The sequence below is a fragment of the Sporosarcina sp. ZBG7A genome (genome assembly GCF_000813425.1).
Classification (GTDB): Bacteria; Bacillota; Bacilli; order Bacillales_A; family Planococcaceae; genus Sporosarcina.
Map to the genome: position 1 here is coordinate 1 of NZ_JWIB01000022.1, position 51,609 is coordinate 51,609.

Annotated in this window: 40 protein-coding genes and 3 pseudogenes; 28 read left to right on the forward strand and 15 right to left on the reverse strand. The window is 40.4% G+C overall.

The genetic code is table 11. From position 1 onward, the window contains the following. The 5 genes and pseudogenes from RL70_RS18040 to RL70_RS17320 form a co-directional block, all read left to right on the forward strand. Nucleotides 1-1,212, forward strand: a pseudogene (locus RL70_RS18040) (hypothetical protein); the annotation flags it as partial. A gap of 234 nt (nt 1,213-1,446) precedes the next feature. Further along, the gene (locus tag RL70_RS17305) at nt 1,447-2,526 is read left to right on the forward strand and encodes an S-layer homology domain-containing protein (RefSeq protein WP_052245872.1); all 1,080 of its coding nucleotides are present in this window, start codon (nt 1,447-1,449) and stop codon (nt 2,524-2,526) included. Between the two features lie 40 nt (nt 2,527-2,566). Beyond that, complete coding sequence (locus RL70_RS17310) at nt 2,567-3,643, forward strand: S-layer homology domain-containing protein (protein WP_052245873.1); 1,077 nt, start codon at nt 2,567-2,569, stop codon at nt 3,641-3,643. A 236-nt stretch (nt 3,644-3,879) separates the two neighbouring features. Beyond that, nucleotides 3,880-4,959, forward strand: coding sequence for an S-layer homology domain-containing protein (locus tag RL70_RS17315; protein WP_052245874.1), 1,080 nt, complete (start codon nt 3,880-3,882; stop codon nt 4,957-4,959). A gap of 95 nt (nt 4,960-5,054) precedes the next feature. After that, on the forward strand, nt 5,055-6,122 hold the full coding sequence (locus tag RL70_RS17320; protein ID WP_052245875.1) for an S-layer homology domain-containing protein: 1,068 nt from the start codon (nt 5,055-5,057) through the stop codon (nt 6,120-6,122). Nucleotides 6,123-6,682: 560 nt separating this feature from the next. Here RL70_RS17320 and RL70_RS08975 read toward each other — a convergent pair. The 3 genes from RL70_RS08975 to RL70_RS08985 all read right to left on the reverse strand — a co-directional run bounded on the left by RL70_RS08975 (nt 6,683) and on the right by RL70_RS08985 (nt 12,282). Further along, nucleotides 6,683-8,536, reverse strand: coding sequence for an LTA synthase family protein (locus RL70_RS08975; protein WP_052245876.1), 1,854 nt, complete (start codon nt 8,534-8,536; stop codon nt 6,683-6,685). Nucleotides 8,537-8,852: 316 nt separating this feature from the next. Then, on the reverse strand, nt 8,853-11,366 hold the full coding sequence (locus tag RL70_RS08980) for a phosphodiester glycosidase family protein (RefSeq protein WP_039043083.1): 2,514 nt from the start codon (nt 11,364-11,366) through the stop codon (nt 8,853-8,855). 295 nt (nt 11,367-11,661) lie between these two features. Beyond that, nucleotides 11,662-12,282, reverse strand: a complete 621-nt coding sequence (locus RL70_RS08985) for an S-layer homology domain-containing protein (RefSeq protein WP_052245877.1) — start codon at nt 12,280-12,282, stop codon at nt 11,662-11,664. Between the two features lie 462 nt (nt 12,283-12,744). On the opposite strand from RL70_RS08985, the gene galU reads away from it, so the two are divergent. After that, nucleotides 12,745-13,629, forward strand: a complete 885-nt coding sequence (gene galU / locus RL70_RS08995) for a UTP--glucose-1-phosphate uridylyltransferase GalU (protein WP_039043085.1) — start codon at nt 12,745-12,747, stop codon at nt 13,627-13,629. A gap of 44 nt (nt 13,630-13,673) precedes the next feature. Here the strand turns inward: galU and RL70_RS09000 are convergent, their stop codons facing one another. From RL70_RS09000 to RL70_RS09015, 4 genes are read right to left on the reverse strand one after another with little or no spacing between them, the layout of a single operon-like run. After that, nucleotides 13,674-14,015 (reverse strand): EamA family transporter, encoded by a 342-nt coding sequence (locus RL70_RS09000; RefSeq protein ID WP_052245878.1) that lies wholly within the window; start codon nt 14,013-14,015, stop codon nt 13,674-13,676. Next, nucleotides 14,005-14,349, reverse strand: coding sequence for a hypothetical protein (locus RL70_RS09005; RefSeq protein ID WP_039043086.1), 345 nt, complete (start codon nt 14,347-14,349; stop codon nt 14,005-14,007). The genes RL70_RS09000 and RL70_RS09005 overlap by 11 nt, the downstream gene beginning before the upstream one ends. Further along, complete coding sequence (locus RL70_RS09010) at nt 14,342-16,087, reverse strand: DUF6020 family protein (RefSeq protein WP_052245879.1); 1,746 nt, start codon at nt 16,085-16,087, stop codon at nt 14,342-14,344. Before RL70_RS09010 ends, RL70_RS09005 begins: the two co-directional genes overlap by 8 nt. A gap of 4 nt (nt 16,088-16,091) precedes the next feature. Beyond that, a complete protein-coding gene (locus RL70_RS09015) occupies nt 16,092-17,024 on the reverse strand; it encodes a glycosyltransferase family 2 protein (RefSeq protein WP_039043087.1) in 933 nt (310 codons plus the stop codon). A gap of 366 nt (nt 17,025-17,390) precedes the next feature. Here RL70_RS09015 and RL70_RS09020 point away from each other — a divergent pair, with 366 nt between their 5' ends. Together RL70_RS09020 and RL70_RS09025 are read left to right on the forward strand one after the other, a co-directional pair. Further along, the gene (locus tag RL70_RS09020) at nt 17,391-19,106 is read left to right on the forward strand and encodes a phospho-sugar mutase (RefSeq protein ID WP_039043118.1); all 1,716 of its coding nucleotides are present in this window, start codon (nt 17,391-17,393) and stop codon (nt 19,104-19,106) included. Nucleotides 19,107-19,364: 258 nt separating this feature from the next. Beyond that, on the forward strand, nt 19,365-21,869 hold the full coding sequence (locus RL70_RS09025) for an S-layer homology domain-containing protein (protein WP_052245880.1): 2,505 nt from the start codon (nt 19,365-19,367) through the stop codon (nt 21,867-21,869). A gap of 66 nt (nt 21,870-21,935) precedes the next feature. Here RL70_RS09025 and RL70_RS09030 read toward each other — a convergent pair whose 3' ends face one another. The 3 genes from RL70_RS09030 to RL70_RS09040 all read right to left on the reverse strand — a co-directional run bounded on the left by RL70_RS09030 (nt 21,936) and on the right by RL70_RS09040 (nt 23,362). Further along, on the reverse strand, nt 21,936-22,424 hold the full coding sequence (locus RL70_RS09030; RefSeq protein ID WP_052245881.1) for a general stress protein: 489 nt from the start codon (nt 22,422-22,424) through the stop codon (nt 21,936-21,938). A gap of 153 nt (nt 22,425-22,577) precedes the next feature. Then, nucleotides 22,578-22,802, reverse strand: a complete 225-nt coding sequence (locus RL70_RS09035) for a hypothetical protein (protein WP_039043088.1) — start codon at nt 22,800-22,802, stop codon at nt 22,578-22,580. Nucleotides 22,803-22,870: 68 nt separating this feature from the next. Further along, the gene (locus RL70_RS09040; protein ID WP_039043089.1) at nt 22,871-23,362 is read right to left on the reverse strand and encodes a VanZ family protein; all 492 of its coding nucleotides are present in this window, start codon (nt 23,360-23,362) and stop codon (nt 22,871-22,873) included. Nucleotides 23,363-24,191: 829 nt separating this feature from the next. Between RL70_RS09040 and RL70_RS09045 the strand changes: the two genes are divergently transcribed. Together RL70_RS09045 and RL70_RS17325 are read left to right on the forward strand one after the other, a co-directional pair. Next, the gene (locus tag RL70_RS09045) at nt 24,192-25,217 is read left to right on the forward strand and encodes an acyltransferase (RefSeq protein WP_039043090.1); all 1,026 of its coding nucleotides are present in this window, start codon (nt 24,192-24,194) and stop codon (nt 25,215-25,217) included. A 100-nt stretch (nt 25,218-25,317) separates the two neighbouring features. Then, nucleotides 25,318-26,061: a hypothetical protein gene (locus RL70_RS17325; RefSeq protein ID WP_052245882.1), complete on the forward strand. Its 744-nt coding sequence runs from the start codon at nt 25,318-25,320 to the stop codon at nt 26,059-26,061. Between the two features lie 50 nt (nt 26,062-26,111). On the opposite strand, the gene RL70_RS17330 is transcribed toward RL70_RS17325, so the two are convergent. Beyond that, the gene (locus RL70_RS17330; protein WP_052245883.1) at nt 26,112-27,191 is read right to left on the reverse strand and encodes an S-layer homology domain-containing protein; all 1,080 of its coding nucleotides are present in this window, start codon (nt 27,189-27,191) and stop codon (nt 26,112-26,114) included. Between the two features lie 128 nt (nt 27,192-27,319). Beyond that, entirely contained in the window at nt 27,320-28,123 is an 804-nt protein-coding gene (locus tag RL70_RS09060) for a hypothetical protein (protein WP_039043091.1), read from the reverse strand. 138 nt (nt 28,124-28,261) lie between these two features. Here RL70_RS09060 and RL70_RS09065 point away from each other — a divergent pair, with 138 nt between their 5' ends. The 16 genes from RL70_RS09065 to RL70_RS09140 all read left to right on the forward strand — a co-directional run bounded on the left by RL70_RS09065 (nt 28,262) and on the right by RL70_RS09140 (nt 44,218). After that, nucleotides 28,262-28,984: a YveK family protein gene (locus RL70_RS09065; protein ID WP_039043092.1), complete on the forward strand. Its 723-nt coding sequence runs from the start codon at nt 28,262-28,264 to the stop codon at nt 28,982-28,984. A 5-nt stretch (nt 28,985-28,989) separates the two neighbouring features. Beyond that, the gene (locus RL70_RS09070; protein ID WP_039043093.1) at nt 28,990-29,694 is read left to right on the forward strand and encodes a CpsD/CapB family tyrosine-protein kinase; all 705 of its coding nucleotides are present in this window, start codon (nt 28,990-28,992) and stop codon (nt 29,692-29,694) included. 263 nt (nt 29,695-29,957) lie between these two features. Continuing rightward, nucleotides 29,958-30,722: a tyrosine-protein phosphatase gene (locus tag RL70_RS09075; protein ID WP_039043094.1), complete on the forward strand. Its 765-nt coding sequence runs from the start codon at nt 29,958-29,960 to the stop codon at nt 30,720-30,722. A gap of 235 nt (nt 30,723-30,957) precedes the next feature. Then, nucleotides 30,958-32,790: a nucleoside-diphosphate sugar epimerase/dehydratase gene (locus tag RL70_RS09080; RefSeq protein ID WP_039043095.1), complete on the forward strand. Its 1,833-nt coding sequence runs from the start codon at nt 30,958-30,960 to the stop codon at nt 32,788-32,790. A 183-nt stretch (nt 32,791-32,973) separates the two neighbouring features. Next, nucleotides 32,974-34,089 (forward strand): DegT/DnrJ/EryC1/StrS aminotransferase family protein, encoded by a 1,116-nt coding sequence (locus RL70_RS09085; RefSeq protein ID WP_039043096.1) that lies wholly within the window; start codon nt 32,974-32,976, stop codon nt 34,087-34,089. After that, the gene (locus tag RL70_RS09090) at nt 34,089-34,730 is read left to right on the forward strand and encodes a sugar transferase (RefSeq protein WP_039043123.1); all 642 of its coding nucleotides are present in this window, start codon (nt 34,089-34,091) and stop codon (nt 34,728-34,730) included. Before RL70_RS09085 ends, RL70_RS09090 begins: the two co-directional genes overlap by 1 nt. Then, nucleotides 34,730-35,347, forward strand: a complete 618-nt coding sequence (locus tag RL70_RS09095; RefSeq protein ID WP_039043097.1) for an acetyltransferase — start codon at nt 34,730-34,732, stop codon at nt 35,345-35,347. Before RL70_RS09090 ends, RL70_RS09095 begins: the two co-directional genes overlap by 1 nt. Nucleotides 35,348-35,351: 4 nt before the next feature. Continuing rightward, nucleotides 35,352-36,464 (forward strand): glycosyltransferase family 4 protein, encoded by a 1,113-nt coding sequence (locus RL70_RS09100; RefSeq protein ID WP_231567258.1) that lies wholly within the window; start codon nt 35,352-35,354, stop codon nt 36,462-36,464. Beyond that, nucleotides 36,451-37,833, forward strand: a complete 1,383-nt coding sequence (locus RL70_RS09105) for a nucleotide sugar dehydrogenase (RefSeq protein ID WP_039043099.1) — start codon at nt 36,451-36,453, stop codon at nt 37,831-37,833. The genes RL70_RS09100 and RL70_RS09105 overlap by 14 nt, the downstream gene beginning before the upstream one ends. Nucleotide 37,834: 1 nt before the next feature. Beyond that, nucleotides 37,835-38,809, forward strand: coding sequence for an SDR family oxidoreductase (locus RL70_RS09110; protein ID WP_039043100.1), 975 nt, complete (start codon nt 37,835-37,837; stop codon nt 38,807-38,809). Nucleotides 38,810-38,940: 131 nt separating this feature from the next. Continuing rightward, a complete protein-coding gene (locus RL70_RS09115) occupies nt 38,941-40,371 on the forward strand; it encodes an oligosaccharide flippase family protein (protein WP_039043101.1) in 1,431 nt (476 codons plus the stop codon). A 9-nt stretch (nt 40,372-40,380) separates the two neighbouring features. Next, a complete protein-coding gene (locus tag RL70_RS09120) occupies nt 40,381-40,935 on the forward strand; it encodes a serine O-acetyltransferase (protein ID WP_052245884.1) in 555 nt (184 codons plus the stop codon). After that, nucleotides 40,925-42,178 (forward strand): O-antigen ligase, encoded by a 1,254-nt coding sequence (locus RL70_RS09125; protein ID WP_039043102.1) that lies wholly within the window; start codon nt 40,925-40,927, stop codon nt 42,176-42,178. Before RL70_RS09120 ends, RL70_RS09125 begins: the two co-directional genes overlap by 11 nt. Then, nucleotides 42,141-43,262: a glycosyltransferase gene (locus RL70_RS09130; RefSeq protein WP_039043103.1), complete on the forward strand. Its 1,122-nt coding sequence runs from the start codon at nt 42,141-42,143 to the stop codon at nt 43,260-43,262. Before RL70_RS09125 ends, RL70_RS09130 begins: the two co-directional genes overlap by 38 nt. Nucleotides 43,263-43,777: 515 nt before the next feature. Next, nucleotides 43,778-43,993: a hypothetical protein gene (locus RL70_RS09135; RefSeq protein ID WP_156137957.1), complete on the forward strand. Its 216-nt coding sequence runs from the start codon at nt 43,778-43,780 to the stop codon at nt 43,991-43,993. Nucleotides 43,994-44,002: 9 nt separating this feature from the next. Beyond that, the gene (locus RL70_RS09140) at nt 44,003-44,218 is read left to right on the forward strand and encodes a hypothetical protein (protein ID WP_039043105.1); all 216 of its coding nucleotides are present in this window, start codon (nt 44,003-44,005) and stop codon (nt 44,216-44,218) included. Between the two features lie 496 nt (nt 44,219-44,714). On the opposite strand, the gene RL70_RS09145 is transcribed toward RL70_RS09140, so the two are convergent. Further along, a protein-coding gene (locus tag RL70_RS09145; RefSeq protein ID WP_156137958.1) for an IS3 family transposase occupies nt 44,715-45,826 on the reverse strand; the annotation gives its coding sequence in 2 pieces (ribosomal slippage) (nt 44,715-45,574 and nt 45,574-45,826; 1,113 coding nt in all). 361 nt (nt 45,827-46,187) lie between these two features. On the opposite strand from RL70_RS09145, the gene RL70_RS09155 reads away from it, so the two are divergent. Then, the gene (locus RL70_RS09155; protein WP_052245885.1) at nt 46,188-47,243 is read left to right on the forward strand and encodes an acyltransferase; all 1,056 of its coding nucleotides are present in this window, start codon (nt 46,188-46,190) and stop codon (nt 47,241-47,243) included. 792 nt (nt 47,244-48,035) lie between these two features. Here RL70_RS09155 and RL70_RS17550 read toward each other — a convergent pair. Further along, nucleotides 48,036-49,369: pseudogene (locus tag RL70_RS17550) on the reverse strand (IS3 family transposase). Between the two features lie 180 nt (nt 49,370-49,549). Between RL70_RS17550 and RL70_RS09170 the strand changes: the two are divergent. Further along, a complete protein-coding gene (locus RL70_RS09170) occupies nt 49,550-49,738 on the forward strand; it encodes a hypothetical protein (protein ID WP_039043109.1) in 189 nt (62 codons plus the stop codon). Nucleotides 49,739-50,163: 425 nt separating this feature from the next. Here RL70_RS09170 and RL70_RS09175 read toward each other — a convergent pair. Next, a pseudogene (locus RL70_RS09175) lies at nt 50,164-51,458 on the reverse strand (MFS transporter). Nucleotides 51,459-51,609 lie beyond the last annotated feature (151 nt).

Genomic DNA, 51,609 nt, shown 5'->3' on the forward strand with positions numbered 1-51,609 from the left:
GTGGATGAGCACGTTGCAGTTGGAGAAGAAGGCTCATTCAATAAAGATGGAGGCATAGTGGACGCAATTGTCGGAGAAGCCCTCGGCGGCGTTTTGGAAAATACGCATGTTGGAGTATTGGATGAGCACGTTGCGGTGACTGAAGAGGGTTCATTCAATAAAGACGGAGGCGTAGTAGACGCAACTGTCGGAGAAGCCCTCGGCGGCGTGTTGGAAAATACGCATGTCGGAGTATTGGATGAGCATGTTGCAGCTGGAGAAGACGGTTCATTCAAGAAGGATGGAGGGCTAATCGACGGTGTTGTCAATAATCTATTAGGACTTGGCGGACTTCACCTTGGTGTACTCGATGAGCATATTCGTCACACAGAAGAAGAAACGAGTCATTCAAACGGTCTGCTGCAGTTGACCCTATTAGACAAATTACTTGGAAATACGGCTGTCAATCTGCTTACGAATAAAGAGCAAACGACAGAAGATGGCACTTACCAAAAACAAGGTATCGGAATGATTACAATCGATTTGCCTTTGCTTGGAGCTATCGATCTTGATTTGCTAACACGTGAATCTTTCGTTACTGCTGCGTCCGAATTACCTGGAGAAGGCACGGAAGAACCAACTCCTGATCCGGGTGATGGAGATTCAGGCACTACTCCTGATGAAGATACAATTATTCCAATCATTCCTATAGTTCCCGCTGAACCGAACAATCCCGATGGCGGAAATGGAAACCCTAATGAAGGAACAGATGAAACCGATGACAGCACACCGACTCCTGAAGGTGAAACTACTGAACCTGAAGAAGGAGGCGGAGAAGCTGAAGATGGTACAACAACTCCTGATGGGGAAAGTGAAAACACACCGAATACGCCTGAAGGTACGCAAGATGGAGATGATTCCATGTTGGATTCGGATGACGGGGAAACAAATACGGAAGATGATGGTATGACTTCAATTCCTGGAAACTCATCTGATAATAGCATGAACGATGGGGTGTATAACGGAATGGATTCAAACGATTACGTGGGAATGTCCGAGAATCCTACAATTGCTCAATCCGGGCTCGGATTTAATGGGGTTGGAGACTCTTCTAATTCCATGATGTCGAAACTGCCGCAAACAGGCGGTTTACTCGATGGATTCAGCATGTTGTTAATTGGTGTTCTCACATTGCTGTCTGGAGCGTTTATACGCAAATGGTCCATCCAATAAAATTACTTGCTGGATTCCTGATCAGAATCTAGTAATCATTGCAGAGTTTTGATGCATAGACTGACAAGGCGCCATCCAATCCGGACGCGGAATGGATGGCGCTTTAGTATGCCAAAGGACATATAAAGCTATTAATATAGTAGATAAATATTAACAATTCACTGAAAACAATAGAATGGTTGGGAAAAAACTGGTATACTGAATTTAACAAATAATGTTACGAGGAGAGATTTAATGAAGCGTTTTTTTACATTGATTACTATGCTAGCACTCACATTAGTTCTTGCTGTTCAACCAGCAGCTGCAGCAGTTAAATTCCCGGATGTCCCAAAATCAAATCGCTTCCACGATGAAATTCAATTCTTAGTGGATAAACAGATTATCAGTGGCTACTCAAATGGTAGCTTCCAACCGAAGCGTTACGTAACACGCGGAGAGGCAGCAATTATGATTGGCCGCACGCTCGGATTAGATGGAACGAAGCGTAATACTAAGTTCAAAGACGTACCGAAAACCTATGGAGCAAGTGGATATATTGCTGCTGCAACTGAGAAAGGAATCATCGGTGGATATCCAGATGGTACATTCCAACCAAACAAATCAATCTCTCGTGGAGACATGGCAATCATTTTTTCCCGTGGGTTTGAGTTGCAACTGGGCAGTAAAAGAGAATTCAAAGATGTCGGACATAACATGAAAGCTTCCGAAGCAATTAATCACATGGCGGGTAACTACATTACAACTGGTTATCCGGACGGTACATTCCGTCCGAATGCTCTTGTGAATCGTGAACAATTCGCAGCATTCGTTGCGCGCGGTCTAAGTCCTGAATTTAAACAGCGCACGCAAAATAAAGACGGCTATGCATACGACCTCACGAAAACATATGTATATGGCCAATCTGATGGAGACCTTCAAGTGACTTATAAAAAGGTGAGTACTAATTTTGCCGAAACATCGTTCACAGGCTTCCTTTGGGAGTTTAAACATTTGGGAACTGGTAAAATAACTTATTTGACACAAGATGAATCAGAAGAAGGATTAATGTTGTCCTATCCTTTATCGAGTGGTGTATTGGAACTCGCTTATCCTGTAAAGGTAAACACAAAATGGCAGCCTGAGCTAGATATGAAGGAGAGCAAGACAATTACCGGAGTCAACAAAACGGCTACAACACCTTATAAAACATTTACGAATGCAGTCGAAGTGACGGATAATGATGGTATGAAACATTACTTTGTCAAAGGAATAGGTGAAGTGAAAGTGATTGCGAAGTCAGGAAAAACAGTTACAGAATTAAAATCTATCCAATAAAAATGTCCCATATAACTGTCCAATAAAAGGAGGAATAAGAATGAAAAGATTTGCAACGTTTTTAGCAGCAGGAGCACTCTCACTCGTCGTAGCAGTGCAACCGGCTGCAGCGGCAGCAAGTTTTCCAGACGTCCCGAAATCGAATCGATTCCACAACGAAGTTCAATATTTAGTGGGCAAAGAGATCATTAGTGGGTACTCAAATGGGAATTTCCTGCCGAAAAAGAATGTAACACGTGGTGAAGCGGCTATCATGATCGGACGAATGCTTGGGGTGGATGGAGCTAAACGTGATACGAAGTTCAAAGATGTATTGAAGAATTATGGTGCTAGTGGCTATATTGCTGCCGCAACTGACAAGGGAATCATCGGTGGGTATCCAGATGGAACATTCCGTCCAAACGAGCACATATCGCGAGGGGATATGGCGATTATTCTAGACCGTACATGGAGTTTGGAATTCGGAAGTGTACGAGATTTTAAAGATGTAGGAGAAAATATGAAGGCTAGCGATGCAATTTATAATATTGCACGAGAATATATCACAACTGGATATAACGACGGCACGTTCCGTCCAAAGGGCACCGTCACTCGTGAGCAATTTTCAGCTTTCTTAGCGAGAGGTATGAGCCCCGTCTATAAACAGCGTGTGATAGGAAATAACGGATATTCCCTAAATATGACAAATAAATATACATTTGGCACGTCTGATGGGGATCGCCAGGTGGTTTTCCAGCAAGGGATTCAAAGTAATCTAGCTCCAAATTACAAAGGATTTGCTTGGAAAGAAACCAATCTGAAAACAGGCAAAGTGGATTATTCATTGCAGGAAGAAACATCGGATGAATTGATAACGGGATATCCGTTCTCAGAATACTATACTGACTTGAAGTTTCCACTTAAAGCAGGCGTTCCATGGTATGGCGGTGAGGGCGAGGACACAGTTAAGATTACAAACTTGTCTAAAACTGTGAAAACACCATACAAGACTTTCACGAATGCGGTGGAAACTACTTCTCAGAGCGGTTACAAGTCTTATTATGTAAAAGGTGTGGGTCATGTTAAGACAATCAATCCTGCAGGAAAAGTAGTACGAGAATTGAAGTCTATAAATTGATGAAAAGCGTCAGCCATGAGCTGACGCTTTTTTTCTTGGTGTCAAGTTGAAAACGCTTATTGCTTTTTGCTTATATGAAATAGAAGAAGGGGGAGTCATTCACTTAACCTCTAATATGCAGTTTCATTCAACGGAGCTATTTGACACGTAATCGTCGTATTTTATGGGAAAAATTTCTTGAATTTCACTTGTAGTAGTTTGCTATAATAAAGTTAACCAAAAAGAGGAGAGTGTGTATGAAGAAGTTATTAATGACAGTTGCAATTTTAGTAGGTTCTCTTGTAGTATCATTGCAGCCTGCTGCTGCGGCAGTAAGTTTTCCAGATGTACCGGTTTCAAACCGATTTCATGATGAAATTCAATTTTTAGTGGACCAAGAAATAATCAGTGGTTACCCGGATGGGAGTTTTCAGCCGAAACGGAATGTAACTCGTGGTGAGGCAGCGATTATGATTGGACGCGCGCTTGACTTGGATGGTACGATGCGCGATACGAAGTTCAAAGATGTTTCTAAAAAAAATAGAGCTAGTGGCTATATCGCATCTGCAGCAGCGAAAGGAATTATTGGAGGTTACCCTGACGGCACATTCCGTCCTGATCAGCAGATTATTCGTGGAGATATGGCGATCATTTTGAGCCGTGTATTCGGGCTAGAATTTGGTAGCATCCGTGAATTTAAAGATGTCGGGATGAACATGAAGGCAAGTGAAGCGATTTATAATATTGCAGGTGAGTACATTACAACAGGGTATGACGACAACACATTCCGTCCTAATGGGAAAGTTACTCGTGAGCAATTCTCTGCATTTCTTTCACGAGGAATGAGTCCTGAATTCAAACAACGTGCAGTCGGAAACGATGGATATGCATTGAATATGACGAAGCGCTATGTGTATGCAACACCTAATGGAGATGTTGAAGAAGTATTCCAAAAAGGTATCGAAGGTTTTGACGTCCCGGATTATGCTGGATTCTCATGGAAAAGTACGGACTTGACGACTAAGGAAGTTATTTACTTCTTCCAGGAAGAAACCGCAAATGAACTTGTTACATTATTCCCATTCTCGGACGGTTTCGTAGACTTGCTATATCCGATTGAAGTCGGGTCAGGCTGGTATATCGATGAAGAAGAAACGCTCGTAGATGAGATTACGAGTATTACGAAAACTATAGAAACGCCATTTAAAACATTCACCAATGCTGTTGAAGTAACCTCTGACCTTGGTTACACATCGTACTACGTCAAAGGCGTAGGGCATGTAAAAACACTTGACGAGAATGGCGATGTAGTAAGCGAATTGAAATCGATGGAATAACAGGAAGACGCTAGCATTGAGCTAGCGTTTTTTTCATTTCCGGGTCTTTTTTGTTTGATATACTAGACGTATCTATTAAATGAAGGAGTGAGTACATGAAACGAATAATAACGATGCTTGCTGTTCTAATGTGTTCTCTTGGGATAACCGCACATTCTGTTGCTGCGGCTGTGAGCTTTCCGGATGTTCCAAAATCGAATCGATTTCATGATGAAATCCAATACTTAGTTTCAAAAAATATCATCGCGGGATATCCCGACAAAACGTTTGCGCCTAAAAAAGATGTCACGCGTGGAGAAGCCGCGATTTTCATTGGACGTTTGCTCAAGTTGGATGGGACAAAGCGTTCAACTCAGTTCAAAGACGTCGGCAAGAATTTATCCGCAAGTGGTTACATTGCCTCCGCTGCAAAAGAAGGCATCATCAACGGATATCCGGATGGTACGTTTCGTCCGAATGCATTAATATCTCGTGGTGATATGGCGGCAATCGTGGATCGTACGTTTGACTTGCAGTTTACCTCTCAATTTCTATTCAGTGATGTCGGTCCTAACATGAGAGCTGCGGTGTCCATCCGTAAAATTTCCGCAGCTTCGATCACTGCAGGATATCCCGATGGCACATTTAAGCCAACGGGTAACGTATCACGCGAGCAATTTACTGCGTTCCTAGCACGAGGATTGTCTGCCGACTTTAAACAACGTTCAGCAATTGCAGACACTTTTGCCCATGACAAAACTAAGCAATACACATATGGAGGGTCTGCAGGAAATCGCCTTCTCACTTATGTGAACAGTACAATTGAAATATCCGGCAGTAAACTTGGATTCATATGGCAAGAGAAGGACTTGAAGACAGGGGAGAGTCAATACTTCATAGAGGATGAAACCTATCAAGGGTTTGCGACAGGACTCCTACAATCCAATTATTATACGGAGTTATTATATCCAATCGAAACCGGAAAATCGTGGAACTATTATCAGGAGAAGAGTACCTACACAGCTGTGCATAAAACGGTTGTAACACCATACAAAACTTTTGCCAATGCTGTAGAAGTGACTACTTCGACTGGCTACAAAAACTATTATGTCAAAGGCATTGGAATTGTTAAGGTTTTGGATAAAAACGGAGATACCGTGTCTGTGCTGAAGGGGATTAAGTGAGCTTGAGAAATAAATGAGTGCTCAAAACCGAGGGGAAGTGATCATAACTCAGAGAAAGTGCTCATAAACTTTGAAAAGTGATCATAACCCAGAGAAAGTGCTCATAAACTTAGAAAAGTGATCATAACCCAGTGAAAGTGCTCATAAATTTTGAAAAGTGATCATAACTCAAAGAAAGTGCTCATAAACCTCGAAAAGTGATCATAATTCAGAGAAAGTGCTCATAAACTTTGAAAAGTGATCATAATTCAGAGAAAGTGCTCATAAACTTTGAAAAGTGATCATAACCCAGAGAAAGTGCTCATAAACTTTGAGAAGTGATCATAACTCTCAAAAAGTGATCATAAACCCAAAAAACTAATCATACTTCTTCACAAATAATCAAAGACACTACCCCTTGAAGCCCTAAAAAAGCGAAGCGCTACCAATTAATCCCTTAATCATGTTGAACGTTATCGCGATATTCACTCATGTGTCAGAGCATCAAAATGCCAAACAAATCACAAAAGCCGCCACCCCTTCAACCAAGGAGTGGCGGCTTCTCTATACCATCAAATCAATCACTTCACAGCATCTTTTCCATACTGTTTCCCGAACAACAAATCATATTGCAGCAACTGATACTCTTTACTCAACTTCTTCGCATCAGCAGGTATCTCACGGGACAGTTTTCCATCACCATCGATCTTCACATCGCGTGTAAATCCAGGAACTTTCGCACCGAACTGCTCGAGCAGTTCGTAATACACGGGTTTCCGAATCCCTGCCATACTCAACACCGCAGGGCCAAGCTGATTGGGACTCAAGTGATCAATGTCAGGAATCGGTGCCTCAAAGTTATTCCACAACATTAAAGGCGTGGAACGCGTCTTCTCGAAATCACCTAAATCCCATTGACTTTCGCCTAAGCCACGAGGAACAAAGTCAGCAATTTTGTACAATCGATAGTCTTTTCCAATAGCGGGTAAATGATCCCCGAAAAAGGCAATCACAGTCGGCTCCTCTGAATCTTTAAAGTGGTCTATCAACTGCTCTAATGCTTTATCCGCATCGTAAACGCCCTGTGTATACGAACGTAGCAATACGTTATAAACGTCATCGATATCATCAGGAACTGTTGTCTTGACGTCGAATTTTTCGTATTTATCTTCCGCATAACCAGTATGATTTTGCATCGTGACGGCGTAGATGAACATTGGATCGGCAGACGTCTCTGTCCGTTCGATAATCGTCTTCGTCACTTGTTCGTCGGAAATGAATGGACCTTTATAAATGGGGTCCTTAAACGATTTATTATCAAGGAACTCGTTGAATCCGAAATGCTTGTACACATTCTCACGATTCCAGAACCACTTCGCATATGGGTGGATTGCGAGTGTGTCATAACCAAGGCCTTTCAAATAATTCGGCATTGCAGCTGGTTGTGTGTCACCCACGTATTGCTGATACGGTACGGATCCAACGGGCAAGTAATTATTCGAAAAACCGGTCAGCACCTCGAACTCCACATTACTCGTTCCGCCGCCAAAGGTAGGTGACAGCAACCAACCTGTTTGATTTTCGCGGATGAAAGGCATCGGATCTGGGTCAAATTGGATTTTCTCTAACAACGTCGGATCCCAGAATGATTCATTCATTACAAAAATAATATTCGGCTTTTCACCAGTAGGGGTTTTCTGCTGGTCCGCTTCCTTCTCAAGCTTCTTCACGATATCCTCGATAGCCGACTTGCTGTAGCCATTTGGTGCCAGCACAATCGCACTTTGCATATTGAGCATGAACGCTCCATAAAAACCATTTTGTTCATAATTACGCTCTTGGTTGAACGTGATATTTGTGATTTCTGCTTTCTTGAGCGCTTGCTCCATATTCGGGAACGTCCTGTAGAAGATGAAAGCACTCAAATAAGTAGCTCCGAGCACAACGAAAAGAATACGCACCCACCAAGGCAACCGCATGACCGGCTTCGGGCGTTTCTTCAACATGTAGACGAACAGTCCGTTGAGAATCACAAGAACTACGACAATTCCAACCAGTGCCGATCCGACATTCGCCTCTTTATAAAGATTAGGCAACAAGTTAAAGACATTATTGTATAGCAATAAATCCCAGGGATACAAATTCTCACCGAGAAAGCTGAATTTGAAATAGCTGAACACGGGGAGCAGAATAGCAATGACATTCGTCACAAGGAAACTGATGACAAACCGATTGATGATCCCCATTAAGACTAGAAATAGGGCAAATACAATTAGGACGTTTAACAAATAGGTAGTCGTCCGTTCTTGACTCCATGTGATTGCTAGTTCAAATGAGTCAAGTAAGAAGGATTCCACACCTATGATCAGGAGGAGGAACCAAATCATCGCAAACATCATGGCGATGAAAGACTTTACATCAAATTTAAATTTCACAACGGGCACCTCTTTTTAGGTTGTAGATTTTCATTCCTCTATTGTAACATATTGGTTTGGAACACAGCTTTTTCGGGATATAGGGTAGGTAAACTATACGTGTCGATGATGTTTGTATTAAATAGCCGTTAATGGAAGCAGAAGGGGGCGACTTCGGAGGAAATGCAAGCAAGCGAGGAGGCTGAGATTAAGCCTTTCGAAAAGCGTCCGCATGAAGCTGAACGCAACACTGTTAAATATTCGGTACATTCAATGGATTGAAAAGAGCTATTCAGAAAGCAGTATGCACTGACTTTCTGAATAGCTCTATCTTATTTTACCGAACCTTAAATTCAGTCACACTGTCTTTCACCATCGATACTCCTTGTGCATTTTTCGCAAAATGCGTGACAACAAGACGATAGTTTTTGCCAGTCGCATATCCGGACGCAGGTGCTTTCACACTGACTTTCCGAGGGTCTGCTGTTTTTGAAACAGTGACAGCCTGGCGCTCTCCGAATTCATCTTCAACATATACATAGCCATTTGTAAAGTAGCGCTCATCCATCGGTTGCGTAAATTTTACAGTGAATGTTTTATTCGCATTTTCAGTACGTGCGGATGAAGAAGGCTGGAATGCGCGTTCCTGATAAGTTTTATCAGAATAACGGACTTGTAGTTGGTCAAAGAGTAAGAACCCTTTGTCCTTCTTCGCAGAAGAGCGTTCTGCAACGTAAATTTTATCAAGAATGAATGGAGCTGGGGCGGTAGAAGGGATGCTTGCTGTGACGTACTTCCAGCCTCTCCAGTCTTGTCCGTTTTCCTTCGTGAAATCTACGACAACTTCCTTACCATTTGCATCACGCAGAGATCCGCGTAGCCAATGTGCGTTTCCGTCACCATACACCCAAACACCAAGTTCTTTTGGACTGGATGCTATTGGAAGACCGCCTCCAAAGTTTAGGTAAGCTGCAGATACACCATCCTTGTTTGCTGTGTAATCATAGTTTAGACGGGCAGATGCCTTGCCTTCATGTGCTTGAATTCTCTTTTCCGAAGAGACGGAAGCAGAAGCACGAATACCGGTTGCGCTCATTCCAGCTGTTGACTCGAATGATTCAAGTCGTATAGGTTTGTCGGTAACCGTAACAGGCACTCTTTTTGTTGTCCGTCCATAGGTTGCTGTGAGTGTTCCAGTACCTTCTTTCGCCGCAGCAGTAAATGTCTTGTTACTTACAGTTCCGATACCAGCAGATGCAGTCACATCAATCGCATCTGGGTTGAAGATGACTTTATTGTTTTTGGATGTTCCGGAAACGTTCAATTTAATCGATTCGCCTGTACCTAGAGTAATGACTGAAGGTGTGAAGACGATGTCATCAATCGAGTCTGTAACTGTAACAGGAACGTTCACTTGTGCATTTTCATAACCGACTGTCACCGTACCGGATCCAGCTTTCACACCAATGAATTTATTATTTTCAATTTTACCAATGCCACTAGAAACGCCAAGTAATTCCACATTTGATTGGTTCACGGTGCGCACGTTCAAGTATTGGTCGAGTGCAGAGTTGACTTTGAAACCGACTGAAGCACCAATTCCGACTTGTCCTTCTTGTTCTTGACTTGCGGAAATCGTGGCTGCTTTGTCGTATGGAGCTGTGCTGACCGCTTCAAGAATAGCACTTACAGATCTGTCAATTGCACCTGAAGGTCGGTTGGCAAGTGTGGGATACACGTTTCCAGGTTTGCGGGTCACCATGGTCGTCGAGCCACCGCCGTCTAGGTTGAGGGCATTATAAGCACCAATGGAAACAAGATGCTTGGCAAATTCCGCCATCGTCATTCCTGCGCTTTTTCCTTTCAAACCAGAATCTGCGGTTACAAGGTACACCTGCTGACCGGTTTTATCCGTCGCAACAGCTGTACGCGCGGTGCGCTTTGTAGCCTTATCAGTATTCGGATCAATCGTCATATCGACTTTACCGTTTTGAACGAGCAACGGACCTGATGCAAGCATGAACTTCGAATCACGCCATGCGGGATCAACGTTGTATGAAATGGAAACCGTATCGCCTTTTTTCATGTCCCGGATTTTATCGACTTCTTTGCCATGTGCAGAAAGGACGAAACCTTTACTGTTTTGGGGGACTGTCGCAGGTGTCTGCTGTCCGAATGGGCGAATGCTTGTTACGGTTCCAGTCACTTTTTCACCGAGAGCGAAACCACCTTCCGCAGATTTGGAAGTCTCAACGACCACTTCAAGTCCTGTTGCATTTGTACGAGTGGTTTCGTACGGCCAGCTGGAAGTGTAGAGAATGCTTTCATTATTTTCACGCTCCCGGTTCAACGAATTCATCGTGACAGACTTACCATTATGTTCAACGGTTGGGGAGAGCGTATATGTACCAATCTTACCTCGATTGTCTGCGGTCATGCCGAATGCTGCAGGGGTGTGCATGAAATCGTTATAGTTCGTAGAAACCGCACCGATATGTTGGATTTGACCGTCTTTTGTCAATAAATAACTTGGATATCCATTTTTGAAATGGAAGAGGGATGCATTGATGGCACCGACTACGTGGTGGTTAACTTGTGTATGCGCAGTAGCCAGTGAATTGACAGTAGCCAGTTTGTTAAATGGAGTGTTGATGCCGACATCAACAGTTGTGTAAGGCTTCGTCAGATTAATGTTCAACTGATTGAGCGTTTGTGCATGGCCATTGACTGTAATCGATTGCTTTGTATGATAGACTCCTTGTGAAACAGAAGCAGCTTCTGCTTGTAGCAATGTTGTGCCGAATAGTGCAACAGCTACAACGCTAGAAAGCAGTGTGCGTTTCAATAACATGAAAAAACTCCCTTAACTCTTATGATAAGACAAGTATAAGGAAAAATTTAGAAGAAGGATATAGGACTAACAATCTAATAATTACAAGAATGGAGAAAAATAGGTAAAAAGAAGCCTGGAGACACAGGGGGTCTCCAGGCTTCTTTTTCGGCCTCAACAATTCTTGCTATATTCAATAAAACAGGGTTTACCTACACATATTATCTTACCACACTTTTAAGATAACACAAACACATTCGTTCACTTTTTTTAGATACTTAGCAAGGGTGTCTTCAGCCTTATTTTTTCCAATCCATCAAGAAACTTCTTCGACTTCAGGGGGTTCGATTTTAGATAACCCTTCTGACTTGTAAACGAAAATAGCAAATTCCCCGCGGGTAATAGGATCATCGGCACCAAACTTAGTAGGGGACTTCCCTTGTGTGATTTCGTTTTGAACGAGAGCACCGACGTATGGTGCGAACCGCTGGTTGACATCAGTAAATGGAAGACGATCGAGTGAGCTGTCCATTCCATAGGCAATAGCAATCACTTTCGCCATTTCGTTACGAGTCATCGTATCTGATGCACGGAATTTTGTAGCGGTTTTCCCAGAAATGACACCTCGTGAAGCAAGTGCATTGACGGCCCATGCTCTATTTTTAGGAACATCCGTGAATCCTGTGTCAGGCAAATTGCTCGACTCGGAGAATCCGAGTGCACGTGCAACCATTACGGCAGCGTCGATACGCTTTATTGAATTAGTTGTCCCAAAAGTCGTGCTCGTGAGACCTTGCGCATAATTGTTCGTTATGAGGTAATTGACTTCCTTTTCATAGCGTGGACTGACATCTGAAAATGCAGCGAGTGATGTGGACGCAGACAGGGTGAAGGCTAGTACTCCGGCGGCAAGTGCAGTGGTTAGTTTTTTCTTCAAGTAAATGTCCTCCTTCAGTATAATCTTTGTCTAAGTCTACAATGTTTTCCAGTTTCGTGTAAAGGGGCGAATGGCACAATCGGTAAAATCAGAGGGAAGTGATGAGTTGCAGAAAGTGGAATCGGTATTATGGTGCATGATATCGGAACTTTCACTTGGTTAATCGGAAAAATCGAGGCTGGAATCGGAACTTTCGCACGAACAATCGGCACTATCAGGGAATTAATCGGAATCGAGACACAATTCAACAGCTTTACAAGGATTAATTGGTGCGCTTCGCTTGTTTGGGGAAAGGCTAATACGCTTGTTTTTGATATCTGCAAACTAGGGTTTTGAATCAGTATCAAGACATAATTCATAAAGAAGAGTGAGGTTGAACAAACATCTTGCAAACGCTAGACATACATTTTATCGTTCTGTGCTATACTTCATCTATCAATATGAACAACTCAGGAGGTTTCCATGAAAACAGTTAAAAAAGTAATCATTCCAGCTGCTGGGCTTGGCACACGTTTCTTACCAGCAACGAAAGCTATGCCGAAAGAGATGCTGCCGATTGTCGACATGCCGACAATCCAGTATATCGTGGAAGAAGCGATTGCTTCAGGAATCGAAGATATCATCATTGTGACAGGAAAAGGCAAGCGTGCAATAGAAGATCATTTCGACAATGCGCTAGAATTGGAAGAGAATTTGATACAAAAAGAGAAATACGACTTGCTTGAAAAAGTGAAAGAATCGGCCGCAGTCGATATCCACTACATTCGTCAAAAAGAACCGCTAGGACTTGGGCATGCAATTTGGTGTGCACGTAACTTTATCGGAGATGAGCCTTTTGGTGTCTTGCTAGGCGATGATATTATTCGAAATGATAAACCAGCGCTAAAGCAATTGATTGAACAATATGAAGCAACTGGTTCTAGTGTCATCGGGGTACAGGAAGTTCCCCACGAAGAAATTCATCGATATGGTGTGATTGACCCGATTACAACTGATTCACGGCTGATGAAAGTCAGGAATTTCGTGGAGAAACCGAGTCAGGAAGAAGCACCATCGGATTTTGCAATCGTTGGCAGGTATGTACTAACGCCAGAAATTTTTGAGATTTTGGATCAAAAGGAAGTCGGCAAAGGTGGAGAAATCCAGCTGACGGATGCGATTGAAAAGCTGAATACAACTCAAGACGTATATGGCTATGAGTTTGAAGGACGTCGCTTTGATGTTGGGGAAAAACTAGGGTTCATCGAGACGACGATGACGTTTGCACTTGAGCGAGACGATTTAAAAGACGATGTGCTCGAGATGATGGAACGTCTCCTTTCGACGTATAAAACGAAAGTAAACTAAAAAGCATCGGCAGCAAGAGAAAATTCTCTTCTGCCGATGCTTTTTTATATAACGAGACAAACCGCTCCAATTATGATTAGACCAATCCCGAGTAATTTACGTTTCGTGATCGGCTCTCCTAGAAGAAAGTACGAAAGCGCGAATGTCCAAATGTACGTGATCGATGTTAGTGGAAACACGACAGTATAGGGCAAATAGCGCAGGACGATGATGTTCAGAATCGCACCTGAGCCGTAACTTAACAATCCGACGATGAGCCATTTCACCAACGCAGGAAAATCCTGCTTTAAATCAGTGTCTGACGCAAGCTTCAAAAAGTATCCGCCGAATGCACCACACCACGTCATGACGAGCAACATTAGCATTAGCAGTAGATTAATGCTCATCGCCTCCAATCAGCCAGACTCCAGCAAGAATCAGTACAGTACCGATTGCTAAGGGAACAGTCAAAGGCTCATTCAAAAAGCTGACTCCGTATACAAGGGCGATTACATACCCGACTGTCAGGAGTGGATGAAGTACGGAAAGCCGACCGAAGCGGAATGCAACGGTCATAAGAACCGCGCCCATTCCATAGAACACGAATCCGATCCATAAGTGCCAATCGAATAGCCCTCCGCCCGCTGCAAGTTTCCAAAAAAATTGTCCGGTGGCAGTACTGAATGCCGCTGCGACCATAAGGAAGATCCCTATGGGAGACGTCGAGCGCGTTTCAGTCATCTTTCGCCACCTCCATCCTCCTAGTTTCAAACTTCACGAAACTAATCAGAATCAATGGCAACATGATCATCGAGTTCGCAAGGAGGTATCGGAAATCTTGTGCAGGAATGCCGACGAACACAGCCCCTGTATTGAGGGCAACTGGCAGTAGCAATAACCACGCACGCCAGCCATTACGTAAATACGCAATATACGTAAACAGTAAGGCTAGAGCTGTGTAAAATGCAGGGCGCCATAAGAATGGAATCGATTCATCTGCAACTTTTAAGTAACTGAAGGCACTCCTTTTTAGGTCATCATTTAACACAGTATTGACAAGACCAAACTCATTATTAAGGTAAATGTTCGTGGTGTATTTACTCGTGTAGCCGTCAGCAGGTTCATTGATTTGCCAGATGAGCGATGTTTGTTTGAAAAGCGCTCCTGCAGCAATATCAGGGTTCTGTTTCACGAGATGTAAATAATTCCGAGCATAGCGACCCCAATCGTCATAAATTGTAAATCGATCATAGTCGCCCCAAGAAAACTTAATGGAGTCGACGCTGTATGGATTGTATTTCTCATGCCATTTTTCAATTGGGAAAATCCGGTTCACGTAGTCCCGTTGTTTTTCTGTCATGTCACCATCTTCCGTTACGATCGCTGCAATTTGTTGCGTCGGTATAGAGAGCATTTCTTGCGGATCGGAAGGGTGGACTTGCAGCGCAGTATACACTGGGTTCACAATGATTTGATAAATCAATATCATCGTAGCTGCAACCGGCAATAGCTTCACCCAGTAGGATCGATACATAATCAGGACAAATGCTGTAACGATTAAAAATACAGGAAATCCATTGTGACGGAAAAACATCACCATAAATCCGATTAATGCATACCCGGCAATGAACGGCCATCGTTGAAGGACTCGTCCAGAGGAGCGGACAATCATAAATATGAGTAAAGTGAACAAAAACAGTGCAGCACTATATGCGACGTCTTTCCATAAGGTGATGGAGGAGATGGCATGAACTGGACTGATTGCAAATAGCAAGAGCGCGACCCAGATGAACGGTTTAGGAACCCGAGCGTGCTCGAGAGACCATCCAGCAAGTCCAGTACCCGCGCCAATCAGTACAATCTGGAAAATTGCTATGATTGCGGGTGAGTCCCAAATTTTTACTAGAACACCTAACAGCATCGTATGGATGACAGGATGCCAATCCGTATACTTATGCGTATGCGCTTGATCCCACTGGGCGAGAGAGTCGGGTGTCATCGCTCCGGGATAAAAGGCGAGTAGAAAGAACGATGATACAACCAGTGAAGGAATTGCATATAAGGCGATTTTCCAAGGTGATATTCGCTTTTTGATAGGACTCAAGGTGACGGATAAACACCAATAGATGATTGCTGTCACAATGGCCAAAACCGCAAGTATGACACCAAACCACACAGCCAGAATCACAACAAATTGATTATCTGCTAAATAAGGCTGTTCACCCCGAATACTCACTGCGATGAACAGTGGGAAAAGCGTGCCGAAAATGGCATAACTAATCTGCTTGCCTTTAGGTAATTCACGTAGCATCGGCCGGAATTTAAGTGCGTAATAGACGAATCCTGCCATGATAGCAGTTACCAGTAAAACAATTAGTATTGAAACGTTTCGGATCGGCATAAAAAAGAACAACATCGATCCACTAAGATAAAGACCAAAGGCAGAAATGATCACCCAGCGAAGAATGTTCTTCGACATCGGATCACCCTCTCTCAGTGCGTTCGCTAATACGATTCAAATGTAATTCATAGTTTTTCCGGTGCGTACCTGCGACCGTATCCAAAATGAGTCCGCATGCAAGCGACAGCATAGCAAGTAATACGAAGCCTACAGCAAGGATGGCTGACGGTACTTTACTAATGAAGCTTGTCTGGACGTATTCCATAATGACAGGTGTGCCAACAGCTAGACCGAGCACTAGGAAAAGTGCCGCCCACACTGAGAAGAACAGCATTGGTTTGTAATCCTTGAACAGCGTAAAGATCATCCGTAGCACTTTCATGCCGTCAGTGATCGTGTTCAACTTAGACTCACTGCCTTCGGGACGATCCCGGTAATCGATCGGTACTTCTTTTATCAAAAACCGATTATCGAGTGCATGAATGGACATCTCCGTCTCAATTTCAAAGCCAGGGCTTGTGACCGGCATGGATTTGACGAACAGTCGATCGAATCCACGGTAACCTGTCATGATGTCCGTAATGTTGCTTTTATAAAGCTTATTAATGAGGCCTTTGACGAGATTGTTACCGAATCCGTGGAATTGACGTTTGTTTTCATCAAAATAAGTACCATTTGATAAACGGTCGCCAATAACGAGGTTCGCTTCACCTTTTTGGACAGGTGCTAATATATCATGCACGAATTCGGCAGGATATGTATCGTCTCCGTCTACCATGACGTAATAATCGGCTTCGATGTCGCGGAACATGGAACGAACGACATTTCCTTTTCCTTGTCGTGGTTCAAACCGTACGATGGCACCGTGCGCACGGGCAACTTCGGACGTTTTATCAGACGAGTTGTTGTCATATACATAAATCTTTGCATTTGGCAGTTCTCGCTTAAAGTCATCGATTACATTGCCAATTGTCTGTTCTTCGTTGTAACAGGGAACGAGTATTGCGATTTCCATAGTGTATCTCCTTTTGTAAGTAAGCTTAGAGTGCATTTTACCATGAACAGTATCGATTATACAGCTATGTTTTTATAGTAGTGGTTAGAGGGGGGTGGTTTGTGAGATGAGATGCTATCAATGCGTGGCATTATACGGATTCTTCCCTCGAAGGAGATGTTGTCCTTTGCTTCAATCACCGATTTCTTTTTTAGCCTCTAGGTATGAGGACTGTTATGAGCTATTATCTGCATACCCATCTATAAATAGAGGAAATCATCATCTACCAATGTTTTGCTCTGAGTGGTTGGAACTAGTATACTTTGACTAACGAAACAGACAAATAGATGAACATATTTAAAGGGGGCAATGGGTGTGACTGAAGTGATGGATAGATATCAGCAATGGTTAGGGCAGGAAGAGTTGCCAGTTGTACTTCGCGATGAATTGAATGCGATTGCGGATCATGAAAACGAGATTGCTGATCGGTTTTATCGGTGGCTGGAATTTGGGACAGGTGGTATGCGTGGTTTACTTGGAGCAGGTACAAACCGCATAAATCGATGTACGATTCGAAGAGTAGCCGAAGGGTTGGCCAGAATGATTGAAGAACATGGGCCAAGCGCAAAGCAACGGGGTGTCGCAATCGCTTATGATACGCGCTACCAGTCGAGAGAATTTGCGCTCGAGACAGCGAGTGTCCTTGGGGCGCATAACATCCGCTCATTTGTGTTCAACGAACCGAGGCCGACACCTGAACTGTCCTTTGCTGTCCGCGAATTGGATACATTCAGTGGTGTGGTCATTACCGCTAGTCATAATCCAAAAGAATACAACGGCTTCAAAGTATATGGAGAAGACGGGGGGCAACTGCCTCCTGAGAAAGCAGCTGCAATTGTAGATCATATGGATGCAATTGAAAATGTCTTCTCTATTGAAGCCCTGTCTGAAGCTGGATTAAAGGAAAATGGTTTGCTCACGTTCCTCACTGAAGGAATGGATGAATCGTATCAGGAAAAATTGAAAGCCCTTCATTTAGGGGAGTTCCCTCGTGGTGAAGTGAAAATCGTCTATACGCCCATTCACGGAACCGGTAACGTCCCGGTTCAACAAGCGTTGCGCAACTTTGGCTACGAACAAGTGACGATTGTTCCTGAACAAGAAAAACCAGATCCAGAATTCCCTACAGTGTCCTATCCAAACCCGGAAGAAGAGGAGGCTTTCAAGCTTGCAATTCAACTTGGGGCAAGAGTAGATGCAGATTTATTACTCGCAACCGACCCTGACGCAGACCGTCTTGGTGTAGCAATCGCTTTGCCGACAAGTGGGTACGATCTACTGACAGGAAATCAGCTCGGTGCACTGCTGTTAAACTATTTGTTAGATCAGCGTCAACAAGCAGGAACGCTACCGGATAATGGGCTCCTGTTGAAAACGATTGTCACGTCGGAAATGGGACGTGCAATTGCGGCACAATACGGCGTAACTACAGAGGATACACTCACTGGTTTCAAGTATATTGCTGAGAAAATCGAAGAATATAACACATCAGGAGAATACGAATTTCTATTTGGTTATGAGGAAAGCTACGGATATTTAATAGAAGATTTCGTACGTGATAAAGATGCCGTACAAGCTGCGCTGCTCACAGCAGAAGCGGCTGCGTACTACAAAAGCCAAGGCAGTTCGTTACATGAACAATTGCAAAAGCTTTATGCGAAAGTCGGTTATTACAGAGAATCCCTACAGTCAATCACGATTCCTGGCAAAGAAGGCGTGGCAACGATCGAAAAAGTGCTCACAACATTACGGAATACCCCACCTACAGAACTTGCAGGTATTGAAGTAGTAGCAATTGAAGACTATGAAACAGGCAAAATTCTATCAACAGACGGAACAGAACAGCCAACAGGTCTACCAAAATCCAATGTGTTGAAATTCCGCCTTGCAGATGGGTCTTGGTGTTGCGCTAGACCGTCTGGCACGGAACCTAAATGCAAATTCTATATTGGAGTCCGTGGTAACAGTGGGATGGACGCCGTCAAAAAGTGTGAAGCGATTGAAGAAGCGATCTTGGCACTAGTCGAACCCCTATATAAATAATTGAAAGAAGACTGCGCATTGTGCGCAGTCTTCTTTCAATCTATCAATTAAACTATTCAAACCAGTTTCTATTCAAGAAGAAATATTGTATAGTAATCTACGAAACAATTTTGTGAAAAAAGTAATGTTGTTGGAATATTTATGATGCAAACGTAATGTTTACCACTACTATTCTAGTGGGTATTAACATACAATAGAATTCTATTCTACTTACTATTGAATAGAATCTAATTTTTGGTTTGAGAGGAAGATTTATTAATGAAAAAGTCTAATAATTACTCTAAATTTGTTGCGACAGCAGCTACCGCTACACTCGTTGCAACTGCAGTCGTACCAGCAGCATCCGCAAAGGAAATGAAATTTACAGACGTCGGCGATCGTTACGCAGATGCTGTCAACTATTTAATAGAAAACAATATTACACAAGGGATTTCTGATTCGAAATTCGGTACACAATTAAACATTAAGCGTGTAGACGTTGCAGTCCTCATCGCTAAAGCGACTCTAACTGAAGATGAAATCAATAACGCACCTGCTTCAACATTTGGTGATGTGCCAGCACGCGCGACTAAATACGTAAGCGCATTGAAAGCAAAAGGCATTATCAACGGTAAAACAGATACATCATTCGGGTCTGACCTTTCAATTACACGCGGTGAAGCGGCAATCATGCTTTCTAAAGCTTACGAGATTGAAGGCGACACAGCGAACGTGAAATTCGGCGATGTAGGCACTCGCTACAAAGAAGCAGTTGCAGCTCTTGTTGACAACAAAATTACAACAGGTAAGACAGATACTAGTTTCGGAACTGGGCTATCTATTACTCGCGGTGAGCTAGCAATCTTCTTACACAGACTAGAAACACTTGACGCTACTCCAGCTCCAGAATACAAGGTTGATAGCGTAGAAGGCATCAACGGAACACAGGTTGAAGTGAAATTCACGGATGCCGTCAACCCAACAAGCTTGTTCAAAGACGGCAAAATGGGCGAGTTTAAAGAAGGCGTCTTCAAGATGTCTAAAGTAGGAAGTGCTGCTGAAGCAGCTACTGGTACACTTTCAAAAGACGGTAAAACATTGACGGTCACAACGAAAAATATTGTGGAAGGCGATTACACAGTCGTTATTGATAAAGTGAAATCAGCAGATAACAAAGCAATTGAAAAGTTTTCTAAAGTAGTAACAATCGCTGCAGACAAAACTGCACCAAAAGTTCTTACAACTGAAAAAGTGAACGCTTCCCAATACAAGGTGAAATTCTCTGAGCCAATGCAAACATTAGGTTCAATTTCATACAAAGATGAAGATGGAAAAACAGTCGATGGTGTAGTAACTGAATTTGAAGAAGGCGATTCAGAGGTCCTATTCAAACTTCCAGCAAGCGTTGAAGCTGGCAAATCTGTAAAAGTGCAAATGGTTGCGGCGAAAGATATGTCAGGTAATCTGATTTCACCAAACCCGACTGAATTTACATTGACAAAGGGTCAAAAGGATGGACAAGCACCTACAGTGAATACGGTTGAACAGACAAGTGCAAACCAATTCGCTGTAACGTTCTCTGAAGAATTGTTAGAGAAACCATCTGTAACAGTAGGTGGAGTTGCAGCAACTAAAGTTGAAGTGAATCCGGAAAACCCACTTCAATATGTAGTGACTACAGAAGGTAACCTTACAACTGCACAAACGGTAGTAGTGGACGGCTATACTGATTTGAGCGGAGAAGCGGGTAAAAAGTATTCAAAAGTTGTGACATTCTCTCAAGATATAGAAGCACCCGAAGTGACAGCTACTAACGTTGTAGCAGATGCTGAAAACTTGCAGCAATACGTAGAGTTCACGTTTGATAAGGACGTTAACCTAGATAACGCAACGGTATCTGCTGAAGGTAAATATGTTAAAGACTATATCACTACATCAGGATTGAAATTGGCTGCCAAGTCAGTAGCTTATAAAGAAGAAGGAAACAAAAAGGTAGTGCGTGTTGCATTGAAAGACTTGCTCAACGGCAAAGATATTGAAGGTGCAGCATATGACTTAACGTATACTTTGTCAGGTATTAAATCTGTTGCGAACGTTGACTTGAAAGAAACAACAGGTGCTTTGAAATTCACTCGCGTCGCTGACGGTACACCTGAAAATACTAAAGTAGTTGCTGTTAAAACTGCAGAACAGGATACTGAAGACAATAATAAAGTCATTGTTACATTTGACCAAGCGGTAGAAGGATCAACTGCAGTCGATAAAGCAAATTATTCAATCAACGGGGCTACAATCGATAGCGTTACATTACTTCCGGTTGCTAAAAATAAAACACAGCAAGCTGTATTGAACTTGACTCCGGGATCAAATAACTTTAATGGCGTGCGCGCAATGACAATTCAAAACGTCAAGGCACTGGGCTCAACTAAAACGATGGCAGCTTGGAATGGTACGATTGACTTGAATGAGAATATCGCACCTACAGTCAAGACTGCTGAATTGACGGACACGAAAGAGGTCACATTGACGTTCTCTGAAGCTGTAACAGGTGGAGAAGCTCTCGATTTTGAGGTTCTTGTTGATGGCAAGCCCATGACAACCGCCCTAAAAGTGAATGCTGCAGTGAATAACGATACAAATGAAGCAGTCATTGCACTTAATGAGGCGCTCACAACTGAGCAAATCAATAAAGGCATTACATTGAAGCCAGTTGACACAATGGACATCAAAGACAAAAAAGGCAACATGCTTTCTGTACCAACGAACATTACAGTTACAAAATAAGATGAATTTGAAAAGGCTCTCCGCAAAAGCGGAGAGCCTTTTCAATCTTTAAATTTAATTCTATGATCAGTACTTAGGGTGAATATCCCGCAAATCCACATTTCGTCCCTCAGCACGGACGTCCCGCTCCAGCATTTTATTACTCTCAGGAATATTGAAACCACCCATGTCCTTCTTCTCAGTCACTGCAGAAGTCAGGTCTCCTTTATCATGATCAGATGCATCCCAAAAATCTCCTTTATCTACATACAATAAAAATGCACCGTTCTCGACAGCAGCTAAATAGCGGTCTGCTTCGTCTTCTGTCAAGTCCATCTCAGTCAACGCTTTTCGTGCAGGTTGTTCATCGGACAAGAATGACGTAAATCGGTCCCACCAGGATGCATCCGCTTTTTGAATTTCGGCGTCTGTTCTGCCGCGGACAATCGAAACGTCTTCTTTATCCTTCGTAACTACATACATATTGTCTTCTGCAATTCCGTTTTTGTGCAGTTCATAAATCTTCTCCAACAATTCATTTTCACTATGGAAAACACCAGCAAATTCTCGATTCATCTTGTATCTCCTCCATTCGGATTAGGGTAGTGAGATTAGTTAGCTTTGTTAATAAGATACCCCTTCACCTTAACCCGAAACTAGGAGAGTTACCGAAACTTTGTTAAATCGTCTGGAAAACCAGTTTACTAAAGAAAGTCTGACTTGTATGTTTTACAGCTCATCTGAGAGTTTATCGCGATGATACTCTGAAAATTGAATAACACGGACGTTTGCAGTGTTCAGTTCATGATAAATTTCCCGACTATCCCAAAACGAAATGGTGCGATCCCGTTCGCTTGCGAGTAACGCGATAACTTCGTCTGCATTTTCGAAGTGCACAAATCTTCGAATATAGTGTTCTTCGTCGAAGAAATAAGTGATTTTGAATTCTTTCATGGAATCATCCTTTCAAATTTAAAAATGAAAAACGGGCAGCCTCAATGGATGCAGGCTGCCCGTTTCGTTCAGCCCATAGTCCGCGTTTTGCGTGATTTGGAACGAAAAAGTCTGAAAAGTTGAATGATGAATAAAAATACGAGTGCTCCCGACATATCGAGCAGGACGTCTTGCCAAGTTGCTGTACGTCCGCCTGTGATCGATTGATGGAATTCATCAGCCGAGGCTGCGAGAAATGTAAGGAATGCAGCCAGGAAGAAACGGAGTCTCATTTTCGGTAAGAGCCAATAGAATACTGCGGCGAGTGCACCGAATGTGAAGAAGTGAGCGCTTTTCCGTGCTAGAAATTCGATGAAGTAGTAATAGCCACGTTCGTGGACTGAGATGGTTTTCCCCCAGTATGGGATCTGCAGTTTAGATAACGGTTGTTCGAGCGGCTGGTTAGGCAGCAGTTGTTGCAGTTTCGGAACAATCGTTTGTTGTTCGTATGTTTGACTGGAGGAGATGAAGAGCCCTGCGATAATGCCAATGAGTAGTACAACGACGACTAGTTTTTTCATGGTGCGAGTATAACATATTTTGGGCGGTTGTGCAGGGGGAAACTGGTGTGAGACCGCTTGGCGCTGGAGGATGCCTTTCGCAAAGAGCCAAGGAAGTGCGTCTTGTCTCTTTACTTCGGCGACCTCAGTATACGCCTGCGCTGTGGTTTTCGTTGAATCGGGATAGATAGAGTTTACTGCTGAATAAGGGAGAGTGGAGTGAGACCGCTTGGCGCTGGAGGGTGCCTTTCGTAAAGAGCCAAGGAAGTGCGTCTTGTCTCTTTACTTCGGCGACCTCAGCAGACGCCTGCGCTGTGGTTTTTGTTGAATCGGGATAGATAGAGTTTACTACTGAATAAGGGAGAGTGGAGTGAGACCGCTTGGCGCTGGAGGATGCCTTTCGTAAAGAGCCAAGGAAGGTCGCTTGTCTCTTTGCTTCGGCGACCTCGGCAGTCGCCTGCGCTGTGGTTTTCGTTGAATCAGGAAAAGATAGAGTTTACTGGTGAATAAGGGGAGTGGAGTGAGACTGTTTGCGCTGGATATCCTCCTGAAGAGGGGAATTCGGGTAATTATCGGGTAGACTGAGCGATGTTGCAAACACATAGAGGGGGGAGTGCCTACAAGTTACAATGGACTAGGATATTAAAATGAATATAAGCCATTTCCGTTGTACGAAGTCGAAGGAAGCCTAAGTTTCGATGCGTCCGCTTGCAACGTAGCGTAATACCGTCGCTGATGCGGGTACCTACTATTACAGAGAGCTTACAATTTGCATAACCAAGTTAGCATCGGTAGAAGAAGGGGAATAAGAGAGGGAACATCTACATAACGAGTGAAATGAGGGACTACTATGAAACGGCTTGTCTATATGGATTGGCTCCGCATTATTGCGGCACTTGCGGTTGTGACGATCCACGTTTCGGCGGGGGTTGTGACAGATGACGCGCAAGACTATAAAAGTCCATGGATGGCAGGCAACTTTTATGAATCCATTTCAAGATGGGCGGTACCGATGTTTGTCATGATTAGCGGAGCGCTCATGCTCAGCAGTACACGGGAAATCACAATATTGTCGTTTTTGAAGAAGAAGTTAGCGAAAATCCTGATTCCGCTGTTTGCATGGAGTGTCATTTATTATGCGAACCAAGTACGAAAAGATGAAATAACGTTTTCCGTTGCTGACTTCATCAAACGATTTGCGACTGATGACATCATGTATCACCTATGGTTTCTCTATATGATCGCAGGATTGTATATCATTACACCCCTTCTGAAAATACTGATTCAGCACGCTAAGCGTAAAGACATTGAGTATTTTTTAATACTTTGGCTTTTCACATCGGTCTTTTCTAATTGGCTGGAATACTTCGTAGGCTATAGTTTCGAAATCGAATTATTCTTCGTGACCCATTACATAGGTTATTACGTGCTAGGATACTATTTATTTACGTTTGATTTCCATACTAAGTGGAGAATCCTTATGTATATAGGGGGCATTGCAGGCTTCGTCACTACATTTTTCATGACTTATCACGAGTCGTTGAAAATCGACGAACCACTCGAACAGTTTTGGTACGACGAACACTCACCAAATGTATTGATTATGGTGATTGCGCTGTTTATGCTGTTTAAATCAACGAAAATTGGTACACTCAAGGTGCCTTGGATCGGAACTGTCATCAGCCATGCGAGCTTCGGAATCTACCTGATCCATATACTGGTTATGCAAACACTTTACGAAAAATTCGATTTTGTATGGTTCAATGTACACCCTTTAATCGGAATTCCTTATAAAGTCGTGTTAGTGGTTACAATTAGCACCACTATTGTGTTTGGCATAAAAAAAGTACCGGTGTTGTGCAAGATAATTCCGTGAAAAATGAGTGGCGCAATAAATGGAATTTAAACTAATCTCCCATAATTCGTCAAAATCTGATAAACTAATCACAATAACTACTTAGTTTAAGGGGATGTCTATGAACAAAAAACTGAAAATTTTCTTCATTTTGGCGGCTATTATCATTATTGTAGGTGCTTCGTATATTTTATATGAATTTAAATTCAAAACGTATGATGTCGCAGACGACCAAGTGGATGAAATCATTGAAGAACCTTACCAACTTGACCTGCCAGACGGAACGTCGGTTGAACAGCATAATCAGAATGACAGTAATTCTTCCCAATCTGAATCAGGAGGAAACGCTGTAAATGGCAAAGGTGGTTCAACAGAAACGTCCGGTAAAGTTACAGTTTCTAAAAATCTTGGAGCTACTTCTACGGAGAAGAATCCATCTGCAACTGCAGGAAATAATGGAGTTGGCCAAAGCAATTCATCTGCCGGGAACAGCGGCAAGCCGCAAACGGATGGAAATGTTTCTGTCGCGTCCATCAAAGGAAAATACAAACCTACACTTGAAAGCCTTGAAAATCAGGCTGCAGGTAGGTTGAACTCACTCATAGGACGTGCAAAGGGTGAATACGCAGAGAAAAGTAAAACTGGTGATGTAAGTTATGGATATTTCTATAACAAGTATATGGGCGCTGCGAAGTCGATGGAAGCACAGACGGATGGCGCGTTTAACAGTGTGATGAATGCACTTGAAAACGAACTGAAGGCGAATGGATACGACAAGTCTTATGCGAAAAGTTTCCGTACGGATTACGAAGCACGGAAAAAGAGCCTGCAAACTGAATTGATGAACAAAGCGCTAGGTCGATAATATACAAAAAGCCCGTTGCCAACTAGGCAACGGGCTTTTCTGAATAAGAATTATGGCAATTTAACAGTAAGCGTCAAGTTGAAGTCCACTCCGAATGCTGCATCTCCAGTGTTAGCTAGAAGACGGACTGGAACGTTCTTTGCAGACATTTGACCTTCTGAGACAGTCGATGTGTCCATTAAGTCGGTAAGTTGCTTTTCGATCGCTTTCTTTGCAGCTGCATGATCTTTTATGACGTTTACAGGTGCGTTGTTACCGATTTTAATACCCGTTACACCGATACTTGGAAGTTTGTCAGAGAAGATCCCTGTTCCCTTCAACGCATCCACTGCATCCGGTGAGTTTGCAGTAAGTGTTAACAAGTTTGAAGCTTTATCGAACTTCGATGTTGCTACGATATTTCCGTTTGCATCTTTGAAATCTTCGTTCTTTTCAACGATTGCAAGGATATCTTTACGCATCTGCTCTGTCGCATTATCCGCTTTTGCTACGTACTGCTCTGCGCGAATGATGAACGTAGAGAACTCTCCGCGGCCAACCCCTTTGTCAGGAGCGTATACGGATGAAGATTTACCTGTCGTAATGCCGGTTGCAAAAAGTGGCAATACATACTTCGCATACCATTTGCTTGCTTTAACATCGACAAATGGGTTATCAGTAGCGTGTAAATCATTAAGCCCATAAGCACTCACGAGGAACTTTGAGATTTCAGCACGAGTCAAACCTTGGTCTGGACGGAAAGAGCCATCAGAGAATCCATCGATTACTCCTTCAGCCTTAAGTGCAGCGACTGCACCGTAGTACCACTTGCCAGACTTCACATCCGTGAATCCAGGGTTTTTAACATTTTTCGTATCCAGTTTAAGTGACTTAGCGAGCATTTGTGCTGCTTCTCCACGCTTCAGCTCAGTCAATGGACGGAAAGTACCGTCAGTGAATCCAGTTACAACACCTCGTTCAGCGAGTGCATGAATTGCACTTGCGTGTGGAGTTTTTGAGCTTACATCTTTGAAGCTGACTGTTGCTGCATCTGCTGTTTGAGCAGGTACTGCTGCTACGATTGCACTTGATGCCACTGCAGCTGACAAAACAGCCATGTACGTATTACGTGCGGTTGTACGTTTCTTCATGAAATCCCTCCAAAAGTTAAGTAGTAGTGCCTATCATTGGTAAATCCTTCATTCTTTCAAACTATAACACAATTTAATTACAGTTGTGTAGCTAATTTGCAGAATCTTTCCCGAACATAAAAAACGGGTTACTGCAAGAATGTATGAATGATGGCATCTGACCAGACTTTGACACCACGTGTAGAAAGTTGCCGTTCCTTGTCTACATAATCCAATAACTCCGGTGAAGAGGTGGATGGCCAATCAGACCAATGGTTGATATACAGCAAGTTTTTCGACTTCGTGAATTTCTCAAGCGACTGGATTTGAGTCTGGTAATAATTCGCTTCATAAATCGGCTGCGGTGGTGTGACGATGAATGCAACCTGTTCATTCCCTTGCTTGGCACTCGCTTGCACCGTTAACAAATCACGTTGTTCTTGCTCGATTACGACTTCGCCATTGTTGTTCAATGTGAAAGGTTCATACAAGACGATGTCATATCCTGGTGACCAGTCGATGTTGGGCAACCCTTGTTTTATAAACTCGCTGGAAGTGAGATCAGCTGTCACCGCATCGACAGTCACAAAATTGCCGAATGCTTCCGAAAGAGTGGTTGCGAATCGCTCGGCGACTGGACCGATGGAGTCAGATCCGATTACGAGAACATTTACGTGTTCACCGGCTGAAAATTTCTTTGTGAACTGTTCTTTTACGCGAGCATCCAACGTTGCGCTCAAAGCATCGATTTTCGGAACTTCCTTTTGAACCTCTTGTGAAGGTGTGGAAGGATCTTCAGTAGAATTGTCGTTATCGGTTTCTTTCACGATAGTGGTACTCGACTTGGATTCTGCCGCCTCGTGCACTTTGTTTTTCCAGACGGATGCACTATAGAACAGACCGGTCGCACATAGTATTGATAATAGGAGTAAAACGCCAACGCCTTTTTTCATAAGGGCTCCTTTCAAATGATTAGTAGAATAGACTTACTATAGCATGATTTTCAGGAAACAATGTACCAAATTTTTTCACAATATGCTATACTGTTGCAAGATTTGACATTCAATTCGAAAAGGGGAACCTAGGACTTCATGGAAGAGACTATCAGTTTACAAGAGTTACTGAACGTATTGAAGAAACGGCTGATCATGATTGTTGCAATCGCCATTCTTGCGATTACCGTTGCAGGTGTCGTCAGCTATTTAGTGTTGACGCCTATCTATCAATCTTCTACACAAATCCTTGTCAACCAAGATAAGGTAGAGCAGCAACCCTTCAATTCTCAAGACATACAGACGGACTTGCAGCTCATCAATACATATAACGTCATTATTAAAAGTCCTGCCATTTTGTCCATTGTCATCGAAAAACTCGATATGGACACAACGCCTTCACAGCTTACTGAACAGATTACTGTAGACAGTGCCCAAAACTCGCAAGTGATCAACATCAGCGTCACAGACACCGAGCCGTATAAAGCCGTGGACATTGCGAATACGACAGGAGAAGTGTTCCAAGAGGAAATTCAGAAGCTAATGAAAGTGGACAACGTCAATATCTTATCACCAGCGGAACTGTCGGAGAACCCGAAACCGTTGAAGCCTAATCCGAAACTAAATATGGCGATCGGTGCTGTTGTCGGTCTCATGATCGGTGTAGGAATTGCATTTTTACTGGAGTACTTGGATACGACCATTAAAAATGAAACAGACGCAGAAGAATTGCTCGGACTTCCGATACTCGGGCTCGTCAGTCCGATTTCTGAAAAGGAATTGCCGACACCTGCTTCGAGACAGCGAAGGAAGAAGAGGTGACTTAAATGTTTAAGAAAAAGAAAAAGCCATTGCAATCAGCGGCTCGTAAACTCATTACAGTTGATAATACAAAATCGATTATTTCAGAGCAATATCGAACAATCCGTACGAATATTCACTTCTCCACAGCTGACAGTGAATTGCAAAGTATTTTGCTGACATCTTCTTCACCGAGTGAAGGGAAGTCTACGAGTGCTGCCAATATCGCCGTCGTCTTTGCCCAAGAAGGAAGAAAAGTGTTACTGATTGACGCGGATATGCGGAAACCGACGATGCACCATACGTTCCATTTGAACAATGGGACAGGTCTGTCATCCGTGCTCACGAGGCAGTCGGTGGTGGCGGATGTGATTCATGACAGCGGAATCGTAAACTTACAAGTGATGCCGTGCGGTCCGATTCCACCGAATCCCGCCGAACTGATTGGCTCGAAAGCGATGAAGGCACTCATTGAGCAATTAAAGCAAGACTTCGACTTACTTGTTTTCGACGCACCTCCATTGTTGTCTGTCGCAGATGCACAGATTCTGTCTAATGAATGCGACGGCACGATTTTGGTGGTCAATACTGGATCTACTGAGAAGGATAGTGCTGTGAAAGCGAAAGAGACGTTACTGTCTGCCAACGCACGCATCCTCGGTGTGTTGATGAATAACTACACACTCGCGAAAGATCATTATTACTACCAATACTACGGCACCGCAGAGTAAGAAGGCCAAGTGCCTTCTTGCTCTTTTTTCTTCTTTTCTTCTTTTCAACTATTTCTAAAGTATATTATTGAGTGTCAGTTACCACGTTATACGATATCCGTTGATCGAAGTGGAAGGCGGCGACTCCTGCGGAATAAGCGAAGATCGAAGACCCCGCAGGGAGCGAAGCGAACGAGGAGGCTGAGATCAAGCCCGCGGAAAGCGTCCGCCTGCAACGCAGATCGACACCGTCAACTATTCAATAACGAAGGAGGAATATCCAGATGATTGACATACATATGCACATTTTGTTTGGTGTGGATGATGGGCCGAAAACGATTGAGGAGACGATGCGGATTCTTGAGATTGCGCATGGTGAAGGGGTTACGGATATTATTTCAACTTCTCATGCGTTGCATCCTCAATATCATGTGGCGGTGGATGAGGTGCGAAGCCAAGTTCGTTTATTGAATGACATTATTGAAAGTTCAAGTATTGGAATCACATTGCATAGTGGACATGAAATAAGGCTTGTCGAAGATCTGGTGGGAAAGCTCAAAGAGAAAACTGTGTTGACGATGGCGGATTCTCAATACTTATTGTTAGAGCTTCCGTCTGGGACTGTTCCTGCTTATACAACAACTATAATTAGTCAGCTACTGTCAGAAGGAGTCACACCGGTAATTGCGCATCCTGAACGAAATCGAGGGATTGCAGAAAAACCGGAACGTTTAGAACGGCTTGTACGTGCAGGAGCACTTGCACAAATTACTGCCGGAAGTGTGGCGGGAACATTCGGAAAAAACATTCAAAAACTATCGCTCCAGCTAATTGAAGCGAACCTGATTCATCTATATGGGTCAGACGCTCATAATACGACGGTCCGTCCACCACTATTCGAAAAAGGGCTTGAGGTATTGGAAAAGAAGAGGCTAGGGGAGTACGCGGACTTAGTATTAGAGAACAACGATCGACTGCTGAAAAATGAAAGATTGACTATTCTTGATACGGAAGGCCTAGTAAAACAGAAAAAATGGTGGTTCTTCTGATGGGATGCTACCTAATGCTCTGGAATCTAGAAAATTCACTTTTTGGTTGGAATTAGCTTATGTAGAAAGCTTGTCAAAAGTAGGTGGAACTACATGGATTGTGAAGAAAATATGAGGTAATTGTGTAGGCATTTTGTCGAAAGGTTGGACTTTCCATGGATATCCCTGGAGCTGCGTGCTAAAATTAGGAAGGAATCAAATTTTTTTACCACAACTCGAAGGAGAGTGGCAGCGTGTGACCATGAAGAGAAGAATGACGATGCTGTTCGCGCTAGACACAATTATTGTACTATCATCCATTTTCTTTGGATATTTCATATTAAAACCGGATTTTCACGTGTTCACAAAAGAAGTGGTGATCGCAAGTGCCATATCCATCGCAATTGCACATCACTTTTTTGCATGGCGTTATGGACTGTATCGGAAAGTATGGTCGTATGCGTCAATTGGGGAATTGGAGGCAATCTTTAAAGCTATTACACTATCAATTTTTGTCGTGATGGGTGTGCAACTGGTGATGACCCAGCACATAAACATGAGAGCTTTGTTCCTCACATGGATGCTACACTTGTTGTTAATCGGTGGGTCGAGACTTTCTTGGCGTGTTGTACGGGATAGCATGATTAAGAATAATTCAGAGTCCATGAGACAAACACTCATTATCGGAGCAGGACAAGCCGGTACGATAGTCGTTCGTCAAATGGCGAACAATCCGGACTCGGGTATGAAACCTGTCGCGTTTCTGGATGACGATCGACGGAAGCAAGGTCTTGAAATTCACGGCGTGTCGATTATCGGAGGCACGAAAAACATCGAAGACTATGTCCGCGACAATGAGATTGATAAGATTGTGATCGCGATTCCTTCTATGCCTAAGTCTGAAATGACGAAACTCATTCAGCGATGTGTCAAGACTGGCGTCAAAACACAAACTATTCCAAGGATTGAAGATTTAATGACTGGGAAAGTATCTGTATCGGATATGCAAGATGTGAAAATCGAAGACTTGCTCGGTCGTGATGAAGTGAAACTCGATATGGAAGCGATCGAAAGCAAACTCACTGGCAAAACAATTATGATCACAGGAGCTGGCGGCTCCATCGGATCGGAAATTTGCCGGCAAGTGAGTAAGTTCAATCCAAGTAAACTTGTTCTCGTAGGACACGGTGAGAACTCCATCTACTTGATAGAACGTGAGCTGAAAGAAAAAGTTGCAGGATCGATTGAACTAGTTGCAGTGATTGCCGATGTACAAGACCGTAAACGCATCTTCGATATCGTTGAAGAGCATGCACCCCATGTCATCTACCATGCGGCGGCACACAAACACGTGCCTCTTATGGAAGCGAATCCAAGAGAAGCGGTCAAAAATAACATCTTCGGAACAAAAAATGTAGCAGAAGCAGCAGATACATATGGCGTTCCACATTTCGTCTTAGTATCGACAGACAAAGCCGTTAATCCGCCAAACGTGATGGGGGCAACGAAGCGCTTTGCTGAAATGATCATTCAGAACTTGGCACGCAATAGCCAAACGAAGTTCGCTGCGGTGCGCTTCGGGAATGTGCTTGGCTCTAGAGGAAGCGTTATCCCGTTATTCAAACATCAGATTAAACAAGGTGGTCCCGTGACGGTAACAGATCCTAAAATGACTCGGTACTTCATGACAATTCCTGAGGCATCACGATTAGTGATTCAAGCAGGGACACTGGCGCGTGGAGGGGAAGTATTCGTCCTCGATATGGGAGAACCGGTTAAGATTGTGGATTTAGCGAAGAACTTGATCAGACTATCAGGGTATCAAGATGGTGAAATTGAAATCAAGTATTCTGGTATCCGACCGGGAGAGAAGCTCTATGAAGAGCTTATGAATCCGAATGAACGGCAGAGTGAGTATGTGTTTCCTAAGATTTATATTGGGAAGGCGACTCCGATTACGGCACTGGAGTTGCAGTATGTGTTGGATAAGCTTCCTGAGATGGCTATACAAGAGATGAAAGAGACATTGATTGGATTGGCGAATCGGAAGTTAGTGGAGTTGGATGCTGAGAAGTTGACGATGGCTTAATAGCATACAATATTAATAAACTAAATCTTTGAAAGGAGGTACATCACTCGATTAACCGATAGAAGTGTTCGATCAACTCTATCGACCTATTGCAAAATCTGTTAAAAGCTTTAGGTATTGAGATGTTGCACCTCTTTTTTATAAGGTAAATTAGTTCATAGTTCTGGAAAGGACGTCTTTAGAATGAATGAGAAAATTTTTCTAGCCTCTCCTCATATGAGTGAAGAAGGATATGAAATGAAATACATACAAGAAGCATTTGATAAGAACTGGATTGCCCCATTAGGAGAGAATATTACAGAGTTTGAAAAAGAGCTTGCTGAACGGGTGAACGTGAAAGCAGCTGCAGCTCTATCATCAGGAACTGCTGCCATTCACTTAGCGCTAAAAGGGGCTGGAGTAGGTGAAGGGGATATTGTTTTTTGTCCAACTCTTACGTTCTCGGCTACTGCAAATCCAATCATTTATCAAAATTCGATACCAGTTTTTATAGATAGCGATGTTGAGACATGGAATATGAGTCCGAAAGCTTTAGAAGAAGCTTTTGAAAAGTATCCGGAAGTTAAGGCAGTGCTGGTTGTTCATCTGTATGGTTTATCTGCAGATATGGACAAGATTATGGAAATTTGTAAGAAGCATGATGTGGTGGTTATAGAGGATGCTGCAGAGTCCTTAGGTACTTACTATAAAGGACAGCTTACAGGGACTTTTGGGGATTATGGGATCTTCTCTTTTAATGGGAATAAAATCATTACTACTTCTGGCGGCGGGATGCTTGTTTCTAATAATGAAGAAAGAATTGCTAAGGCGAAGTTTTGGGCTACTCAATCTAGAGATCAAGCGAGGCATTATCAGCATAGTGAATTAGGGTTTAACTATCGGATGAGTAATGTGGTTGCTGGGATTGGTAGAGGGCAGCTTAAAGTATTAGATCAGAGAGTTGAAAAGAAGAGGTATATTTATGAGTTTTATAAGAGAGAGCTTGGTGGGCTTGAGGGTGTTGGGTTTATGCCAAGTAATGAGTGGGATGAACCGAATTGTTGGCTGAGCTGTATAACGTTAAGTGGGAATGTACAACCAATTGATGTGATGGAGGCTCTCGAGAGGGATAATATTGAGTCACGACCTGTTTGGAAGCCTATGCATTTGCAGCCGTTTTTTGAGGAATATGATTTTGTGGGTGATGGTGTTTCGGAGAGGTTGTTTGAGGATGGGGTTTGTTTGCCGTCTGATACGAAAATGACTGATGGAGACCTGAATAGAATAGTTAAAATTATTAAAGGGTTATGGATAAAATAATGCAGAATGCTAAAGGTGGTTTTTATAGAAGATTTGTAAAAAGACCGATGGATTTTGTATTGTCTTTGATAGCTATTATTGTTCTAAGTCCGGTCCTCTTAATTGTAGCTGTACTTGTTAGGATGAAGTTAGGTAGCCCGGTGTTATTTAAACAGCAACGACCTGGTTTGAATGAAGAGATTTTTATGATGTATAAGTTTAGGACGATGACGGATGGTAGAGATGCGCAAGGTGAGTTGCTTCCGGATAGTGTTCGTTTGGCGAAGTTTGGAAAGTTGTTACGGTCTACTTCTTTAGATGAGCTGCCGGAGTTGTTTAATATCCTTCAGGGGAACATGTCGATTGTTGGGCCAAGACCATTATTGGTTCAGTATCTTCCATTATATAGCGAGCATCAGAAACGGCGGCATGAGGTTAGACCTGGGTTATCGGGATTAGCTCAAGTTAGCGGTAGGAATGCGATTAGTTGGGAAGATAAGTTTGATCTGGATGTTGAGTATGTAGATAATGTAGGATTTATGAAAGACTGGCGGATCATCTTTTTAACTCTTAAAAAGGTATTTGTTAAAGAGGGGATTAATTCGGAGACGGCTGCTACTATGGAAGCTTTTAAAGGAACTGCAAAGGATAGAAGACAATAATGAAAAAGAATCTTCTTATAATAGGTGCAAGTGGGCATGGTAAAGTCGTTGCAGATATTGCATTGAGGATGAATAAATGGGAGAGTATTGCTTTTTTAGATGATGATGAAGCAATTGAATTATCTATGGGGATAGAGGTTATTGGAACTTCGGCTGATATTAATAAATATATACATGAGTATGAGATATTTGTTGGTATTGGTGATAATGCTATAAGAGAAAAGGTTTATGAAGCGCTGGAAACTGTAGGTGCCAGCATACCTGTTTTAATTCATCCTAGTGTAGTGATTGGGGAACAAGTCTTAATGGGTTCTGGTACTGTTGTCATGGCTGGAGCAGTTATTAATTGTTGTACTACGATAGGCAAAGGGTGCATTGTGAATACAGGATCTACGATTGATCATGATAATTCAATAAAAGATTTTGTTCATATATCACCAGGAGCTCATTTGGCGGGTACAGTAAGTGTTGGAAAAGGATCGTGGTTAGGAATAGGAAGTGTCGTTAGTAATAATGTGATTATTCCTAGTGGATGTACAATAGGTGCCGGTTCGGTTGTGATTCGAAATATCACTGAACCTGGAGTTTATGTAGGGGTTCCAGTTAGGAGTGTATGAAGACGTGAAAATACTTGTCTTAGCAAATTTCGGGATGGGATTGTACAACTTTAGAAAAGAGTTATTAGAGCAACTAATTCAGCAGGGGAATGAAGTATACCTCTCCTTGCCGAACGATGAATATATTCCAAAGTTAGAGAAACTAGGTTGTCACTTTATAGATACCCATTTAGAAAGAAGAGGAACAAATCCACTAAAGGATTTAAAGTTATTAGTTCAGTACATAAAAATAGTAAAACAAATTAAGCCAGACGTGGTTTTAACTTACACCATAAAGCCTAATATTTATGGAGGCTTAGCATGCTCATTAAAAAATACTCCTTATCTGACTACTATAACAGGTCTAGGTACCTCTGTTGAAAACAAAGGACTTATACAGAAAATCACACTAAAACTATATAAACTCGCATTAAAGAAAGCAACACGCGTGTTTTTTCAAAATCAAACCAACCAGAAATTCTTTAAAGAACATAGAATCAGTAATGGCGAAACAAAGTTAGTACCAGGATCAGGCGTAAATTTAGAAAAACACAAATATGAAGTCTATCCGAATAGTGACGAAGACATTCGATTTCTCTTTATTGGTCGAATTATGAAAGCTAAAGGTATAGAAGAGTTAATGAAAGCTGCAGAGATTGTAAAATGCAAATATTCCAATGTTGAATTCGATATTATTGGAGGAATTGAAGAAGATTACAATGAAAAGATAAGTGAACTAGAAAAACAAGGTATTTTAAAATATTACGGTCAACAAGATAATGTGAATGAATTTATAAAAAACTCAAATGCTACAATACTCCCTTCTTACCATGAAGGCTTGGCAAATGTTTTGCTGGAATCTGCAGCCTCGGGTAGACCAGTACTAGCCTCTAGAGTACCAGGCTGTATAGAGACATTTGAAGAGGGTAAAACAGGAATTGGATTTGAGGCGAAAGATGTCGATAGCCTTGTGAATGCTATTGAAAAGTTTCTAAGTTTAACAAATGAAGAAAGGAAAGCAATGAGCATAGCGGGACGAAAAAAAATGGAAAGCGAATTTGATAGGAATTTAGTAATTAATGCTTACCTACAAGAAATCTATGATGATAAAAAGGGGAATTCTTATGAGCCTATATGAAAAGATAGTTAACAAAGAAGAGAAGATTTCTTTGATAGGACTAGGGTATGTGGGAATGCCGATAGCTGTTGCTTTCGCTAGAAAGGTTAACGTGATTGGCTTTGATGTTAGTGATTCCAAAATTGAACTTTATCAAAATGGCATTGATCCTACAAAAGAGGTAGGAAATGAAGTGATTAAAAATACAACTATTGAATTCACTTCTGACGAAACTAAAATAAAAGAAGCGAAGTTTCATATTGTTGCAGTTCCTACACCGGTAAACAATGACCATACACCTGATTTAACACCTGTTCAATCAGCTAGTCGTACTTTAGGAAGAAATTTAACTAAAGGTTCAATAGTTGTTTTTGAATCTACAGTGTATCCAGGTGTAACTGAAGAAATATGCGTTCCGATTTTAGAAAGTGAATCGGGATTGAAATGCGGTGTAGACTTTAAAGTTGGTTATTCACCTGAAAGAATTAATCCTGGCGACAAAGTACATAGACTTGAAACTATAATAAAAGTTGTAGCAGGACAAGATAAGAAGTCTTTGGATGAAATATCCAAAGTATATGAATTAGTTGTTGAAGCTGGTGTATATAAAGCACAAAGTATTAAAGTAGCAGAAGCAGCCAAGGTTATAGAGAATTCACAACGTGATATTAATATTGCATTTATGAATGAGCTGTCTATTATTTTTGATAAAATGGATATCGATACAAAGGCTGTACTTGAGGCTGCAGGAACAAAGTGGAACTTCCTAAACTTTTCACCGGGATTAGTTGGTGGACATTGTATAGGCGTGGATCCATACTACCTCACATACAAGGCTGAACAACTGGGTTACCATTCTCAAATTATCCTTTCAGGAAGAAAAATAAATGATGACATGGGTAAATATGTTGCAGAAAGTACAGTTAAGAAAATGATAAAGGCTAATAAGCAAATAAATGGTGCAAAAGTTGCTATATTTGGTGTTACGTTTAAAGAGAATTGTCCTGATGTTCGAAATACAAAGGTAATTGATGTTATTAAAGAATTGGAAGAGTACGGAGTAGAAGTTAAAGTAGTAGATCCCCAAGCTGACAAAGAAGATTTATGGCGTGAATATGGAATTAATCTTTGTGAAGTAGAAGATATAAAAGAGATGGATGCGGTTATATTTGCAGTTCCGCACGATGAATTTAAAGGTATTCAATTAGTAGATGTGAAAATGATGTTTGGTGTAACTGGATATGTGAATTCAGAAGTTATGAAGGAAGTAGCTGCAACATCTGAGTTTGATATAACTATTGATAGCAAGGATTGTGTACTAATGGACCTTAAAGGATTGTTTAATAGAGAAGAAGCAGAAGATACGGGATTTGTATATTGGAGGTTATAAAATGGGATATTCAGGTATAAAGTTTCCTGAAGGAAGTAAGTTTTTAGTTACTGGGTCAGCAGGGTTTATTGGATCTAACTTGGTAGAAGCTATATTGGAATTAGGTTATGAGGTTCGAGGACTGGATAACTTTTCAACTGGTAAAAAAGCAAATGTAGAAGAATTTTTGAACAATCCTTATTACGAGTTTTTCGAAGGAGATATTCGTGATTTTGATATGTGTATGAAAGCATGTGAAGGAATCGACTTTGTTTTGCATCAAGCTGCATGGGGCAGTGTTCCGAGAAGTATTGAGATGCCTTTATTTTATGAGGAAGTAAACATAAAAGGTACTTTAAATATGATGGAGGCAGCTAGACAAAATGGGATAAAGAAGTTTGTTTATGCTTCTAGTTCGTCTGTTTATGGTGATGAACCTAATCTTCCTAAAAAGGAAGGAAGAGAGGGGAATGTATTATCACCTTATTCTCTTACTAAAAAAGTTGATGAAGAATATGGTAAGCTTTATACAAGAATGTACGGACTTGATACTTATGGAATGCGTTATTTTAATGTCTTTGGAAGAAGACAGAATCCTGACGGCGCATATGCGGCTGTTATCCCAAAGTTTATTAAACAGTTAATGAACGATGAAGCACCTATTATAAATGGTGATGGAAAGCAGAGTAGGGATTTTACTTATATTGAAAATGTTATTGAGGCTAATTTAAAAGCATGTGATGCATCTCATGAAGCTGCGGGGCAGGCATATAATATTGCTTATGGTGGCAGAGAGTTTTTGATTAATATCTATACACATTTGTTAAATGAGTTAGGGAAAGATATTCAACCGGTTTTTGGGACTGATCGTATGGGTGATATCAAGCATAGTAATGCGGATATTAGTAAAGCAAAAGAGTATCTTGGATATGATCCTGAATGGAATTTTGAAAAAGGAATCTCCGTAGCAATTGATTGGTATAAGACAAATCTATAGGAATTGGCTAGTGTAATTCAATACTTTTTGGTATTTTGAAAGTAAAATAGATGCATAATTTTTAAGTCCGAAATTTGTATGTAGACAATTAAAATTACAAGGCAATCATTTGTCAGATAGTAGGTTCTCCTATGTCAGCAAATACTATTAGAAGTAAATTTCTTAGTGGAGGCATTTGGGTATTAGCAAGTACAGTATATCAAAATATCTTGCAAATTGTATTACTAATAACTTTTTCTAGACTATTATCTCCTAATGATTTTGGAATAGTTACAATAAGTTTGCTTATTGTTAGTTTATTTAGCATTTTATCTCAATTTGGTCTTCCACAAGCAATTATTCAAAAGAAACAGTTAACTGAGAATGAAATAAAGGAAAGTACAACGGTAATACTTATTGCAGCAGTAACAATAGTTATCCTATTAAGTTTACTAGCTTCCCCATTATCTTCCTTTTTTGATGAGAGTGACTTGGGAAAAATAATTCATCTTATCACTTTTACTGTTATTTTGCAGTCATTAGCCTCTATACCTGAGGCTTTGTTGCAGCGAGAACTAAAATTTAAAGCAACTTCCATAGTAGAACTTTGTTCTTACACTTTGGGGTATGGCTTGATAGGTTTAATACTAGCTTTTCTACTGAGAAGTTATTATGCACTAATTTATGCGAACTTACTTTATCACCTATTGAGATTTTTGATGTTATTGTGTCTAAAACCTACCTCCTTGAGAGCAAGTATGAAAGTCGATTTTAAAAGTGAGATAATAAAATTAGGAATAGGTTTTAATTTAAATAGACTAATTTCTTTCTTTTCAATTCACTCTGATAATATAATTGTGGGAAAGATTCTAGGTACAGAAACATTGGGGATTTATAGCAGAATTTATCAGTTGATATCTTTACCTGCAAAAATCACTGGAATGCTTTTTGATAAATTACTCTTCTCTTCCCTCTCTAGGATACAAGATGATAAGATACAAACAAGAATGATATATCTTCTATTTTTAAGACTATCAGGATTTATACTGATTTTCTTAAGTATATATATATTTGTCTTTGCTGAAGAAATAATTTATTTATTATTAGGATCGAATTGGGAAAGTGCTATTGTTCCATTAAAAATATTCACTTTTTCAATGTTTTTCCGAACTGCTTATAAAATAGGTGAGACAATCTCTATATCAATAGGCTATGTATATAAAAGAATTGTAGTACAATTAGTTTATGCTATTTCAGTAATTATAAGTTCTTTAGTGGGAGCATTTTTTGGATTTAATGGAGTAATAATTGGAGTTACTGTTGCTATTATTGTCAACTTTGTATTGATTACTCGATTGACAAACAAAATTTTAGACGTTAAGTTACAAACATTCTTAATGGAATTTACACCTGTAATATTATATTCTTCATTTTACTTTGCAGTTTTATATTTCATGCATCAATTCTTTTTCATATATTTAAATTCGACTATAATTACTTTCTTACTTGGCGGGCTGATTTCAATTCTTATTCTTTATGTACCATTAAATAGGCATATAAAGAAAATATGGAAAACGATATAGGGTGAAAACATGTTTCTATTTATTAAAACAATAAAGACTGATTTAGCAAGGTATCAAGAGCCAAGTTTATTTTCATTTGTGAGAAGGTTACTTTTTGATACCAATTTTTGTACTGTGGTTTTATATAGACTAGCTCACCAATTGTACTTATGGGGGGTGCCATTACTCCCTAAGGTAGTAATGAACCTTAATAAGGTACTATTCTCAGCTGAGATAAGTTATACAGCTAAGATAGGCATGGGATTACGGATTAATCACTCGATTGGAGTTGTAATTGGAGGAGGAGTCAATATAGGAGAAAATTTCACCACTAATCAAGGAGTGACTATTGGAGGTAACTTTGGGAAGAAAAGATTTGAACAAGGTATTAACTATTCTCAACCTCAAATTGGTAATAATACTAGTGTAAGTGCAGGAGCTAGAATATTGGGACCAGTAATAGTTGGTGATCATGTTATCATAGGTGCTAACAGTGTAGTTTTAAAGGATATAGAAAATAGCATGGTTGCCGTTGGGGCGCCAGCCAAGGCCATTAAGCAGAGAAGTGATACAAATGGTTACTAATGAAAAATTAAATAACACTCAAAAATTATACATAATACTTATTTATTCTTTGCCTTTTTATACTATATCATTTGCAGGTCTATCTGTTAAAGATGTAATTTTATTGATATTGTTAGGATATTACTTTGTTTTATTGATCAAATTTGATTTGTCTTTTATGAGAGATCAATTAATTACTTTATTATTAATACTTTTGTTGTTCTTATTAAGCATAGTATCTTTGACAAATGCACCAGATATTAATACTAGCTTTAGGGCTAGTATTTCTATAATAAATATTTTTATATTAGTTTTTATAACCTTCAACATTATTAAAACAGAATGCTTTTTCTTCTTAGTTATTAAAACTATATATATAATGTCAATATTAGTTGCCTTGTTAGGAATTATTCAAGTCATTTCCTATGAATTACTAGGAATTAATTTAGGAGGTTTCTTTGGATATCCATTTATACTGCAAACTGATATTAGATCGACTGCTTTTTTTTCTAACCCTAATTTATATGGGTTTTTCTTGCATTTCGGTCATTCATTATCGCTATCAATTTTAATATTATATAAGGGTATCCGAATAATTCCTTATAGTTTTAAAATCATTTTAATAAACCACTTTATTTTACTATTGGCTATTATTGCATCAGGATCCAAGGGTGCTACTTTGTCTTTAATAATAGCTACTCTTGTAATATTTCTAGTAGTTATAGTTAAAAAGAAAATGTTTTCAATATTACTAGTGACTTTAGCTTTACCAATAGCATTGATAATTTTTAATATTAGAGAAATAAGTAAATCTATTTTCCAAGATAATGGAGAATCCAATACTAGATTAGATTTTTGGGAGTATACATTAAGAATGTTTAATGAGAAGCCTTTTTTGGGATATGGAATGGATTCTTTTAGAGAAGTTACTAGCCTTAACACTATTCCTCATAATTTATATTTACAAACTTTAAGTGAGAACGGATTATTGGGCCTATTGGTTCTTATATTCATTTTTGTGAGTAGTATCTATTTCTTATTATTTGTATGTTTAAAAACGATATATAATGAATATTTCTTAATTTCCACTGCATTATTTGGTGCTTTGATTGAAATGCTAGTACATTCTATATCTTTAAGTGCTTTCAATAACGTTATGCTGTGGCTTTGTATATCTTTAATTGGGACTAATTACTTTGTTTTTAAGAAAGAAGGGATTCGTATTTATGATAAAGGTAATGATATATCAAGGTCGTCCAACTAGCGGGGGGTCAAAGAAAAGCTTATTTAACTTAGTAAAGTTATTGAAAGACGATTTAAGCTTTGGTATTGTTGTAGGAAGTAAAGGATGGTTTAGTGACCAGTTAGATTATGAAGATATAGAGTATACATTTAATTTGGAGCATATAAGTATTCAAAAAAATAATGGTGTTAAAAACTACGCAATAAGAAAAATGAAAAGCACATTATTTATTTTTCTATTCGGTTTTAAAACGATGATGAAAAATTATAAGTATATAAAAAAAGAGAAGATAAACGTTGTCCTTCTAAATGAAAGTAGAGATTTCTTCTTTGTTGGTATTCCTGCCTTTGTGAGTAGGTGTAAAATAGTATCATATGTTAGAGGAGAGCCATCTTATTATGACGTTCCTAGATTTCTTTTTTCAACCAATATAGTTTCCCTTTCTGAAAAACTAATTACAAATTTTCCTATGTTTTTAAGAAGAAAGACTGAAGTTATACCGAATTTTATAAAACTTGAAGAAGATTTTTATCATAATATAAAATTGCAAAACAAAAACATAAATATAGCTTTTATAGGTTCGATTATTCCAATAAAAGGCTTAGAAAATCTTGTGGAAATTGCGAAAAAAATTGATTGTGACAATTATGTTATCAACATTTATGGAGATATCCCAAGCGATGACTTTATATGGTATAAAAGTGAGATTAAGAATTTAATAGAGATGAATAATTTAGATGGTAAGTTTGTATTTAATGGTTGGAAAAATAATGTTACACCCTGCATTAAACAAAGCGATATAGTAGTGTTGACTTCCAAAAGTGAAGGCTTACCAAGAGTTCTCCTTGAAGCAATGGCATTATCAAAGCCCGTTATTGGATTTGACGTAGGTGGTGTTAGTTCTTTAATTCAAGATAATGTCAATGGATATTTAATTAACTATGGTGAAAATGAAATTTTTTCTCGAAAAATATCTAAATTAATTAAAAATCGAGATGAAAGAGTTCGATTTGGTAAGCAAGGTTTAAATATTGTTAAGAACAATTTTAGTGAAGAAATTGTAAAAGAAAAATCATTGAAAGTTTTTAGTGAACCGAAAAAGTGACCTGATAGAAGCAGATCGCAGTTTTTAAAACCTCTGCCTGTTATGTTAAATAGATAGGAAAAAACGCATAAGGCAATTGTTTTTAGGGTATAGAAATTACCGTTTTTAGAACTTACAAATCCTACCCTTCTTAAAGAGGAGCTAAAACGATGACTTAACAGTCATTTAATCATATGTTGGGGGGGGAACGGGAAGTTATTGGAGTCGTTTGGTCAAGAACCCAGAAAACAATCGATATTAAAAAGCTTTAAAATGTATAATTAAATTTTAAAATCAAGTATTGAGGTGAAAAAATTTGCACTTCACCTCTAACCTAGGAGAACCCCCGATTTTTTTGTAGTTTATATTTAGTTAGCTGACTGTATTTCATGATTCTCACCATCCTTTCTATGTTTTCTCTACTGTATTGGTTTTAAATATCGGTTTAAATAGCCCTAAAAACGCAGTACTAAAAGTCCTCACTTTTCATTTTATTTGTCGAAGGCATGGGGAATACCCCGGGCTTTTTTTCTTACATGATGTACGATCAGATAGGACTCGCTCAGTCGATGCGAATTGCGAAACTCCCGAGAGAGAAATGGACTGAAAAGTTATTGACGTCTTTTGGAGAAGAAGACGTTGTGCAAGCGGTACAAGGGCGTGAAGTGGATATATATATAAAACCGATTGATGAGGAACTGCTGCTCATAAACGGGCAGAACTCGATCACTCTATTGGTCGTAGTACAGTGAAGGCTGAAAATGATTGAACTGATAAGGTATTACAGAAGAGAAAACCATTCTACTGAAAAGTTGATGAACCATACACTGTTGATTGTTAAAGCAGTGACAGGTTTAACAGAGGTCGGTCGCGTGATTGCGGATATCTATCAAGCTCTTAAATTGTTAGAATGGTATGACTTGATTGAAGTGGATCGAAGCGATTTAGTAGTTATATTGGTGAAACCGAGAAGCTGATATCCCAGTAGTTTAAACAAGCGATGGGTAGCGCGCTCTTTATCGAGGAAACGTACATAATCGCTAGTGGGGAAAGAATGACTTTTGGGAAAAAGTGGTATAATGACTACTGAAAAAATGTCCAATCGTCAAGGCGAGTTCCTGTTGACTGCAGCATGTTACGAAAAAAAATAATCGCTTCCTAAGACAGTAACGCCAGGCTACGTCGACGGTTCGGTCTCACGTTATATTTCGAGGACTATACGCCAGAAGAATTGATAGAGATTACTGAGCTCTATATTAAAGTATACGGAATAAGGGATGAGGAAAGAGTACGCTATATTAGCACTACCAAAACATCTATGCACGAAGAGACACATATTTCGGGAATGCCAGACTAACTAAAAAGATGGCGAAAGAAATGATGAATAAAGTCGATTATCGAATGGCCGTAGTGAGCAATAGACAGAAGAGTCCTATGTTGAAAATGGCTTGTCAACACTAAATAGGACAATTTTTATAAGGTCCCCAATCGGTACTCAATAGGCGTTACATAATCTAGCGTTCCGTGGATCCGAACCCGATTGAACCAATTCACATAATCCTGTAGTTCACGCTCTAACTGGCTGATAGAAGAAAACGTCATTTGCTTAATGAACTCGATTTTGACCACATTGAACATCGATTCTGCTACCGCATTGTCGTATGGGCATCCTTTCATGCTAAGTGATCTTCCGATTCCAAAAGCTTCTAAAGCTTCGTCAATTAGTTGATTTTTAAATTCACTTCCACGGTCTGTATGGAACAATTGGATGCGATTCAAGCTGCGTTCAATGCTAGACAAAGCCTTGTATACAAGCTTAGCTGTCTTTTCGGGCCCAGCGCTGTAGCCGATGATTTCCCGATTAAAAAGATCGACAAATAAGCAGACATAATTCCCTCTTCCATTGACTCTTACGTATGTTAAATCGCTAACAACCACAGCCAGTTCTTCTTGGCCGTTAAAGTTTCTCGCCAAAACATTCTTTACAGGTTCCTCATTCACTTTTGATTTAAACGGTTTATATTGAGCGACAGTGTAGTTGGATACAAGCCCCGTTTGCTTCATGACGCGACCAATACGCCGTCTAGAAACCGTCCGGTTGATCTTTTCTAATTCTTTTTTGATTTTACGTGTTCCGTAATTGTTTCGACTCTGTTTAAAAATTCCCTTGATGTCTTTTTGCAGGGTTCTATCCTCCGGTTGTTTAACGGAAGTGTAATAGAATGTGCTTCTTGCGATCCCTAGGACGTCGCACATTGCTGATACCGAGTATTTGTGACGGTTGTTTTGAATCACATCTACTTTCCTCCCATGATCAGCGCGGCTTGCTTTAAAATATCATTCTCCATTAGGAGACGTTGGTTTTCTTTACGTAATTTGATTAATTCATTCTCTTCGTCTGTACGCTGATCTTTTTCTTCAAAAGATCCAGTCGCTTTGTGACGCCTCACCCAATTATCAAAAGTAGTGGAGGTTAGATCGTACTCACGAAGAATATCTGTACGTGGTTTACCGTTTTCATGTAGCTGTACAATTTGGTTTTTAAATTCCTTGGTATAGGTCCGTCTCGCTCTTTTTTCAGTCATGTAGATTCTCCTCATCTCTTTGGTTGTATTCTACAAGACCCTAAGTTTATTGTCCAAGTAAGTGTAGCCTATACAAAAAGGAAATTACTAAGGATGATTTGGTTTTAACGGAGAGTTAAATAATCTCAGAAAGACAGCTACGATTATAATCAGGTTAAGCTTTCTTGCTTTTTCTTTCACTTGACAATGGCGGTACCGTGATAATAGCCATATCTTACTTTTCTTGCATACGATAGGAGTCATCTTTAGTGATTAATGATAAATTAGACAAACTAAAGTCTCTGTTGCAAATACATTATATGTTTAAGGACTTTAAGACTAATAAGATATATTCATACTAACGTTAAGGGGTTTTAAGTGTATGGGGAATGATATCAAGAAGGACAGACTTATGGAACTTGATGCTTTAAGAGGGGTAGCTGCAATGGCAGTTGTTATTTTCCATTATACAACTAGATACGATGAATTGTTCGGACATAAAAAACAAAACTACTTAGGTTTTGAGTACGGTTATCTGGGAGTTAATCTATTTTTTATAATAAGCGGCTTCGTCATTTTTATGACTTTAACTAGAATTAATAGTCTGAAGGAGTTTGCCAAAAGAAGGGCGTTAAGATTATATCCTGCATATATAGTCGCAGTAGTAATAACCTTTATGGCGGTGAGAGTTTATGATCTAAAAGGTAGAGGTGTTTCGTTAGGGGAGGCCATTATCAACTTAACGATGCTACAAGGACATATATTAATACCACATGTAGATGGTGCTTATTGGAGTTTAACCGTCGAACTAACTTTTTATTTGATAATGGGGCTAGTTCTTTTTCTAGGGCTAAGTAACAAGATAACTACCATTTCGCTTTTATGGTTAGTTACATCTGGTGGTATTATGATAATTAGTGACATGTCTAACCAAAGATTAACAACTTTCGTTGAGTATCTAGCAATTTCGAATTACAGTCACCTATTTATTGCGGGAATAATGTTTTATTTAATTAGACAAAAAGGACAAGTAAAACACCATATGATGATTTTAGCGTGCTTAATGTATGAATATGTTTTCATAGATATAAACTCCAATTTTTTTGTCACTATTTTCTTTATGCTGTTTTATTTATTAGTTAACAACAAGTTGAATTTCTTGAATATGAAACCACTCGTGTTTTTGGGGACGATATCGTATAGTTTTTATTTAGTACATCAAAACATTGGATATATTGTTATAAATATAATGGAGAAATACGGCTTGATAAATGAAGTGTTTTTAGTAATCCCGGTAACTATTTCTGTTGGACTTGCTACTTTATTAACATTTTATGTAGAGAAGCCAATCCGTAAAATCTTTCATAATAAATCTAAGAGTAAAAGAAAAACTACTTCAATCGACCTAACTAAAGTGGATTATATTAATGAGCAGTAGGAACATACTGTGTACTATCAATTTTACGGTTTCCTGAATTGCTTATTTGAGGAGTATCTTTACTTTCAGCACATTTAAGTGCGAAGAGATAATTATTTAGATAACGCAGGGCTATCTAAAAAAACGAATGAAATGACGCGTAAAGTCGATTATCGAATGGTAGTGGCGAGTAATAAGTAGAAGAGTCCTGTGTGGAAAAAGTTAATTACTCAGGGTGATTTGGTTTTATCGGAGAGCTCAATGATTTCATCTAAAGTATCAGTTCATTTTATTATAAAGATCAAAAATGGATTGAATAAAGCACTACCTGTGCACTGAACAACTCGAACACTATTCGGAATTGTGCTGGAATTGTGTCGTGCACAGGCAACGCTATTTACGCCCAGGACTATAAAGATGCTCACGGTTCCATAAAAGGACAAATAGAATTTGGCGATATTAAAACTACTAATAATGAAGCGATGCGAGCGGCTGAAGACCCACAATGTTACTCTTCCCTCTATAGCATAGAGGACTCTAAATGAAAGCCTACCTGTGAAGCAATTTACTTAACCTGGAAATGTGTTAACTAATATACCAATTTCTATACCTACATAAACAGCCTCTATCAATTCCCCGGGTTTTGCTTTCAAAATAACATTCTTTCAATAGATTGATGCTACAATCTTACTACTCAACAATAAAGAGTATACAGCGATCACAAAAAGCCCCTGCACAATTCTAACAATAATCTATAAAGAACTTGCCTGTGCCAATAAACTGTAACCTATGTAAAGGACATTTAAAAAAAAGCTAGGCAGCTTTAAGTAGATGATCTCTGTATTGAACAGGGGGCATCTTTTTTAAATCCCATTGATATCTAAAGTGATTGTAGTAGGTCATGTAGCTCTTAACTTCCTTCTTTAACCCATCTAAAGTTTGACAAGGCTTGATAAAAGCTTCGTCCTTAAAGCGCCAGAAGAATGACTCCTGAGGAGCGTTATCCCAACAGTTACCCCTTCTTGACATAGACTGAGCTAATTTATACTTCTTCACCAGCTTTTGATAAATAGGGCTCGTATAATGCCCTCCCTGATCAGAGTGAATGAACGCTCCTTCAGCCAGTTTTACTTTCCGATTTTTCTTTAGTTTGGTTAAGGTATCTAGAGCGATATCGAGTGTTATTCGATCTGACACTTGGTATGCCAAAATTTCGTTTGTAGAGGCGTCTTTGATTGTTGATAAATATGCCCTTTTGCCCTTCCCGTAAAACAGGTAAGTAATATCCGTCAGTAACACCTTATAAGGGATACCCTGTTTGAACTCCCTATTTAGTAGATTTGGTAATACTTTATGTTCTTGAGTTGCTTTCATCATACGTCTATATGGATTCGCTCTGCGAATGGGACAGACGATGTCATACTTTTTCATGATTCTTCCGATTCTCTTTAAATTATAGATGATTTCAAAGTGATCCTCCAATGTCATTTTGATTTGACGTGCTCCTTTCTTATATCTCTTGAAACGATATGCTTTAAGGATAATATCGCGAATAGATTCATCCTTCATATCCTTCTGTTTCCTCCGTTCCACTGCTTGAGAGGAATAGTAGTTATAGTATCCAGACCGTGACACGCCGGCTACCGCACATAGGTGACTGACCATGTTATTTAAGTTGTATTTGACGATGACAGAACGAATCAGGTTGAATTTCTGATCAGCTGATAACGTTATTTCTTCTTTTGTCCCCTTTCTGCGAATCGTATCTTTTTTAGGAGTTCATTCTCGGCTTTCAACAAATTATTTTGAGCTTCCAATCTGGAATACTTCTCTTCTAATGTTCGTTCCCTTTGAAGTAATCTGCCTGAATTACCACGCCTAGTATCTCTTAGACCCATTACTCAATCTTTTAAGTAAGTCTTCTTCCAACGTTTTGCTGAACTACGAATTTGCTCCATTCCAATTACCTCGGTATCAAAACCAGACTCTTCAAATATTTCCCTTGCGAACTTAGCCTTTTCAGATTCCTTTATAAAGAGTTGTTTAAATTCATCGGAATACGTAATCGCTTTTAAGCTAACCGACTTAACATAAGGATTTACGGATAATAGTCTTTTCTCATTCTCTGTGAAAGTCTTTTTACTCATCTCAAGCTCTCCCATCCCGTCCTATTCTATCTACAATTCTACACAAAAAAACCTATAGGGTAGACTCTTTTTAGAGTGTCTACACTATAGGTTACAGTTTACAACCTAGGCAGGGCTTATTTTATATTTAGAATATTTATAGTATAATAGATTCATTACAGGGCGTAGGAGGAAATGATAATGGATACTTATCAATGTAGATATTGTAATAGTAAATTGACTCGAATTGTCGATGAACATGATTATCAAAGATGGGAATGTAGAGGGGGAGAACCAGGTGGTATGATGCCTGATGGATGTGGTGCTTTCCTTGTAAAAAGAGAAGAGAATGGTTGGAAAGAAGAATGGAATAGAAAAGAAAATATATAAAAAGGCTTGCCTGTGCTCCGTACAATTCAAGATATAAATTAGCGGGTTTGAATGGCAATGTACAAGGTGCACTATTGTTAGCAACTTACAGATGAAAAGCCTTGCCTGTGCACCGCACACCTCGAACACTATTCAGAACTGTTCTGGACTTGCGTCATGCACAGGCAATGTTATAAAATCAGACACTAGTCTGACAACTTTGAAGCGTTATCAATAGGTCAATTCTAATCTATAAAGCCTACTATTTCTTTAGTGATTAGTTATTCTAGCCATGCAGCTAGCTTGAGGACTTTTTTACTTCTACTTTATTTGAGTTCTGACAGGAAAAGGTCCCTGGGCATGTAACTTTTGTGTTTGTTTACAACAATCACAAAAGTTATGCGCCTGGGTACCTTTTGTTTTTTATATTTTTAGTTGTCGCTTTATTATTCCTTCAGGGATGAAGTGGCATTGTCTATATCCAAGTCCTGATTCTTGCGATCGTTCACAGCCCATATTGCAGTAAGGGATACGATAGCGGTGAAGATGATGTATAGAGCAACTGGAACATACGAGTCATTAAATTTCAGCAGCAGTGTTGCCGCGATAAGTGGTGCTGTGCCTCCAGCTACAGCAGCTCCAATTTGATAGCCAAGTGAGATTCCTGTATATCTTACTTCTGCAGCGAATATCTCTGAGAACATTGTACCGAGGACCGCTGTGATCGGGGCCCAGATGATGCCGAGTCCGATGATGGTCGCGAGGAACATCATGAGGTTCGATCCTTCGTTCAGCATCCAGAAATACGGGAATGCAAACAGTCCCATTGCAATGGTTCCGAAGACATAAAGCGGTTTCCTCCCGATTTTATCGGATAGTTTCCCCATGAACGGTATGAGAATCGTTGTAATGATTGTTGCGACCATGACGGCCATGAGCACTTCTGACCCACATTCTTTGTTGCGTAGGATACTACGAACGTCCCGAAGATGTAGAAGGGGGCTGTCTCGACAACTTTAGCTCCTACAGCAATCAGTACTTCACGCCAGTGGTACTTAAATGTGTCGACGACAGGAATTTTCGGAATGGTTCCTTTCGCTTGGACTTCTTTGAACGATGGTGTTTCTGCAATGCCGTTACGAATCCACAATCCAAAGACGACGAGCAGCGCACTTAGAAGGAAAGGTACACGCCAGCCCCAGCTCATGAACGCTTCCTCAGGGAGCAGTGTCATGATTGAAATTGAGAGTGTTCCAAGCACCATTCCGATTGTAACGCCCATTTGGGGAACGGAACCGAAGAACCCCCGTTGTTCCTTCGGCGCATACTCAACAGCAAGCAGCATAGCGCCACCCCATTCGCCACCAATACCCAGCGCCTGAACCAAACGGAGCGTAATGAGCATGATGGGCGCCCAGATCCCGATTGTGTAATAGGTTGGCAGTAAACCCATCCCAAACGTCGCAATTCCCATGAGGCTGAGTGTCAAAACGAGCGTTTTCTTCCTCCCAATCCGATCCCCAATATGGCTAAATATCACTCCGCCAAGTGGGCGGATGAAAAAAGCTAAAGCAAACGAGGCATAAGCCAATATAAGTCCGATAGATGGGTCTTCCGAAACAAAAAACATAGTATTAAAGACAAGAGCAGCTACAGTTCCGTACAAAAAATAGTCAAACCACTCAATCGAGCTGCCGACCAGACTCGCAATCAGCACACGCCGCATATCCTTCTTCTGCATTCCACCAACCTCCAATCTTATAGTGTATAGATTGGTACAGTGTATTCAGGAGGTGGGGATATATGTCTGGTTCGGTGTAAAAGCTTGCCTGTGCACAACACAGTTAAAAATTGTTTTAGAGTTGTGTCGTACTGGGCTAACCTAAATTAAT

Coding starts and splice junctions, on each gene's coding strand:
- galU (WP_039043085.1), top strand. CDS start 12,745: ATGAAAACAGTTAAAAAAGTAATCATTCCAGCTGCTGGGCTTGGCACA.
- RL70_RS17305 (WP_052245872.1), top strand. CDS start 1,447: ATGAAGCGTTTTTTTACATTGATTACTATGCTAGCACTCACATTAGTT.
- RL70_RS17320 (WP_052245875.1), top strand. CDS start 5,055: ATGAAACGAATAATAACGATGCTTGCTGTTCTAATGTGTTCTCTTGGG.
- RL70_RS09085 (WP_039043096.1), top strand. CDS start 32,974: ATGAATGAGAAAATTTTTCTAGCCTCTCCTCATATGAGTGAAGAAGGA.
- RL70_RS09130 (WP_039043103.1), top strand. CDS start 42,141: ATGATAAAGGTAATGATATATCAAGGTCGTCCAACTAGCGGGGGGTCA.
- RL70_RS09010 (WP_052245879.1), bottom strand. CDS start 16,087: ATGTCGAAGAACATTCTTCGCTGGGTGATCATTTCTGCCTTTGGTCTT.
- RL70_RS09110 (WP_039043100.1), top strand. CDS start 37,835: ATGGGATATTCAGGTATAAAGTTTCCTGAAGGAAGTAAGTTTTTAGTT.
- RL70_RS09035 (WP_039043088.1), bottom strand. CDS start 22,802: ATGAAAGAATTCAAAATCACTTATTTCTTCGACGAAGAACACTATATT.
- RL70_RS17310 (WP_052245873.1), top strand. CDS start 2,567: ATGAAAAGATTTGCAACGTTTTTAGCAGCAGGAGCACTCTCACTCGTC.
- RL70_RS09070 (WP_039043093.1), top strand. CDS start 28,990: ATGTTTAAGAAAAAGAAAAAGCCATTGCAATCAGCGGCTCGTAAACTC.
- RL70_RS09120 (WP_052245884.1), top strand. CDS start 40,381: ATGTTTCTATTTATTAAAACAATAAAGACTGATTTAGCAAGGTATCAA.
- RL70_RS09040 (WP_039043089.1), bottom strand. CDS start 23,362: ATGAAAAAACTAGTCGTCGTTGTACTACTCATTGGCATTATCGCAGGG.
- RL70_RS09090 (WP_039043123.1), top strand. CDS start 34,089: ATGCAGAATGCTAAAGGTGGTTTTTATAGAAGATTTGTAAAAAGACCG.
- RL70_RS09015 (WP_039043087.1), bottom strand. CDS start 17,024: ATGGAAATCGCAATACTCGTTCCCTGTTACAACGAAGAACAGACAATT.
- RL70_RS09125 (WP_039043102.1), top strand. CDS start 40,925: ATGGTTACTAATGAAAAATTAAATAACACTCAAAAATTATACATAATA.
- RL70_RS09170 (WP_039043109.1), top strand. CDS start 49,550: ATGGATACTTATCAATGTAGATATTGTAATAGTAAATTGACTCGAATT.
- RL70_RS09075 (WP_039043094.1), top strand. CDS start 29,958: ATGATTGACATACATATGCACATTTTGTTTGGTGTGGATGATGGGCCG.
- RL70_RS09065 (WP_039043092.1), top strand. CDS start 28,262: ATGGAAGAGACTATCAGTTTACAAGAGTTACTGAACGTATTGAAGAAA.
- RL70_RS09135 (WP_156137957.1), top strand. CDS start 43,778: ATGATGTACGATCAGATAGGACTCGCTCAGTCGATGCGAATTGCGAAA.
- RL70_RS09155 (WP_052245885.1), top strand. CDS start 46,188: ATGGGGAATGATATCAAGAAGGACAGACTTATGGAACTTGATGCTTTA.
- RL70_RS08980 (WP_039043083.1), bottom strand. CDS start 11,366: ATGTTATTGAAACGCACACTGCTTTCTAGCGTTGTAGCTGTTGCACTA.
- RL70_RS09095 (WP_039043097.1), top strand. CDS start 34,730: ATGAAAAAGAATCTTCTTATAATAGGTGCAAGTGGGCATGGTAAAGTC.
- RL70_RS09140 (WP_039043105.1), top strand. CDS start 44,003: ATGATTGAACTGATAAGGTATTACAGAAGAGAAAACCATTCTACTGAA.
- RL70_RS09005 (WP_039043086.1), bottom strand. CDS start 14,349: ATGACTGAAACGCGCTCGACGTCTCCCATAGGGATCTTCCTTATGGTC.
- RL70_RS09060 (WP_039043091.1), bottom strand. CDS start 28,123: ATGAAAAAAGGCGTTGGCGTTTTACTCCTATTATCAATACTATGTGCG.
- RL70_RS09045 (WP_039043090.1), top strand. CDS start 24,192: ATGAAACGGCTTGTCTATATGGATTGGCTCCGCATTATTGCGGCACTT.
- RL70_RS09115 (WP_039043101.1), top strand. CDS start 38,941: ATGTCAGCAAATACTATTAGAAGTAAATTTCTTAGTGGAGGCATTTGG.
- RL70_RS17330 (WP_052245883.1), bottom strand. CDS start 27,191: ATGAAGAAACGTACAACCGCACGTAATACGTACATGGCTGTTTTGTCA.
- RL70_RS09025 (WP_052245880.1), top strand. CDS start 19,365: ATGAAAAAGTCTAATAATTACTCTAAATTTGTTGCGACAGCAGCTACC.
- RL70_RS09000 (WP_052245878.1), bottom strand. CDS start 14,015: ATGAGCATTAATCTACTGCTAATGCTAATGTTGCTCGTCATGACGTGG.
- RL70_RS09020 (WP_039043118.1), top strand. CDS start 17,391: ATGGATAGATATCAGCAATGGTTAGGGCAGGAAGAGTTGCCAGTTGTA.
- RL70_RS09105 (WP_039043099.1), top strand. CDS start 36,451: ATGAGCCTATATGAAAAGATAGTTAACAAAGAAGAGAAGATTTCTTTG.
- RL70_RS17315 (WP_052245874.1), top strand. CDS start 3,880: ATGAAGAAGTTATTAATGACAGTTGCAATTTTAGTAGGTTCTCTTGTA.
- RL70_RS09030 (WP_052245881.1), bottom strand. CDS start 22,424: ATGAATCGAGAATTTGCTGGTGTTTTCCATAGTGAAAATGAATTGTTG.
- RL70_RS17325 (WP_052245882.1), top strand. CDS start 25,318: ATGAACAAAAAACTGAAAATTTTCTTCATTTTGGCGGCTATTATCATT.